Source organism: Streptomyces sp. DSM 118878 (genome assembly GCF_052936595.1).
The window spans coordinates 1,547,495-1,605,165 of sequence record NZ_CP193622.1 but is presented as its reverse complement, the minus strand read 5'-3'; the positions used below and the strand labels follow the sequence as shown (position 1 = coordinate 1,605,165).

The following is a 57,671-nucleotide window of genomic DNA, read 5'->3' as shown; positions in this document are numbered from 1 at the left end:
CCGAGCTGTCGGCGTCCCGGTGACGCGCCGTAGACTCCCCGGGTGACCGCCACCACCACCCCCGTCGACGAGCCGGAACAGCTCGATCCGCAGCCCGCGCGGGACCCCCGTGCCGTGCGCGTCCTGCGGCGGCTCGTGCCCGCCGCCGCGGCGGCCCTCTCCGGAGTGCTGCTCTACGTCAGCTTCCCGCCCCGCACGCTCTGGTGGCTCGCGCTCCCCGCCTTCGCGGTCCTCGCCTGGTGTCTGCACGGCCGCACGTGGAAGGCGGGCCTCGGCCTCGGCTACCTCTTCGGCCTCGGCTTCCTGCTGCCCCTGCTCGTCTGGACCGGCGTCGAGGTGGGCCCGGGCCCGTGGCTGGCGCTCGCCGCCGTCGAAGCGGTCTTCGTGGCCCTGGTCGGCGCGGGCACGGCGGCGCTCTCGCGGCTGCCGGGATACCCGCTCTGGGCGGCCGCCCTGTGGATCGCGGGAGAGGCGGCACGCGCGCGTGTGCCCTTCAGCGGTTTCCCCTGGGGGAAGATCGCCTTCGGCCAGGCGGACGGCGTGTTCCTGCCGCTCGCCGCGCTCGGCGGCACGCCCGTGCTCGGCTTCGCGGTCGTCCTGTGCGGCTACGGGCTCCACGCAGTCGTCCGGCAGGCCCGCGAAGCCCGCGGCCCCGGCGAGGTGCGGCGCGGCGCGGCGGCGGTCGCCCTGCTCAGCGTCCTGATCCCCGTCGCCGGCGCTTTCGCCGCCCGTCCGCTGGTCAGCAACGACGCGGAGGACGGCACCACGACCATCGCCGCGGTCCAGGGCAACGTCCCGCGCGCGGGCCTCGGCTTCAACGCGCAGCGCCGCGCCGTCCTCGACCACCACGTGCGCGAGACCGAACGCCTGGCCGCCGCCGTCAAGGCGGGGAAGGCCCGGCAGCCCGACCTCGTCCTGTGGCCGGAGAACTCCTCCGACATCGACCCCTTCACCAACCCCGACGCGCGCCGCGAGATCGAGGACGCCGTCGAGGCCATCGGGGCGCCGGTCTCCGTGGGCGGCGTCGTCGAGACCAAGGGCGGCAAGCTCTACAACGAGCAGATCCTGTGGGACCCCGAGAAGGGCCCCACGGACACCTACGACAAGCGGCAGATCCAGCCCTTCGGCGAGTACATCCCGCTGCGCGGCCTCATCAGCGTGTTCAGCAGCGACGCCGACCGGGTCCGCCAGGACTTCAGCCGGGGCGGCGAGCCCGGCGTGTTCAGCATGGCGGGCGCCGAGGTGGGCCTCGCGACCTGTTACGAGGCCGCCTTCGACTGGGCGGTGCGCGACACCGTGACCCACGGCGCCCAGCTCATCTCGGTGCCCAGCAACAACGCGACGTTCGACCGCAGCGAGATGACCTACCAGCAGCTCGCCATGAGCCGCGTCCGCGCGGTCGAGCACAGCCGCGCCGTCGCCGTCCCGGTGACCAGCGGCGTGAGCGCCGTCATCATGCCGGACGGCACGGTGAAGGCGAAGACGACGTGGTACACCGCCGACTCGCTCGTCGAGGAGGTGCCGCTGCGCTCCTCCCGCACCCCGGCCACCCGCCTCGGTGTACTCCCCGAGGGCATCCTCGTGCTGATCGCCGCGGGCGGCCTCGGCCGGGCCGTGACCTCGGCCGTACGGGCGCGGCGCCCCGCGGCCCCGTGACCTGTCCACAGGCGGCGTGGGCGGTGGCCGTCCCCCGTTAGGGTCGAGCCATGGCTACTCCTGACTTCATCCGCGCCATCCGGGCCGACGCCGGCCAGCAGCTCCTGTGGCTCCCCGGGGTCACCGCCATCGTCTTCGACGACGAGGGCAGAGTCCTGCTCGGCCGGCGCTCCGACAACGGCAGGTGGTCGGTGATCGGCGGCATCCCGGAGCCCGGTGAGCAGCCGGCCGAGTGCGCGGTCCGCGAGGTGTACGAGGAGACGGCGGTGCACTGCGTGCCCGAGCGGGTGGTCCTGGTGCAGGCGCTCCCACCCGTCACCTACCCCAACGGCGACACCTGCCAGTACATGGACATCACCCTGCGCTGCCGTGCCGTCGGCGGCGAGGCGTGCGTCAACGACGACGAGTCCCTCGACGTCGCCTGGTTCGCCGTGGACGCGCTGCCCGACCTGCACGAGTTCTCGCTCTCCCGCATCAAGCAGGCGCTCGCGGAAGGACCGACCTGGTTCGAGCCCCCGAGCGATGACGCTGTCAGCACCGGCGCGGCCCTCCGTTAGCCTGAGAGCACGATGAACCGTTTGAGCACGTCATGGGGCGCGTACGACCTCACCCGCTTCCCGGAGGACTCCCGGGACCAGTTGCGCGCCTGGTCGGCCGCCGACGCCTATCTCCTGCGGCACCTGGCAGGGGAGGAAGAAGGGGCGGCGGCCGTCGGCCTGGACGGCACCGTGGCCGTCCTCGGTGACCGCTGGGGCGCGCTGACGACCGCACTCGCGGGGCACGCGCGCGCGGTGGTGCAGATCACCGACTCCTTCCTCGCCCAGCAGGCGACCCGCGCCAACCTCGCCAGGGCGGGGCACGGGCGGGACGCGGCACGGCTCCTGACGACCCGCGACGCCCCGCCGCCGCGCATCGACGTACTCCTGGTGCGGGTGCCCAAGAGCCTCGCGCTCCTGGAGGACCAGCTCCACCGGCTCGCGCCCGCCCTGCACGAGGGCACGGTCGTCGTCGGCACCGGCATGGTCACCGAGATCCACACCTCGACGCTCGAACTCTTCGAGCGGATCGTCGGGCCGACCAGGACGTCACTGGCCCGCCAGAAGGCGCGGCTCATCTTCAGCACGCCCGACCCGGCACGCACGCCGGCGCCGAGCCCCTGGCCGCGGAGTCACGTCCTGGACGGCGACGCCGGGGCGGGCGCGGGCCTGACCGCCGTCGACCACGCCGGGATCTTCTGCGCCGACCGCCTCGACATCGGCACCCGGTTCTTCCTCAAGCACCTGCCGCGCGCCCGCGCCGGCGCCCACGTCGTGGACCTGGGCTGCGGCAACGGCGTGCTCGGCACGGCCGCCTCCGTCGCCGAGCCCGACGCCGCGGTCACCTTCGTCGACGAGTCGTTCCAGGCCGTGGCGTCCGCGGAGGCCACCTTCCGGGCCAACGCGGCCGACGGCGCCAAGGCGGAGTTCATGGCGGGCGACGCCCTCACGGCGGTACCGGCGGAGACGGTGGACCTCGTACTGAACAACCCGCCCTTCCACAGCCACCAGGCCACGACCGACGCGACCGCCCGGCGGATGTTCGGCGGGGCCCGTGCCGCCCTGCGGCCCGGCGGCGAGCTGTGGGTCGTCGGCAACCGCCACCTCGGCTACCACATCAGGCTCCGCAAGCTCTTCGGCAACGCGGAGGTCGTCGCGAGCGACCCGAAGTTCGTGGTCCTCAGGGCCGTCAAGGGCCACCAGTAGGCCCATTCAGCACTCGCGCCGCGGCCCGTGCGGTGGCAGCGTCTGGGGAGGAGCGGCGGGGCGGCCCCGTGCGGTGGCGTCCGCCGTTCCGCACGGCTGCTCCGGCGTCCGCGGGTCGGCATGACTGATCCGGCGTCCGCGGTTCGGCATGACTGATCCGGCACTGTCGTGGAACCCGGTACCGATCACGTACTCCCTGATCCCGCCGCACACCCCGACTCCCGAGGAGACCCCCATGGGGCACTTGGCCAAGGAGCACCTGGCGGCACTCGACGCGCACTGGCGTGCCGCCAACTACCTGTCCGTCGGTCAGATCTACCTGATGAGCAACCCCCTGCTGACGGAGCCGCTGCGGCCCGAGCACATCAAGCCGCGCCTGCTCGGCCACTGGGGCACCTCACCCGGGCTCAACCTCGTGCACACCCACCTCAACCGCGTCATCAGGGAACGCGACCTCGACGCCCTGTGCGTATGGGGCCCCGGCCACGGCGGGCCCGCCGTGCTCGCCAACTCCTGGCTGGAGGGCAGCTACACGCAGACCTACCCGGCGGTGAGCCGCGACGGGGAGGGCATGGCGCGGCTGTTCCGCCAGTTCTCGTTCCCCGGCGGCGTGCCCAGCCACGTGGCGCCCGAGACGCCGGGCTCGATCCACGAGGGCGGCGAGCTCGGCTACTCCCTCGCGCACGCCTACGGAGCCGCCTTCGACAACCCGGACCTCCTCGTGGCCTGCGTCATCGGCGACGGCGAGGCGGAGACCGGACCGCTGGCCGCCTCCTGGCACTCCAACAAGTTCCTCGACCCCGTCCACGACGGCGCGGTCCTGCCGATCCTCCACCTCAACGGCTACAAGATCGCCAACCCGACGGTCCTGTCCAGGCTCCCCGACGCCGAGCTCGACTCGCTCCTCAAGGGCTACGGCCACGAGCCGCTGTACGTGGCGGGCGACGACCCCCTCTCCGTCCATCAGGCGATGGCCGAGGTCATGGATGAGGCGCTCGACCGCATCGCCGCCGTCCAGCGGGCCGCCCGCGGCGGCGGCACCCACAGCCGCCACCGCTGGCCCGTCATCGTCCTGCGCACGCCCAAGGGCTGGACAGGTCCCGCTTTCGTGGACGGAAAGCCCGTCGAGAACACCTGGCGCGCGCACCAGGTGCCGCTCTCCGGGGTCCGGGACAACCCCGACCATCTGCGGCAGCTTGAGGAGTGGCTGCGCTCCTACCGCCCCGACGAGCTCTTCGACGCCGACGGCGCCCCCACCGCGGACGTCCTGTCCTGCGTGCCCGAGGGGGAGCGCCGCCTCGGCGCCACCCGGCACGCCAACGGCGGGCTGCTCAGCCGTCCGCTGCCGCTGCCGCCGCTGGAGCGGTTCGCCGTCCCCGTCGACGGGCCCGGCGCCACCCTGCACGAGCCGACCCGGGTCGCGGGCGAACTGCTTGCCCAGGTCATGGCCGACACCGCGCGGCGCCGCGACTTCCGCGTCGTGGGCCCCGACGAGACCGAGTCCAACCGCCTCGGCGCGCTGTACGAGGCCACCGGCAAGGCGTGGCAGGACCGGACCCTGGAGACCGACGAGCACCTGGCTCGCGACGGCCGGGTCATGGAGGTGCTCTCCGAGCACATGTGCCAGGGCTGGCTGGAGGGCTACACGCTCACCGGGCGGCACGGCCTGTTCTCCTGCTACGAGGCGTTCGTCCACATCGTCGACTCGATGGTCAACCAGCACATCAAGTGGCTGAAGACCTCGCGCTCACTGCCCTGGCGCGCGCCCGTGCCGTCCCTCAACTACCTGCTCACCTCGCACGTGTGGCGCCAGGACCACAACGGTTTCTCGCACCAGGACCCCGGGTTCGTCGACCACGTGCTCAACAAGAGCCCGGGCGTCGTACGCGTCTACCTGCCGCCGGACGCGAACACCCTGCTCTCGGTGACCGAGCACATCCTGGGCAGCCGCGACTACGTCAATGTCGTCGTCGCGGGCAAGCAGCCCTGCTTCGACTGGCTCTCCCTCGACGACGCCCGGGCGCACTGCGCGCGCGGCGCGGGCGTCTGGGAGTGGGCGGGCACGGACGACGGAACGCGCGACCCGGACGTGGTCCTTGCCTGCGCGGGCGACGTGCCCACGCAGGAGGTCCTCGCCGCGGCGGGGCTGCTGCGCAAGCTGCTGCCCGACCTCGCGGTCCGCGTCGTCAACGTCGTCGACATCGCCCGCCTCATGCCCCAGGGGGAGCACCCGCACGGCATGGCCGACCCGGAGTTCGACGCGCTGTTCACCCCCGACCGGCCGGTGATCTTCGCGTACCACGGCTACCCGTGGCTGATCCACCGCCTGGCCTACCGCCGTACCGGCCACGCCAACCTGCACGTGCGCGGCTACAAGGAGGCCGGCACGACGACCACGCCGTTCGACATGGTCGTCCGCAACGACCTCGACCGCTACCGGCTCGTCATGGACGTCATCGACCGGGTGCCGGGCCTCGCCGTCCGCGCCACGACGGTGCGTCAGCGGATGGCCGACGCGCGCTCCCGCCACCACGACTGGATCCGCGAGCACGGCACCGACCTGCCCGAGGTGGTCGACTGGACCTGGCCGAACGCCACCGGCTGACCCTCAGCCTCGAAGACGTCCGCGTCCTCGACCTGGAGGCGGCGGGGTCACGCCGCCTCCAGGTCGAGCAGGAGCCGCTTCGCGGCCAGGCCGCCCGCGTACCCGGTCAGGGTGCCGTCGGCGCCGATCACGCGGTGGCAGGGGCGCACCACGAGCAGCGGGTTGCGCCCGATGGCGGTACCCAGGGCGCGGACGGCCATGCGGTCCAGGCCGAGCTGCGCGGCGAGGCGTCCGTAGGTCGTCGTGGTGCCGTAGGGGATCGTCTCCAGGGCGTCCCAGACCTTGCGCTGGAACTCCGTGCCCGCCCCGGCCGCGTACTCGATCTCGAAGTGGGTCAGGCTCCCGGCGAAGTACGAACGGAGCTGCCCGGTGATCGCGCCGAACGCCTCCGCGTCGTGGACCCAGTCCTCCCGGGCGACGGCCGCGCCCTTCTGCCCGGGCATGGACAGCGAGGCCAGCGCGGTGCCGCCCTTGGCCGTGGCCGACTCCTCGCCCACCAGCAGCAGCTCGCCGAGCGGGCTGTCGATCGTCGTGCAGACGGTCATCGGACTCTCCTTGGTGTGCTGTGGTTCGTCCTCCAGTCTGCGGCTCGCGCGAGGCCGTGGCTGGCGGGATTCGGACAGCGCGCTCCCACCCGTACCGGCGCGGTGAGACACCGCTCACGCTTTATGCAACTAGTTGCACAACGCTTCCGTCGTCGTCTACAACTGAACCCGGAAGACACCGCGTACGGAGGCGCCGCATGAGCCGTTACCCGAACCTGCTCGACCCGCTCGACCTGGGCTTCACCACGCTGCCCAACCGGGTCCTCATGGGCTCCATGCACGTGGGCCTGGAAGAGGCGCCGAACGGGTTCGAGCGGATGGCGGAGTTCTACGCGGCCCGCGCGCGCGGCGGCGTCGGCCTCATCGTCACCGGCGGCATCGCACCGAACGACGCCGGGCGCCCCTACGAGGGCGGCGCCAGGATGACCACCGAGGCGGAGGCCGGGCAGCACGCCGGCATCACCGCGGCCGTGCACGCCGCGGGCGGCAGGATCGCGATGCAGATCCTGCACTTCGGGCGCTACGCCTACCACAAGGACCTCGTCGCCCCCAGCGCCCTCCAGGCCCCCATCAGCCCCTTCGTCCCCCGCGAGCTGACCGACGCCGAGGTCGAGGAGACCATCGAGGACTTCGTGCGCGCCGCCGAGCTGGCCAAGCTCGCCGGTTACGACGGCGTCGAGGTCATGGGCTCCGAGGGCTACCTGATCAACGAGTTCATCGCGGCCCCCACCAACCTGCGCACCGACCGCTGGGGCGGCGCCTACGAGAACCGCGTCCGGTTCCCCGTCGAGATCGTCCGGCGCATACGCGAGCGGGTCGGCGCCGACTTCATCATCATCTACCGCCTCTCCATGCTCGACCTGGTGCCCGGCGGCTCCACCCTCGAAGAGGTCGTCCACCTCGCCAAGGCGATCGAGGCCGCGGGCGCCACGATCATCAACACCGGCATCGGCTGGCACGAGGCACGCATCCCCACCATCGCCACCTCCGTGCCGCGCGGCGCCTACACCTTCGTCACCAAGAAGCTCATGGGCGAGGTCTCCGTACCGCTCGTGGCCGTCAACCGCATCAACACCCCCGAGATCGCCGAGCAGTTGCTCGCCGACGGCGCCGCCGACATGGTCTCGCTGGCCCGCCCGCTCCTCGCCGACCCCGACTTCGTCGCCAAGGCGAAGGCCGAGCAGCCCGACGCCATCAACACCTGCATCGGCTGCAACCAGGCCTGCCTGGACCACACCTTCAACCTCCAGATCACCTCCTGCCTGGTCAACCCGCGCGCCTGCCACGAGACCGAGCTGGTGCTCGCCCCGACCCGCACCAAGAAGAGCGTCGCGGTCGTCGGCGCGGGACCCGCCGGGCTCGCCTTCGCCGTCTCCGCCGCCGAGCGCGGCCACGACGTCACGCTCTACGACGCGGCCCACGAGATCGGCGGCCAGCTCAACGTCGCCCGCCGGGTCCCGGGCAAGGAGGAGTTCGACGAGACGCTGCGCTACTTCCGCACCCAGCTCGGCCTGCGGGGCGTCGACGTCCGCCTGAACACCGTGGTCACCGCCGAAGAGCTCGCCGAAGCCCCGTACGACGAGGTGGTCGTCGCCACGGGCGTTACGCCCCGCGTCCCGGAGATCCCCGGCATCGACCACCCCAGCGTCGTCAACTACCTCGACGTGCTGCGCGACGGGGCGCCGGTGGGGGAGCGGGTCGCGATCGTCGGCGCGGGCGGCATCGGCTTCGACGTCGCCGAATACCTCACCGACGGCGGCGAGAAGGCGAGCCTCGACCCCGCGACGTACTTCCGCCAGTGGGGCGTCGACATGGACTACCGCGGGCGCGGCGGCCTGACCGAGCCCGAGCGGCCCACGCCGCCGCGCACCGTCCACCTGCTCCAGCGCAAGACGTCCAAGGTCGGCAAGGGCCTCGGCAAGACCACGGGCTGGATCCACCGGACCGAGCTGCGCCACCGGGGTGTCGCGATGGTGGCCGGGGCGAGCTACGACCTGATCGACGACGCGGGGCTGCACATCACCGTCGACGGCGTCTCCTCCGTACTCCCGGTCGACACCGTCGTCCTGTGCACCGGACAGGAGCCGCGCCGCGGGCTCTACGAGGAGCTGCTCGCCGCCGGGCGCAGCGTGCACCTCATCGGCGGCGCCGACGTGGCGGCCGAGCTGGACGCCAAGCGGGCCATCAAGCAGGGCACGGAGCTGGCCGCCACGCTGTGACGGCGGTGCCATGGGCCCGTCCCCAGGATGGGGCCCGTCCCTAGGATTGGGCCCATGTCACTCCCGCACGCGATCCTGACCGCCCTCCTGGAGAAGCCGTCGTCGGGCCTCGAACTGACCCGCAGGTTCGACAAGTCGATCGGCTACTTCTGGTCGGCCACCCACCAGCAGATCTACCGCGATCTCGGCAGGCTGGAGCGCGAGGGGGCGATCCGCGCCCTGCCGAGCCAGGGCGCGACACGCGGGCAGAAGAAGGAGTACGAGGTGCTGCCGGCGGGCCGCGCCGAACTGGCCCGCTGGACCGCCGAGCGCCAGGACCCCAAGCCCCTGCGCGACACCCTCCTGCTGCGCCTGCGGGCCGCCGCCGTGGTCGGCACGGAGGGCATCCGGGAGGAACTGCACCGCCATCTCACGCTCCACCGGCGGCAGTTGGCGGAGTACGAGGAGATCGAGCGGCGTGACTTCCCGCCGGAGAAGGACGCCGTCGAGGACCGCCTGCGCCATGTGGTGCTGCGCGCGGGCATCGACCTGGAGACCTTCTGGACACAGTGGCTCACCCACGCCATCGAGGAGCTGGGGGAGAGCCCCGGAACTAAGTGAGTGTCGCCTCGCGAGGGTCCCAGTCCACGGGCAGCGGCTCCGCCGGCACCGGCTGCGTCCCCGGCGGTGTGAACTCCGAGTGGTCCGCGGACCGCGTGATCGCCGTCATGACCTGGAGGACGTGCAGGGCGAGCGCGCCGGACGCCCGGTGGGCGCCCCCGCCGCGCAGGGCGCGCGCCATGTCGAGCACCCCGAGGCCGCGGCCGTCGGTCCGCCCCCGCACGGGCAGCTCGCGCCACTCGTCGGCGCCGTTGGACAGCAGCTTCAGCGGACCGCCGAAGGTGTTCGGATCGGGCACGGCCAGGGTGCCCTCGGTCCCGGTGATCTCGAAGCGGGTGCGGCGCGGCGCGGAGTCGAAGCTGAACGTCGAGGTGGCCCGTATGCCCGAGGCGAACTCCAGGAGTGCCGACACATGCGTCGGCACGGCGACCGGGAAGGTCTGTCCCGCCTTCGGGCCGGAGCCGACGGAGCGTTCCGCGCGCGCCCGCGCCGCGACCGCCGCCACCTGAGACACCCCGCCGAACAGGGCCACGAGCGAGGTCAGGTAGTAGGGGCCGAGGTCGAAGAGCGGCCCCCCGCCCGGCTGGTAGAAGAACGCCGGGTCCGGGTGCCAGGCCTCCGGGCCGAGCCCCTGCACCACGGTCGAGGCCGCGACGGGCGCGCCGATGTCCCCGGCGGCGACCGCGCGCAGCGCCGACTGGAGGCCCGCGCCGAGGAACGTGTCGGGGGCGTTGCCCACGAGCAGGCCCCGCTCCAGGGCTTCGGCGAGCAGCTTCTCCGCCTCGGTGGGGGCGAGGGTGATGGGCTTCTCGCCGTACACGTGCTTGCCCGCGCGGACGGCGGCCCTCGCCACCTGGGCGTGCGCGGCGGGCACGGTGAGATTGACGACCAGTTCGACCTCGGGCAGGGCGAGCACCGTCGCGGGGCCGCCCGAGACGGGGACGCCGTGGGCGCGCGCCGCGTCGGCGGCCCGCCGCTCGTCGAGGTCGGCGACGGCCACCACCCGCACGTCGGGGAAGCCGCTCAGCGTCCGCAGGTACTCGGCGCTGATGACGCCCGCGCCGACCACGGCGACACCGACGGGCCCCCCGCGGGGAGTCGCCGTACTCACGCCGCCTCCAGCGAGGCCAGGTAGGCGCGGCTCGCCGCGAGCTCGTCGAAGAGGGTGTCGGTGGAGCCCGCACAGGCGTCGAACTCGACGACCCGCCACGCGTCCGGCGCCGCGGCGAGGATCTCCGGCACCGGCATGGTGCCCCCGCCGACCGCCACGTTCGGGTCCTCCCTGGTGCCGGGCCCGTCCTTCATGTGCAGCGCCAGGACCCGGTCACCGAGGCGGCGCAGCAGCCCCGGCACCTCGGCGCCGCCGACCGCGGCCCAGTAGGTGTCCACCTCCAGGAACACGGCGGGGTCGAGCAGTTCGGCGAGGACTTCGAGGGCGTGCCGGGCGCCGAAGCGGGGCTCCGTCTCCCACCAGTGGTTGTGGTAGCCGACGCGTATGCCGTGCCGTTCGGCGAGCGGCACCAGGGAGTTGAGGCGGTCGGCGGCCCGAGCGAGCCCGTCGCGGGTGGTGAACGCCTCGGGTTCGATCCCCGCGGGGACGATCGCGAGGTCCGCGCCGAGCGTGCCGATGGCGTCGAGCACGGCCTCCGGCGCGGGGCCGAGGAGCTGCACGGCGTGCGTCCCGGACACGGTGAGCCCCAGCTCGTCGACGATCCGCCGCAGCCCCTTGGGGTCGGTGAGCACGTCGTACGGTTCCACGGCGCCGTATCCGATGTCCGCGAGGCGGCGCAGGGTCCCCTCGCGGTCGGCGATGAGCTGATCCCGCACGGTGTAGAGCTGAACGCTGAGCGGTCGTGTCATGAACGCGCCCTCCCTGTCGTTGGGAGGACGGTAAGTCGCTCTCTTCCGGCCGGGCAAGGGTGCGTAGGGCACGACGCGGGCGCCGGCGGCGGAGCACGCGAAGCCGCCGCCCACCCTCGACGGGTGGACGGCGGCCGGTGGTGCGCCCCGGGGTTCAGGTCCGCCCGCGCGCTCCTCGACGGCGCAGATACCAGAGCCCGGTGCCCACGGCCGCGGCCACCAGGGTGCCGCCGGCGGCCAGCGCCGGCGTGCCCCAGTCCTCCGAGCCGCCCCCGAGGCCGCCCCGGACGCCGCGCGCGGGCGCCGTCGTCGGGGCGGTCGTGGGCAGCGGGGAGGTGGTGGGCATCGAGGTGGGCGCCGTCGTCGAAGACGTCGTGGGCCAGGCGGGCGAGGTGCCGTCCTCGCCGGCGACCCGCACCGTACGGGCGCCGGCAGCGACTGTCCGCCAGGAGTCGCTGCCCTCCGCCGGCTCCGCCTGCCGGGTGGCCTGCGCGGTGGAGCCGGTGGCGGTCACTGTGAAGTCGCCGGCCGCGACCGCCGCTGTCGTGCCGAGCGCCGACGGCAGCGCTGCGGCGGCGACGGCCAGACCGGCCCGGACACATATCTGAGTGGTACGCATGAGTCATTCCTCCGGGGGCACGGGAGGCGGTACAACCCATGCGCCGCCGGGGGTCGGGAAACGCCCGTGCCACCTGACGACGAGCCAACTCGCCGCCGCCCCGTTCCGCATGCGGAGAGCCGCCGGGCAGGTGACGCCGTACGTCGTCCGGCGCAGGGCCGAGGCGCGACCGGTGCTGTGACACAGGCTCTGAGGGGCCGTCAGCCCGTGGTGACCGTCCGCGTGGGCGAGTAGCCGCCCCACGTGCCGTCGGGCAGCTTCGGGCGGACCCGCACCCGGTGCCGCTCCCCGGCCTTCTCGCCGATGTAGAAGCTGTGCTCGGCCTTGTCCCGCGGCGCCGTCCCGCCGAAGACCAGCGAGGTGGCCGTGCGGCCGTCGAGCTGGATCTGGTACTCCGCCACGGCCCCGCCGGTACGCGGCGGAACCCACGTCAGGTCGATGTAGTACGCCCCGTCGGCGCGGTGCGTCGCGGCCCGGAAGCCGGTCGGTGCCGTGCCGCGCCCCGAGTCCTTGCCCGCCGCGGTCGTGAGGCGCACTTCCCGGCTGGCGGGGGAGAAGTTGTCCGCGGCGTCGCGGGCCTTGACCGTGAAGGTGTAGTCGGTGCCGGGACGCAGCCCGGTGACGAGCGTCGCCGTCTGCCCGCCGCCCACGCTGTGGACCTTCGAGCCGCCCTGGTAGATCTCGTACGAGGCCACGCGCCGGTCGTCCGTCGACCTGCCCCACGTCAGCATCGCCGACCGGCTCCCCTCCGCCTCGCCCCGCAGCCGTGCGGGCCGCGAGGGGGCCCCGCGGTCGGCGGCTGCGGCCTCGGGCGTCCTGACGGTCAGCTTCCTGCTGTCGGGGCTGACGTTGCCCTCGGCGTCACGGGCGCGCACGGTGAAGGCGTACGTGGTGGAGGGCCGCAGGCCGACGATGTCCACCATGTGCTTGTGCCCCGGCACCGCCTTGACCTTCTTGGCGTCCCGGTACACCTCGTAGCCGGTGACGCCGGTGTCGTCGGTGGCCTGGTTCCACATGACGTGGGCGGTGGTGGCACTGCCCGCCTCCACCGTGAGGCCACGCGGCGCCGCGGGCGGCGTGGTGTCCTGCCCGCCGCCCCCGCCACCCCAGTCGCAGCCGCCGGCGGCGGTCACGGCGAGGACGGTCAGCAGGGCCGGGGCCAGGGCCCGGGAGAGGGACGAACGGGAATTCCGTCGCACGGTGCGGCCTTCCACTCGACGGCATTGGTCCGGACCTATTTGACACAGGTGACGGAGGCACATCAAGAGGCAGGACGTGCGCCGTGCGGGCGGGCGTCGGCGTACGGCGGGCGCGAGCGGCGATCCGGAGGCGGTCCGGAGGCGGTCCGCTCAGGTCTTGCGGTAGTCGTACGCCTCCGTGGCCGCCGCCTCGACCGCGGCGAGGGCGGCGCCCGTCGACGCGGTGACCACGGCCGCCACCGCGCCCTCCACGAAGGGGGCGTCCAGCAGGCGGGTGTCCGGCGGGAGTTCGTCGCCCTCCGCGAGCAGTGCCTTCACGGTGAGCACGGCGCTGCCCAGGTCGGTCAGGACGGCGACGCCCGCGCCCCGGTCGACCCGCGCGGCGGCCGCCGCGATCAGCTCGGCGCTCGTGCCGAGCCCGCCGTCCTCGGTGCCGCCCGCGGCGGCCACGGGCGCGGTGGTGCCGCCTCCGGCGAGCCCCGTGGCGAGCGCGGCGACCGCGTCCGCGACGGCGGCGCTGTGCGACACGAGGACCACACCGACCAGTTTCCCGTCAGCCATGGTCCGCCTCCGCGGCCCCGGACTCCTCGGCCGTTTCGGCGAGAGCCTCGAAGAGCAGCGCCGACGAGGTCGCGCCGGGGTCCTGGTGGCCGATGCTGCGCTCGCCCAGGTAGCTGGCCCGGCCCTTGCGCGCGAGGAGCGGCACCGTCGCGAGGGCGCCCTCCCTCGCGGCGTCCCGCGCCGCGACGAACGACGTGCCGAGCGCGTCCACGCCAGGCATCAGCGCGTCCAGCATCGTCTTGTCGCCGGGGGCGGCACCGCCGAGCGCGGCCACCGCGTCGACGCCGGTACGCAGGGCTTCGGCGAACCGGGCCTCGTCGACCTCGGCGGCATCGCCGAGCGCCTTGCCGGTGCGGCGGAGCAGCGTGCCGTAGAGCGGCCCCGACGCGCCGCCCACCGTGGAGATCAACTGCCGTCCGGCCAGGACGAGCACGGCTCCCGGCGTCTCGGACACCTCCTTCTCCAGGGCGACCACGACGGCGGTGAAACCGCGCTGCAGATTGCTGCCGTGGTCGGCATCGCCGATGGGCGAGTCCAACTCCGTGAGCAGGGCCGCCGTACGGTCGACGGCATCCGCGGCGTTGGTCAGCCAGCGGCGGAAGAAGTCGGCGTCGAGCATGGGTCTCCTTGCGCGGTCGGTCGGTGGTGGTCCTGTCCCGGGGTATCAGATGCCCCAGCGCAGGGCGGGCGTCCGCACCGGCGCGTCCCACAGGCGCAGCAGTTCCTCGTCGACCTGGCAGATCGTCACCGAGGCTCCCGCCATGTCCAGCGACGTCACATAGTTGCCGACGAGGTTGCGGGCCACGGGCACGCCGCGCTCGGCGAGGACGCGCTGCACCTCGGCGTTGAAACCGTAGAGTTCGAGGAGCGGGGTGCCGCCCATGCCGTTGACGAGCAGGAGCACGGGGTTGTGCGGGTTCAGGTCCTCCAGCACGGCGTTCACGGCGAAGTCGGCGATCTCGCCGGAGGTCATCATCGGGCGCCGCTCGCGCCCCGGCTCGCCGTGGATGCCGACGCCGAGCTCCAGCTCACCGGCGGGCAGATCGAAGGTGGGGCTGCCCTTCGCGGGCGTGGTGCAGGCGGTGAGCGCTACGCCGAAGCTGCGCGCATCCGCGTTGACCTGCCGGGCGATGGCCTCGACCCGCTCCAGCGGCATCCCCGCGTCGGCGGCGGCCCCCGCGAGCTTCTCGACGAAGAGGGTGGCGCCGGTGCCGCGCCGCCCCGCGGTGTAGAGGCTGTCGGTCACGGCCACGTCGTCGTCGACGAGAACGCTGGCCACCTGGATGCCCTCGTCCTCGGCGAGCTCCGCGGCCATGCCGAAGTTGAGCACGTCGCCCGTGTAGTTCTTCACGATGAACAGCACCCCCGCGCCGCTGTCCACGGCCGCCGCGGCCCGCACCACCTGGTCCGGCACGGGGGAGGTGAAGACCTCGCCGGGACAGGCGGCGGACAGCATCCCGGGCCCCACGAATCCGCCGTGCAGCGGCTCGTGCCCCGAGCCGCCGCCCGAGACGAGGGCGACCTTCCCCGCCACGGGGGCGTCCGCCCGTACGATCACGCGGTTCTCGACGTCCACCGTCAGCTCGGGATGCGCGGCCGCCATACCGCGCAGGGCGTCGGCTACCACGGTCTCGGCGACGTTGATCAGCATCCTCATGGGTACCTCCTGGGAACCCTAGCAGGTCAGTCGCTGACCTGTGTTTTTGCAGGTCATGATGAGTATGAGTCGTTTTCGATCTTGGCGGTCCGTGACGGCTTGGAGCGGGTTCTGGCGGTACTGATGCTGACTTAATGCTGACTTTGGTGACGCTTCGTCAGGTCGGAAAAACGGTCGGGTGCGGCTTGGTCGGGTTCCCTGCTGTCGGCAGTATCGACCTTGCGGCAGCGAAGGTCACGCTCGTGAACGGCATCGGAGCGCCCCGGTCCGTCAGGAACCGTGCAGTTGTGGCCGCATGTCGGCGCCTTAGCGCGCCTGGCCTCGGCCTCAGGCGGTGTGAGGGGCACTCCAGCCTTCGCCTGCGTCAAGAGTGCCCGTGCTGCGGCGTTCGCCGCCCGGGCTGGATGCGGTGCCAGACAGGCAGTTTCTCGGAAGTCGACAACTGCGGCAACAGGTCGGTCTGCAGGGTGGACGAGCATCAGGTGGCGAATAGAGCATTCGACCACGTGTCGACGGCGGACTCGATGAGCAGGTCACCTTCCCGGCGGCCGGGGATAACTCTGTCGGCCGCCTCGGCGGGGCCGTGCGCCCCACGCCGGTGGGGAAGGCTCTTTTGACGAGCTGGTTCAGCGAGGACTCGCCCAGTGTCGTGCCGATCGACCCGAACTTCGGAGCACCTCGAGGGCGCCTCCACTTCCACACCGAGACCCTGGGTCCGGGCGGCGGCGAGGACGGCGTCGGCCAGGGCGATGTCCAGCACGCCCAGTCCGAACGGCCCGTAGACGATCGTGCGGCCCCGTTCGGGGGTGAACGCGCCCCCGGAGCCCTCGTCCAGGAGCAGTCGGCCGATTTCCGGGTCGATGAAGTCCCGATGCCCCGCGGCCTGCACGGCGAGGGCGAGGGAGGTGCGCTCGCGCACCGCGTGATCGGCGTCGTCGACGATGTTGTGCGCGTCGAGCAGCGACTCGGGCAGCAGATCGCGCAGAGAGATGTGCAGCACCACCGTGCCGGGCCGGGCTGCCTTCAGGTCCAGGTGCGGTTCGATGGCGGACGTGGCGACGGAGACCAGTCCGTGCGTGGCGGCGCCCGCTCCGCGCTGTCGAGCGTGACCACCTCGGCTCCGGGTGCCATCGCGGCTGCCCGCGCGGCGAACTCGGCGGCCCGCCGCGGTGAACTGTCGTACAGCGTAAGCGTCTTCAGGCCGGGCAGGGCCGCCTGCACATGGCGCAGGATCTCCAGGTTGAACACCCCACAGCCGATCAGGGCCAGGCCGTCCGGGCGGCGGTCGCGGGTGAGCAGCTCGGCCGCGAGCGCGGCGCTCGCGGCGGTGCGCGTGGCGGAGATCAGGGAGCCCTCGATCAGGGCCTCCGGCCGGCCGGTCTCCAGCGAGTTGAGAATGATCGCCGCGCTGGCCCGCTCGATGCCTCTCTCGATGTTGCCAGGGAAGGAGGCGATCCACTTCATGCCCGCGGCCGGCTTGTCTCCGCCCCGGTAGGCCGGCAGACCGATGATGCGGTTGCGCGGCTGCCCGGGGAAGCGCAAGAAGACGGAGTGCGGCACGGTGCTGTCGCCCTGTGCGTGAATGCGGTAGGCGTCGGCCACGGTTCGGATGTTGTCGAGTTCACGGCCGTCGAGGATCCGCGAGACCTCGGAGTGTCGCACGATGAGCATGACGAGATTCAGTCCTTCCACAGATACGCGACGGTCCGGGAACACAGCCGGCGCCGACCCGCCGGAACACGGGCGGGCGCCGGATCAGGCGCGGCGGGCGAGCAGTACGCGGTGCATGGGGGTGTCCAGCAGGGCGACGCGGTGCAGCTCGGAATCGGCCAGCCACTGGTCGTAGTCGTGCAGGGTGTACGCGTCGCCGCCGCCGGTGGCGAGCATCGAGGCGGCGAACAGCCGGGAGAACTTGTTCTGGACGGACGCGGCACCGCCGTCGTCGTCGATGATGTGGTCGGCGATGGCGACGAGGCCACCCTGGGTGAGGCTCTTGGAGGACTTCAGCAGCAGCTCACGGGCGGACTCCGGGGTCTGCAGATGGAAGATGTTCACGAAGAGGGCCAGATCGATGTCCGTGCCCCAGTCGTCGTTCCAGAAGTCCTTGACGACCGCCTCGAACCGGTCGGCCACGTCCAGCTCCTGTGCCTGCCGCGACGCGATCGCGGTGATCCGCCCGGTGTCCAGGCCGCTCGCCGTCAGCGCGGGGAACTCGCGCAGCAGCAGCTGGCTGTAGATGCCGGTGCCGCAGCCCACGTCCAGGACCCGCGCCGACTCCCCGGTGGACCAGCCCAGGTCACGCAGTGCGGCGGTGAGCGTACGGACGATCGGCGGCGCCCAGAAGTTGATGCCGCGGACCAGCGCGGTGTAGTCCTCCTCCGATATCTGGTTCACCCGCTCCCCGCCGGTGGCGTCGCGGGCGCCGGTGCGCACGTTCTCGGCGAGGTTGCGCCAGGCGTTCCAGGCCACCTTGCGGTCGTGGCTGATCTTCCCGACGAGGCTGTACAGACCGTGCGGCGAGAACACGGCGTGCAGCTCGGGCGGCAGGGTGTAGAGGGCTCGCCCGTCGGCGTTGTGGCTTCGCCGGACCACGTCGTAGGCGTAGAGACCTTCCATGAGCACCCGGGTCGCGCGCAGATCGGTGCCGAGGGTCTCGGCGAGCTGCACGGCGGTGGCAGGACCGCGGGCCAGCGCGGAGAAGGCACCGAGGTCCTGCGCGGCTTCGATGACGCCGGGTGCCCACAGGCCGATCAGGTGCTCATAGAGGTGGTGCGCGGCCTGCGACTCGGCTTCGACGCCGGTCAGGCGGACGGTGTCGACGAGCGGCGTGAAGCCGGCCGACGCGCTGGCGGTGGTCTCGCCCGGTGCAGTCACGGTGTGCTTCTCCTAGGGGTGGCCTTCTGGCGGCAGTCGGTGGGAGGACAGGCGACCACCTGGGCCGCGTACGAGAGGCCCGCGCCGAAGCCCAGGAGGAGCACGGGGGCTCCGCCGTGAATCTCCCCGCGCTCCACGAGCTTCGACAGGGCGAGGGGGATGCTGGCGGCGGAGGTGTTGCCGGAGTCGACGACATCGCGTGCGACGATCGCCTCGGTGGCGCCGAGCTGCTTGGTGACGGCCTCGATGATCCGCAGGTTGGCCTGATGGGTGATGACGGCCGCCAAGTCCGACACGGCGACGTCGGCGCGCTCGCAGGCCTGGCGGGCGACCTGCGCGAGTGAGGTCAGCGCCCAGCGGTAGACCGTCTGTCCTTCCTGCTGGAACAGCGCGGGCGGTCCTGCCGGACCGGAGGTCTCCAGCGTGATGGCCGAGCCGTCCTGCGGCCGCGAGCCCCACACCACGGGACCGATGCCGTCCGGTTCGGTCCCCTCGGTGGCCGCGATCACCGCCGCGCCCGCGCCGTCGCCGAAGATGACGCAGGTGGAGCGGTCCTGCCAGTCGAGGAAGTCACTCATCTTGTCCACGCCCACGACCAGCGCGATACGGCTGCCGCCGCCCTGTACGGCGAGGGCGGCCGTGGCGAGCGCGTAACTGAAGCCCGCGCAAGCGGCGTTGAGGTCGAAGACGGCGGCGGCGGGAATCCCCAGACGGTGGGCGACACGGGCGGCGATGCTGGGCATGCGGTCCACGGCGGTGCAGGTCGCGACGGTGACCAGGCCGATGTCGGCGGCGTCCACACCCGCCAGGGCGACCGCCTTGGCCGCGGCGTCGGCCGCCATGTCGGCGACACTCTCGTCCGCGGCGGCTATGTGGCGGGTCGCGATGCCGACGCGGGATCTGATCCATGCGTCGGAGGTGTCGACCATGGTGGCGAGCTCGTCGTTGGTGAGTACCCGGCTCGGCTGGTAGTGGGAGATCGACAGGATCCGGCTGCCCGAAACGATCGCGGTCATCGCCTCGTGCTCTTCCTGGGCGACCATGGATTGCGCATGTGTGCTCCTCCTTCGGTCCACAGTGGTGCGCCACGGGCTCCGACGGTGGCGGTCGTCGTGCGGTCAGCCGAGCACGGGGCCGTCGCCCGACCGGTCCGCGCGGCTGCGCCGGTTGTCCAGATGCGCGTACACCCGCTCCATCCAGCGATCGTTTCCGTCGTACCGCGGGATGAAGGAGGTCCGTCCGTGCACCGTCACGCGGTTGTCCACCACCGCCAGGTCGCCCACCTGAAGGCGGTGCGCCGACATCGTCGCGACGAACGCGTCGCGCAGCGCGGCCATCGCGACCTTGGCCGTGTCGTCCTGCGGATGCGTGGCGGCGAAGTCGACCACGGCATTGGGGTCGGCCAGGGCCCCCTGAAGAATCGGATGCACCGAGAGGGCGCCGTCCTGAGTGCCGAAGGACGGCGGAGGGTCGGTCCGGAACCGCGGCTCGGCGAGCACCTGGATCACGCTCGCTTCGAGGAGCGGCAGCGCCTGGCGGATCGACGACGTGCACAGCTTCGCGTCGCCGGTCGGGTCCTCCCGTAGGGACAACAGGCCCACGTAGTCGGGGCGGTTGTCGTGAAACGCGTTCTCGATGTGCAGTTCGAGGAGCACGGATCCGGCATTGCTCTGCGATATTTCATGACCCGGAACCGGCACCACGTTCTGTACGAGATGACCGCCCTTCTCGTTGCGGAACGCGATGACCTCGCCCAATTGCAGCATCACCGTTGCGATGACGGCGGCGGCGGTCGTGGGCACACGCTCCACCGAATTCGGAACTCCCGGAGTCGGCGGGAGCTGCTCGCCGGCCGCCGTCACCGGCAGTCCGCGGAGCAGCAGGGTGCCTTGGGGACCCGGATCGTGCCGGAACGCTCGCAGCGCGCGCAGCAGTGTACGGGGGAGCAGCGCGGAGGCGTCCAGTGCGGCCGACGGCCATTCCGGGGTGTCGATGAGCGGGTGGCGGGGGCCGGTGAGTGTCCCGGCGAGTACGGCGATCTCGGCCCGTTCCTCCGCGGTGATCTCATGAACGACCACCGATTCCAGGGCGGCGCTCGTGTCCGGCGCGACAAATTCAGGCAGCTGGATCTGATGCATAAGGCGACATTCCCCAAGTCCCAGGTCGGCGGCGAGCGTTAAGGCACTGTGGGAAGCCGGTCTATCACCGATCTATTCTCGCTGGACAGCGTCTATCGGACCCGCTGCCGCATCCGGTCCCGCGCCGGTCCGCCGAGGTCGGTGCCAGGCCCCGCCAGTAGGGTTTCTCCCCTGGTCCCGGTGTTCCCGAGTAGCTCAGATATAGATGAAATATTGAATCTGTCTGAACACTTCAGCCGTCCGATCGAATGGGACACCCGGCTGGACGCGGCGAGAGGGAGCCTGTGAAAGGGAAGGTTCACGCGGGGATTCTTGACGCAATCGGAGATACCCCACTCTTTGAATTCGAGAGAATCTTCTCAGGTGCGCCCTTCCGGGTCCTCGCGAAGATGGAGAGCTTCAACCCCGGTGGCAGCATCAAGGACAGAACCGCACTGAACATGCTGCTGCACAAAATCCGTGACGGAGAGCTCGACCCCGCGCGTTCGGTGGTCGTGGAATCGAGTTCGGGAAATCTGGGTGTGGGTCTTGCCCAGATCTGCCGGTACTTCGGGCTGCGTTTCATCTGTGTCGTCGACGGCCGCACCACGGCCCGCAACATCGCGGTGCTGCGCGCCCTCCAGTGCGAGGTCGAGATCGTCGAGCAGCCCGACGCGGTCACCGGCGAGTACCTGCCGGTCCGCCTCGCGCGCGTCCGTGAGCTGCTCGCGACCATCCCGAACGCCTACTGGCCCAACCAGTACGGCAACCTGCTGAATCCGGGCGCTCACCAACAGACCATGCGGGAGATCGCCCAGGCCCTCGACGGGAGGGTCGACTATCTCTTCTGCGCCGTCGGGACGTTCGGCACCCTCCGTGGCTGTGCCGAATACGTGCGTGAGCACAACCTGGGGACGACCATCGTGGGCGTGGACGCCGTCGGCAGCGTCATTTTCGGAGGTCCGTCCGCGCCGCGTCTCATACCCGGTCATGGTGCTTCGATTCGTCCGGAACTCCTCGACACCGCATTGGTGGACGCGGTCGTCCATATCACCGACCTGGAATCCGTGGCGGCCTGTCGCCGGATCGTCGCCAAAGAGGCGGTTCTCGTCGGCGGTTCCTCCGGCGCCGTGCTGGCGGCACTAAACAAGATGACCGACACGATCGAGCCAGGATCGAACTGTGTGCTGATCTTCCCGGACGGTGGCGACAGATATCTCGACACCGTCTACTCCGACGCCTGGGTCACGGCGAATTTCGGTGAAGTGACGCACCTGTGGAAGTAGCTCGAAAAGAACGGCAAGTGCAGCAACAGACCCCTGTGACTGAAGGAGAAGTGTCCGATGCCCGAAGAGCAGACTGAAGGACCCGTGTACTGCGTCGTCCTGAACGACGAAGAGCAGTACTCCATCTGGTGGGCCGACCGAGAACTGCCGGCCGGCTGGCGCACGGACGGCACCAAGGGATCCCGCGAGGAATGCCTGAAGCACATCGGCGAGATCTGGACCGACATGCGGCCGCTCAGTCTGCGCAGGCGCATGGAGCAAGAAGCGGCGAAGTAGCTGGAGGCGGCGCCGAGCGACAGGCACCGCCTTTGTCACCGAGACACATCCGGACGGGAAGCAGATATGGGCGTTGAGGCACGATCGACCGATACAGCCGACGCATACGTCCCCCTGCACGTACGAGTCGAGCGTCAGGCCGCGCTGACGCCGTCGGCCGTGGCTGTGGTTGACGGGGCCGAGACATGCACCTACGCGGAACTCGAGTCCCGCGCGGCGCTGCTGGCTCACCGGCTCCGCGAACTGGGAGCCGCGCCGGAGGCGGCGATCGGGGTCTGCCTGCCGCGAGGCATCGATCTCGTCGTGTCGCTGATCGCGGTCTGGAAGTCCGGCGCGGCCTATGTGCCCCTGGACCCCGAACACCCCTGGGAGCGGTCCGCGTGGGTGCTCAAGGACACCGGAGCGGACCTCGTCGTCGTCGACGACGCGCTGTCCGCCCAGGTGTCGGGCACCGGAGCGCGACCCGTCGCACCCACCTGTGCGGCGGGCCCGGAATCCCCTGCCGGGCCCGCTTCGGACGTACCCGGCGAGCAGGCAGCGTACATCCTCTACACCTCGGGCTCCACGGGCCGCCCCAAGGGCGTGGTCGTCAGCCATGCCGGAATCGCCAACAGGGTCTCCTGGGTGGTGCGCAGGCAGGGGCTCGGCACGGCGGACCGTGTGCTGCACAAGACGACGCTCACCTTCGACGCGGCCTGCTGGGAGGTGTTCGCCCCGCTGGTGTCCGGAGGAACGGTCGTCCTCGCGCCGCGGGGAGCGGAGGCCGACGCCGCCACGCTGCTGCGCGCGGTCGCCGCCCACGAGGTGACCGTGCTTCAGGTCGTGCCGTCCATGCTGCGCGTCCTGGCGGACGAACCGGGCTGGGCGGACTGCACCGCACTGCGTCTCCTGTTCTCCGCCGGGGAACCCCTCCACGCGGAACTGGTCCAACGCGTCCTGGCCTGGCGGGACGTGGAGGTCTGGAACACGTACGGCCCGACGGAGTGCTCGATCGACATCACGGCCCACCGGTTCGATCCCGCGCAACAGCACGGCTCCGTGCCGATCGGCAGGCCCATCCCGGGCATGCGCGTGCTCGTCGCGGACTCCGAGGGGCGCCCCGTCTCGGTGGGCACCCGAGGTGAGCTGTACGCGGGCGGTGTCGGGGTCGCCCGAGGCTATCTGGGGCAGCCTGAGCGCACGGCCGAGAGCTTCGTCCCCGATCCCTTCGCGGCCGACGGGTCCCGTCTGTACCGCACCGGCGACCTGGTCCGCTGGACCCCCGAGGGAACCCTTGAGTATCTGGGCCGCGCCGACGGCCAGGTCAAGGTCAACGGGGTACGTGTCGAACCCGGGGAGGTGGAGGCCGCCCTGGTGGCGCACCCCGATGTGCGGGGAGCCGTCGTCAAGGCCTTCACCCGTGACGGCGCCACCCGCTTGGTGGGATACGTGCAGCGCAGGGATGCCCGGCAAGGGCAGCGTGCCGACGCCGACCTGCGGGGCTTCCTGCGCACCCGGCTGCCCGGCAGCCATGTGCCCGCCGTCGTCGTCGAGCTCGACGCGTTCCCGCTGACCCCCAACGGCAAGGTGGATCGCCTCGCCCTGCCCGAACCGGCTCCCGACGCCGGCCAGGACGTCACGGCCCCGCGCACCGAGGCCGAGCGTCTCGTGGCGAGCGTCTGGCAGGACCTGCTCGGCGACGAGGACATCGGGGTGAACTCCGACTTCTTCCGGCAGGGCGGCACCTCGCTCCAGCTCACGCGCCTCGCCAATCGGCTGCGCTCGGCGTCCGGCAGGGAAGTCCGGCTCCGGGAACTGCTCACGGCGACGACCGTCGAGGCCCAGGCCCTGCTCATCGAGGGGTATGCCGAGGACGCGACCTCGCTGCCCGAGGCCCCGCGCCCCACCGGTGGTTCGGGCGGTCTTCAGGTCTCCTACGGACAGCGCCGCCTGTGGTTCCTCGACCGGATGAACCCCGGCAGCCCGGAATGGGTCTCCGTCCTGCCGCTGCGGGTCCCCGCCGACGCGAGCGACGACTCGGTCCGGCGCGCTCTGGACGCCCTGGTCGCCCGCCACGAGGCGCTGCGCACCCGGTTCGCCGTGGTGGACGGCGAGCCGACGCAGTTCGTGATGGAGCCGGGCGCCCAGGAGCTGACGGTGGTGGAGACGGGCCGGGACCAGCTCCCTCAGGTCCTCGCTGCGACCGCCGAACGCGGCTTCGACCTGGAGAAGGGACCCGTGCTGCGGGCCCTGCTGGCCAGGGTGCCCGCCCCGCAGGGGGAGTCCGTCCTCTCCCTGGCGATCCATCACATCGCCTGCGACGGCTGGTCATCGGCGATCCTCGACCGCGAGTTCCATGAGCTCCTGGCCTCCGAGATGAGCGGCAGCCCCGCCCGCCTGGCGCCGCCGCGCCGCCAGTACGCCGACTACGCCGCATGGCAGCGGAGCGCCGAGGACCAGGCGTCCACCGAACGCGAGATCCAGCATTGGGCGTCCGTCCTCGACGGCATCGAGCCCCTGCCGCTGCCCACCGACCGGCCCCGCCCGCCGGTGCGCGACGGGCGCGGCGGCATCGTCGCCTTCACCCTGCCCGCCCCCCTCACGGCGGCGCTCGAAGAGCTGGGCCGACAGCACGGGGCCACACCGTACGAGACCCTGCTGACCGCGTTCGCCACGCTGCTCGCCCGCTACACCGGCCAGTGGGACACCCCCATCGGCACACCGGTGGCCGGCCGGGACCGCGAGGAGACCGAGGAGATCGTCGGCTTCTTCCTGAACAGCCTCGTCATCCGCTGCCGCCCGCGGGCCGGCCTCGGCTTCGCCCGGGCCCTCGACGACGTACGAGGCGTCTTCCGCGAGGCGCTCGCCCACCAGACGCTGCCCTTCGAACGCCTCGTCGCGGCACTCGACGCCGAGGGCGACCTCGCCCGCACACCGCTCTACCAGGTGGCCTTCGACCTCCACGACGAGGAGCTCACCGGATCGGCGGCGCTCGACGACTTCCACTCCCTGGAAGACGCCTGGAACGTGGCCAAGACCGACCTCAGCCTCTTCATGCGGCGGGCCGCCGACGGAAGCATGATCGGCGGCCTCGAGTACGCCACCGCGCTGTTCGACCGCACCACCGTCGAACGCCTCGCCCAGCACTTCGTCCGCGTCGTCGAAGCCGTCACCGCCCGCCCCGAACTGCCCCTGGGCCGGCTTCCGCTCCTGTCCCCGCAAGAGAGCGACCGACTCTCCGAATGGAGCCGGAACCCGGGCACGCGGCCCGACGCGTGCTCCTACGAGGTGTTCGAGCGGTGGGCCGCCGCCACACCGGACGCGATCGCCGTGACCGGCGACGGCACCGACCTCACGTACCGCGCACTCGACGAGCGCGCGAACGTCCTCGCGCACCGGCTGCGGGCGCTCGGGGTGGGCCCCGAGGACGTGGTCGGCGTGCTCCTCGACCGCGGCCCCGAGCTGCTGGCGGCACTCCTCGCCGTGTGGAAGGCCGGTGGCGCCTACCTGCCGCTCGACCCGTCGTACCCCGCGGCACGCATGGAGGCCGTGCTCGCCGACGCGGGCGCCCGCGTCCTGGTGCTCGACTCGGCAGGCCGCGACCGGCGGATCGGGCGGCCGCCCGGCACGCGCCTGCTGCTCACCGAAGCGGCCACCGAGCCCGCCGTGACCACCGCGCCCGACCGCACCCCCGATCTGGACGGCCTCGCCTACGTCATCTACACCTCCGGCTCCACAGGACGCCCCAAAGGAGTGCAGGTCACCCACGCCGGACTGGCCAACCACCTCGTCTGGGCCGCCGTGGAACTCGCGGGGCGGGGCGAAGGCGGCGCCCCGGTCTTCTCGTCCATCGCCTTCGACCTGGTCGTACCGAACCTGTGGGCTCCCCTCATGGCCGGCCGGACCGTCACCCTGCTGCCGCAGGACCTCGACCTCAGCACCCTGGGCCGGCAGTTGACGGAGGCCGGCCCCTTCGCCTTCGTCAAGATGACCCCGGCCCACCTGGAGATCCTCTCCGAGCAGCTCTCCGCCGAGCAGGTACGCGCCCTGGCGACGGTGTACGTGGTGGCGGGCGAGGCCCTGCCCGGCCGGCTCGTCGACCGCTGGGCCGCACCGGTGATCAACGAGTACGGCCCCACCGAGGCGTCCGTCGGAACCTGCGTCTTCCCGGCACCCGACCAGGGCAACCGGGAGATCGTGCCCATCGGACGCCCGCTGCCGAACATGACGATGCGGGTGCTCGACGAGTACCTTCAGCCGGTGCCCGTGGGCGTTACGGGGGAGCTGTACGTCGGCGGCGCGGGCGTGGCCCGTGGCTACGCGGGCCGGCCCGCACAGACCGCCGCAGCCTTCCTGCCCGACCCCTTCGGCGCGCCCGGCGACCGGATGTACCGCACCGGCGACCTGGTCCGGCTGCTGCCCGGTGGCGACGTCGACTTCCTCGGACGCATCGATCACCAGGTGAAGATCCGCGGCCACCGCATCGAGACCACGGAGATCCAGCTGGTCCTCGCCGACCACCCACAGGTACGTGAGGCGGTGGTCACGGTCCGGGAGACCGGCCCCGGGGACCGCGGCCTCGTCGCCCACTATGTGGCCGCGGGCGACGCACTCCCCACCCATGACGACCTCGTCGAACACTGCGCGGACCGCCTGCCCCCCTACATGGTGCCGTCGGCGTTCACGGCACTGCGGGCCCTCCCGCTCAACGCCAACGGCAAGGTGGACCGGGCCGCTCTCGCCTCACTCGAGCCCCAGGGAGAGCCGGACGTCGTGGCGCCGCGCACCGTCGTGGAGGAGCGCATCGCCGAGATCTGGACCGACCTCCTGGGCCGGGACGTCGGAGTGCTCGGCCACTTCTTCCACACGGGCGGCAATTCCATCCTCGCGATCCGTCTGGTCGCGAGCGTTCAGGACGCATTCGAGATCGAGCTGCCGATGAGGGCCGTCTTCGAGGCGCCGACCGTCGCCGGACTCGCCACGACCGTCGAGGAACTGATCCGGGCCGAGGTCGAGGCGCTGACGGACGACGAACTCATCGCTCAATCACAGCCGTCCGGGGAGTAGAACACACATGAGTACCGAGGACTACACGCAGCACAGCTCGGACGCCGTCCGTGACGAGCTTCTCCGCCGACGACTCAGCGGCCGCGGCGGCCGTCGGCTTTCCGGGATCGGGCGCGCCGACCGAACCGGGCCCCTGGTGCTTTCCCATGGCCAGCAGCAGATGTGGTTCCTGAACCGCCTCGACCCGGACAGCACCGAATACCTGGTCCCCCTCGCCTTCCGGCTGCGCGGCCGACTGGACACCACGGCTCTCCAGCGGGCCTGGTGGGCCCTCCTCGCCCGCCACGAGATCCTGCGCACCCGCTATGCCATGGCCGACGGGCGGCCCGTGCAGGTCATCGACGGGCCCGTGGACGTCCCGCTGGTGCCGCAGGACCTCACGGACCTGCCCGCCGACGAGCGGGAGGCGCACACCGCCGCCCTCGTTGCCCGGTACCTGGACGAGCCCTTCCAGTTGGAGCACGACTGGCCGGTGCGTGCCCGGCTCCTGCGCCTCGCCCAAGACGATCACGTGCTCACCGTCGTCTTCCACCACATCGCCTGTGACGCGTGGTCCAACCGTATGTTCGCCACCGAACTGAGCGCCCTCTACACGGCCTTCGCCGACGGCACCGATGCCACGCTGCCCTCGCTCGCGGTGCAGTATGCCGACTACGCGCAATGGCAGCGCCAGGAGGTGTCGGGCGCGGCCCTCGAACGCCAGCTGAGCTACTGGCGCGACCAGCTCACGGGCGTCCGCCCCCTCGACCTGCCGACCGACCGGCCGCGGCCCGCAGTACGCGAACACGACGGTTCCGAGGTCACTTTCCCGCTGCCTGACGGGGTCGCGGCGCGCGTCCGGGACCTGGCGGCCCGGCATGACACCACGCCCTTCGTGGTGTTCCTGACGGCACTTCAGACGCTGGTCTCCTACTACACCGGTGACAACGACGTCGTCGTGGGCACCGTCGCCAGCGGTCGCACCCGCCCCGAGCTCCAGAACGTCTTCGGCTACTGCATCAACACCCTCGCCATGCGCGCCACCTGGGACGACTCCACCTCCTTCGGTGAACTCGTCGACAAGGGCCGACAGTCACTGATCGACGCCTACGACCATCAGTCGGTGCCGTTCGCCCAGCTCGTGGACGAACTTCAGCCGGAGCGCGACCTGTCCCGCACCCCCCTCTATCAGGTCGCCTTCACCCACCACGAGGCCGGCCGCGAGGGCTTCACCCTGCCCGGGATGGACGTCACGCCCTACGCGGCGTCCGGCAGCGTCGCCAAGTGCGATCTCGAACTGCGGGTCGGCGAGAACGCCGACGGCTCGTACGAGACCCGGCTCACCTACGCCACCGCACTCTTCGACGAGACCACCGTGCGACGCATGGCTTCCCACTTCGTACGCCTCCTCGACCAGGCGACCCGCGACCCCGACGCCGCCGCCACCGCATTCGACCTCCTCGACACCGACGAGCTGGCGGTCGTGCTGGGCGAGAGTCCGATTCCGGTGCTCGGTTCGTCGGGTCGGTGCCTGCATGAGGTGTTCGAGGAGCGGGCGCGGCAGACGCCGCAGGCCGTGGCGGTCGTCGCGGGCGACGTGGAGCTGTCGTACGGCGAAGTGAACGAGCGGGCGAATCGTCTCGCGCATGTGCTGCGGGACGCCGGGGTCGGCGCGGAGTCGCTGGTGGGCGTGTGCCTGGAGCGTGGCGCGGACCTCGTGCCTTCGCTGCTGGGTGTGCTGAAGGCCGGCGGTGGCTATGTGCCGTTGGATCCGGTGAATCCGGTGGAGCGGTTGCGGTATGTGCTGGCGGACGCCGGGGCGTCGGTCCTGGTGACGTCGGCCGGGCTCGCCCGGACGGTGGAGTTCGCCGGCCGGGTCGTCGTGCTGGACGGCGCGGACGCGGACGTGATCGCGCAGGCGCCGGCCGGGGACCTGGTCCCGGTGTCAAAGGCATCGAACACGGCGTACGTGATCTACACGTCGGGATCGACCGGACGTCCGAAGGGCGTGGTGGTGCCGCACTCGAACGTGGTGCGGCTGGTGGGGACGGCGCACGAGCACTTCGCGTTCGATGCGTCGGATGTCTTCTCGCTGTTCCACTCCTTCGCGTTCGACGTCTCGGTCTTCGAGATGTGGGGAGCGCTGCTCTTCGGCGGCAGCATCGTCGTGGTCGAGCGTGAGGTGACACGTTCTCCGGAGGACTTCCTCGACCTGCTGGTGGAGCGCGGGGTGACGGTGTTGAGTCAGACGCCGTCCGCCTTCCGGTCGCTGGTGGTGGCCGCCGGTGCGGGGGACGAGCGGGTCGACAGGCTCTCCCTGCGCGCGGTGGTGTTCGCCGGTGAAAAGCTGGAGATGCCCGAACTCAGGCCCTGGGCCGAACGGTTGGGTCTTGACCGGCCGGCCCTGGTGAACATGTACGGGATCACCGAGACGACCGTGCATACGACGTTCCACCGGGTGGCGCAGGCTGATCTGGAGCCTGCCGGCGGCAACCCGGTGGGGCGGCCGTTGGCTGATCTGCGGGTGTACTTGCTGGACCGGTTGGGCCGGTTGGTTCCGGTGGGTGTGCCGGGAGAGATCCACGTCGCGGGTCCGGGTGTGGCCCGGGGGTACTTGAACCGGCCTGAACTGACGGCGGAGCGGTTCCTGCCCGATCCGTTCGGCGGGACCGGTGCCCGGTCGTATCGCAGCGGGGACCTCGCGGTGCGTCGTTCGGACGGGAGTCTGGACTTCCTGGGCCGGATCGACGACCAGGTGAAGATCCGGGGCTTCCGGATCGAGCTGGGCGAGATCGAGGTCGCGCTGGCCGGGCAGGACGGCGTGGGCGAGGCGGTCGTCGTCACCAGTGACAGCGCTTCGGGGAATCGGTCTCTGGTGGGGTACGTGGTGCCGCAGGCCGGTGCCACGGTGGACGTGGCGGCGGTGCGGACCGGGTTGGGCCGTCTGCTGCCCGAGTACATGGTCCCGTCGGCGGTCGTGGTGCTGGACGCCCTGCCCTTGACGGTGAACGGGAAGCTCGACAAGCGGGCGCTGCCCGCGCCGGACGAGGACGCGTTCGCGCACGCGGAGTTCGTGGCGCCGCGCACACCGGCCGAGGAGCGGATCGCCGCGGTCTGGCGTGACGTACTGGGCGTGGAGAAGGTCGGCGTACAGGACTCGTTCTTCGACCTGGGCGGCGACTCCATTCGCGCGGTCGCCCTCGTCGGTGATATGCGCGCCCAGGGCATCGACGTCGCGGTGCGTGACGTGTTCGCACAGCGAACCGTCGCCGGCCTGGCCGAACTCGTCGGAGGCCGGGAGGAGTTGGATGCCTCCGCGCAGCGTTACGTCGCGCCGTACGAGCTGATCGACGACGAGACGCGCGCCCTGCTGCCGGACGGCGTCGTCGACGCCTACCCCCTCACGCAGATCCAGGCCGGGATGGTCGTGGAGATGCTGGCCGACACGGGTCGGAACAACTACCACAACGTCAGTTCCTTCCGGATCCGGGACACTGGGACCTTCCTCCCGGACGCCTTCCGCGCGGCGGTCGAGCGGGTCGTCGCCCGGCACGAGGTGCTGCGCACCTCCATCCACCTCACCGACCTCCCCGTGCCGCTCCAGATGGTCCACGCGTCCGCCGAACTGCCGGTCGCCATGGCCGACGTGTCGGAGCTGGCGCCGGAGGGCCGGGAAGCGGCCCTGCGCGCCTACATCGCCGGGGAACGGGCGAAGCCCTTCGACCTCGGCACCCCCTCACTGATGCGCTTCGGCGTCCACCTCACCGGTGACGGCGGATGGTGGCTTTCCGTCACCGAGTGCCACCCGATCCTGGAGGGCTGGAGCCACCACTCGCTCCTGATGGAGGTCCTGACCTGCTATCGGCAGTACGCCGACGGCACGGAACTCGACCCCTACGACCTCCCCGAGGTGCGCTTCGCGGACACCGTCGCCGCCGAACTCGCCTCTCTGGCCTCCGAAGAGGACCGTGCCTACTGGCAGGGCGTGGTCGGCGGCGGCGAGAAGGTGTCCCTGCCGGCCGGCTGGGGCGACGAGCCGACCGGGCCCCGCACGAAGCATCAGGTGGGCATCGGCTGGGGCGACCTGGAGGACGGCCTGCGCGCGCTCGCGACCCGCGCCGGGGCGTCCCTGAAGAGCGTCATGATGTCGGCCCACGTGAAGGTCATGAGCCAGCTGACCGACGCGGAGACCTTCCACACCGGTCTGGTCTACGACGTCCGTCCCGAGGTCCTCGGGGCGGACCGGGTCCACGGCATGTACCTCAACACCCTGCCGTTCCCGGCCGACCGCACGGCAGGCACCTGGTTGGAACTGGTCCGTCAGGTGTTCGCCCGCGAGGTGGAGACGTGGTCGCACCGCCGGTACCCGCTGCCCGCCATCCAGCGTGACTCCGGTGGCACGCAGCGACTCATCGACGTCTTCTTCAACTACCAGGACTTCCGCCAGGTAGACGCCGACCTGGTCGACGGCACCGTCGGATTCGACGACAGCCCCACCGAGTTCCCGCTGACCATCTCCTCACGCAACCAGCACGTCTACCTGACCGCCGACTCGTGGATACTCAGCCGGGCCAACGCCGAACGCGTCGCGGACATGTACCGTGCCGTCCTCGCGGCAATGGCGCGCGACGCCGACGGCGACGCCCGAGCCACCTACCTGCCCGAGGGCGAGCGCCACGCGCTGACCGGTGCGTGGGCGGCCAACCCCGGCCCGCTGCCCTGGCGTACGGTCCGCGAGGCGTTCGAGACGCAGGCCGACGCGACCCCCGACGCCACGGCCGTGTCCGTCGACGGCACCACCATCAGCTACGCGGAACTCGACGCGCGCGCCAACCGGTACGCACAGCACCTGCGCTCCCTGGGCGTCGGCCCCGAGGCCGTCGTCGCCGTACTGCTCGACCGGGGGCCCGAACTCCTCGCCGTACTGCTGGGTGTCTGGAAGGCCGGTGGCGCCTACCTGCCGCTCGACGCGGTGTTCCCGGACGAGCGGATCGGGCACATGCTCGCCGACGCGGGGGCCGTGGTGACCGTCACCCAGGAGACGCATGCCGAGCGCGTCTCGGAGGTGTCCGACCGGCCGACCGTGCTGGTGGACCGCGACCGGCACCTCGTCGACGCGAGCCCGGCGGAGCGCCCGGAGGCGCCGGCCGGTCCCGGCGCCCTGGACACCCTCGCCTACATGATCTACACGTCCGGCTCCACCGGTCTGTCCAAGGGCGTCCTGGTGACCCACGGCGGTCTGGCGAACCACGTCGAGTGGGCCGTGGGCGAATTCGCCGCCCGTGGCAACGGCGGCGCGCCGCTGTTCTCGTCGATCGCCTTCGACCTGGTCGTCCCCAACCTCTGGGTACCGCTCGTCGTCGGCCAGACCGTGCACCTGCTCCCGCACGACGTGGACCTGGGCGAGCTCGGCCGGCACGTCGCCGCGGCCGGCCCCTACAGCTTCATCAAGCTCACTCCGGCGCACCTCGACATCCTGAATCAGCAGCTCACGGCCGAGCAGGCCGCAGCTCTCACGTCCGTCCTCGTCGTCGCGGGCGAGTCCCTCACCCGGCGGGTGGTCCAGGGGTGGCGCGACCTGGCCCCCGACACGCCCCTGATCAACGAGTACGGTCCGACGGAAGCCTCCGTCGGCACCTGCGTCCACCCGGTCGAAGGCCCCCTGCACGCCGACGTGGTGCCGATCGGCAGCCCGTTGCCGAACGTACGGATGCATGTGCTCGACCCGCACCGCGAGCCCGTCCCGGTCGGTGTCCCGGGTGAGCTGTACGTCGGAGGCACCGGCGTCGCCCGCGGCTACGCGGGCCGGCCCGAGCTGACCGCCGACAAGTTCGTGCCCGATCCCTTCGGGGAGCCCGGCGCCAGGCTCTACCGGACCGGTGACCTGGTACGGGTGCTGCCGGGCGGCGTCGTGGACTTCATCGGGCGCACCGACGGCCAGGTGAAGATCCGCGGGTACCGGGTCGAACTCGGCGAGATAGAGGCCGCTCTCACCCAGCTCCCGGAGGTCGACGAGGCTCGCGTCCTGCTGCGTGAGGACACCCCGGGGGAGCGGCAGCTCGTTGCCTACCTGGTGCCCGTCGCGGACGGCATCCCCGAGCCCGGCACACTCCGTGCGGTCCTGTCCCGCACGCTTCCCGACTACATGGTGCCGTACGCCTTCGTGGCCGTGGACACCATGCCGCTCAACGCCAACGGGAAGCTCGACGCGCCCGCTCTGCCCGCACCCGGCACGGACGCCTTCGCGCAGGTGCGCCACATCGCCCCGCGCACCCCCTTGGAGGAACGGGTGGCCGCGGTGTGGCGCGATGCCCTGCCGTCCGCCGCCGCGGGCGTCGAGGACGACTTCTTCGAGGTCGGCGGCGACTCGATCCGCGCCGTCGCCCTGGTCGGCAAGCTCCGTGCCGACGGCTTCGACATCGCCGTACGGGACGTCTTCGACCGGCGCACCATCGCGGGAGTCTGCGAACTCATCAGCGGGCGCGGAGAGCTGGAAGCCGGCCGGACCGGCGGCGTGGCGCCCTTCGCGATGATCTGTGACGAGGACCGGGCGCGCCTGCCGGAGAGCGTCGTCGACGCCTATCCGCTGTCCCTGAACCAGACCGGCATGCTGGTGGAGACCCTGGTCGACGGCGGCCAGAACAACTACCACAACGTCAACGTCTACCGGGTGCACGACGACCGGCCCTTCGTTTTCTCCCTGTTCCGGCAGGCGGTCCGGGCGGTCACCGCCCGCCACGACGTGCTGCGCACCTCCGTCCACCTGAACGGCTTCTCCGAACCGATGCAGCTCGTGCACGCCGACGCCGACGTCAGCTGCACCAGCCAGGATCTCAGGGACCTGGACGAGCAGGCGCGGGACGAGGCCCTGAAGGCGTACGTCACCGCTGAACGCATGGACCCCTTCGACCTCAGTGTCGCCTTCCCCCTGCTGCGGGTCGCCGCACACATCGCGGACGACGCCACCTGGTACTGCGCGTTCACCCAGAGCCACGCGGTCCTGGACGGCTGGAGCAACCAGCTTCTCCTCAAGGACATCGTGCAGACCTATCGGGCCCTGCGGGACGGCACGGACCCCGCGCCGCACGCCGCACCGCTGGTCAGGCTCGCCGACTCCGTGGCCGCCGAGCGCGCGGCGCTCGCCTCCGACGAGGATCGCGCGTACTGGCGCGACATCGTCGCGGATTACGCCAAGACGGCCGTACCGGTCACGTGGCACGGCGACCTGTCCGCGCCCGCCGAGGTCGTCCACGCGGTGGTCGACTACCGGGACCTGGACGGGACACTGCGCGAGGCCGCAGCCGCGGCGAGGGTCTCACCCAAGAGCGTGCTCGTCGCCGCGCACGTGAAGGTGATGAGCCAGCTCACCGACGAACCAGCTTTCCACACCGGCCTGGTGACCCACAGCCGCCCGGAGGCCGCCGGAGCCGACCAGATCCTCGGCACGTTCCTCAACACGCTGCCGTTCCCCGCCGAGCGGCCGACCGGCACCTGGCGCGAGCTGGTGCGCCAGGTCTCCGACCGGGAGATCGAGACCTGGCCGCACCGGCACTTCCCCATGCCTGCCATCCCCAGGGAGCCGGGCTCCGGGCGGCTGGTGGACATCTTCTTCAGCTACCTCGACTTCCACCGGCTCGACAGCGTCGACGCCGAGGAGGGCGCGGGCCTCAACGACAGCCCCACCGAGTTCGGCCTCAGCGTCAGCGCCCTGGGCGGACTGATCACCCTGCGCAGCAACACCCATGTCCTCAGTCGCGCGAATGGTGAGCGTCTGGTGGCGATGTATCGGGGTGTGCTTGCGGCGATGGCCGATGACTTCGATGGGGACGCGGGGGCGGTGTTCCTGCCTGCGGGCGAGGGGGCGTGGCTGCTGGATGCGGGTCGGGGTGAATCGGTGCGGCTTCCGCTGCGTTCGGTCCTGGACCGTTTTGAGGAGCAGGTTGGTCGTACGCCTGAGGCCGCGGCGGTTGTTCATGGTGGGGATGTCGTGTCGTATGCGGCTCTTGATGTCCGGGCGAATCGCATCGCGCATCGGCTGCGGGAGCTGGGTGTGGGCGCCGAGTCGGCTGTGGGTGTGCTGTTGGACCGTTGCACTGATTTGCCGGCCGTGTTGCTGGGTGTGTGGAAGGCGGGCGGGGCTTATGTGCCGGTGGATCCGAAGGTGCCCGATGAGCGGACCCGGTATGCGTTGAGTGATGCCGCGGTGAGTGTTCTGGTCACTGACAGCTCGCTCGTGGAGTCGGTTGCCGGTGCGGTCGATGCGCCGCGTCTGCTGCTGGACCGTGAGTCGGAGGGTATCGACGCGTTGCCGGGGACGGCTCCGGCGCGGGTCACCGACCTGGACCAGTTGGCGTATGTGATCTATACGTCGGGTTCCACCGGGCGGCCCAAGGGTGTGCAGACGACGCAGCGGGGTCTGGCCAACTATCTGGACTGGTCCGTGGCGGGTTATCTGTCGGAGGGGGGTGGTGGGGCGCCGCTGTTCTCGTCGGTTGCTTTTGACGTGGTGGTGACGACGCTGTATGCGCCGTTGATCACGGGTCGCCCGTTGCACATTCTGCCTGCGGATGCGGATCTGGCTGAGTTGGGGGAGCTTCTGAGGGCTCAGGGGCCTTATGACTTCATCAAGCTCACGCCAAGTCACCTGGACCTGTTGCTGCCCCAGTTGGCGGGCGCGGGGCAGGACGCGGGGGAGGGGTCGGTTCCGCTTGCCAGGACGTTGATTCCTGGTGGTGATGCGCTCTCGCGGGAGAGTGCGTCGCGGTGGAGCACGCTGTTCGGTGGGGCGCGGGTGATCAATGAGTACGGGCCGACGGAGATTACGGTCGGCAACAGCTTCTTCCCTGCGTCGGAGCCGTTCGAGGGGGAGATTCTGCCCATCGGGCGTCCGATTCCCGGGACGAGTATGTATGTGCTGGACGGGGAGATGCGGTTGGTGCCGGTGGGTGTCACCGGTGAGGTGTGTGTCGGTGGTGAGTGTCTGGCGCGGGGATATGCGGGCCGGCCGGATGTGACGGCGGATCGGTTCGTGCCGGATCCGTACGGGGTTCCGGGTGCGCGGCTGTACCGGACCGGCGACCTGGCGCGTGTGTTGCCGGACGGCAACCTTGAGTTCCGGGGCCGGGTCGATGATCAGGTGAAGATCCGTGGGTTCCGGGTCGAACTCGGTGACATCGAGGTCGCCCTGGCCGGACAGGACGGCGTACGCGAGGCAGTCATGGTCGCCCGCGAGAACCAGACCCTGGTGGGGTACGTCGTGCCGCAGGCCGGTGTGACAGTGGATGTGGCGGAAGTACGGGCCAGGCTGGGGCGGGTCCTGCCGGAGTACATGGTGCCGTCGGCCATCGTGGTCCTGGACGCGATGCCGCTGACCGCGAACGGGAAGCCGGACAAGCGGGCACTGCCCGCGCCGGACGACGACGCGTTCACCCACGCGGAGTTCGTGGCGCCGCGGACACCTGCGGAGGAGCGGATCGCGGAGGTCTGGCGTGAGGTCCTTGGCGTGGAGCGGGTCGGAGTGCATGACTCGTTCTTCGACCTCGGCGGCGACTCCATCCGCGCGGTCACCCTGGTCGGCGCCCTGCGCGCCCAAGGCATCGACGTCGCGGTCCGGGACGTGTTCGCGCAACGCACCGTGGAGGCCCTGGGTGAGCTCGTCGCCCGGCGCGGAGAGCTGAGTGAGGAAGCCCAGCGATCCGTCGCGCCGTTCGAGCTGGTCGACGCCGAGACGCGCGCCCAGTTGCCGGACGATGTCGTGGACGCCTACCCCCTCACCCAGATCCAGACCGGCATGGTCGTCGAGATGCTCACCGACAAGGGCCTCAACCGCTACCACAGTTGCGCCATGCACCGGGTCCCCGACGACCGGCCCTTCGACGAGGCCGCCCTCCGTGAAGCCCTCCGCATCATCGCGAGCCGCCAAGACGTGCTGCGCACGTCCATCGACCTGACGTCGTACTCCGTGCCGATGCAGCTGGTCCACGCCGACGTGCGGATCCCGCTCGCGGTACGTGACCTGCGCGGGCTGGGTGACGAGGAGCACCGCCAAACCCTGAACGACTTCTTCGAGGCCGAACGCGCCGATGTCTTCGACCTGGCCGTCGCCCCGCTCCTGCGGGTGACCGTCCTGCTGGAGGAGGACGGCTGGCGCCTCGCCTTCACCCAGTTCCACGCCATCACCGAGGGCTGGGGACACCACGTCTTCCTGATGGAACTCCTCACCACTTACGGCCTGTTGGCGGACGGCACGTTCCCCGCCGCCCATGAGGCTCCGGCAGTGCGCTTCGCCGACACCGTCGCCGGGGAGCTCGCCTCCCTCGCCTCGTCGGAGGACCGGGCCTACTGGACCGCGCTCGTCGAGGACCGGACGCCCGTCGCTCTGCCCGCCGGTTGGGGGGCGGACGACGTACCCGAGCAGAACCTCACTCTCCGCGTCCAGCTCGACGACCTGGAAAAACCGCTGCGCGCACTGGCCTCGCAGGCGAAGGCCTCCGTCAAGGCCGTGCTTCTCGCCGCCCATCTCAAGGTGATGAGCGGGCTCACCGAGGCACGGCACTTCCACGCGGGCCTGGTGTGCGACGTGCGGCCGGAGGCCCTGGGCGCGGACCGCGTCTACGGCATGTTCCTCAACACCGTGCCCTTCCCCGCCGAGCGACCCATCGGCCGTACGTGGCGTGAGCTGGTCGAACGCGTCCACGAGCAGGAAGTCGACCTGTGGGCGCACCGTCGGTTCCCGCTGCCGGAGATCACTCGCGCGGTGGATGCGGGGCAACGGCTGGTCAACGTGGTGTTCAACTACCAGAACTACCACGTCGTCGACCGGTCGTTGATCGACGTCGGCATGAGCGCCGGCGGCGGAGCCACCGAGTTCGACCTGAACGTCATCGCCATGGCCCACGGCATCAGCCTGAAGACCACTACCAGCGTCCTCAGTCGCGCGAATGGTGAGCGTCTGGTCGGGATGTATCGGGGTGTGCTTGAGGCGATGGCTGCTGATTTTGATGGGGATGCGGGGGCGGCTTTCCTGCCGGCGGGGGAGCGGGACTGGCTTCTGGGTGTGGGCCGGGGTGATGGGGTGGCGGGGCCGTTGCGTTCGGTTCTCGACCGTTTCGAGGAGCAGGTTCGTCGTACTCCTGATGCTGTGGCTGTCGTGCATGGTGGCGATGTTGTTTCGTATGCCGCTTTGGATGTGCGGGCCAATCGTATTGCGCATCGGTTGCGGGAGCTGGGTGTGGGTGCTGAGTCGGCTGTGGGTGTGTTGTTGGAGCGTTGTACGGATTTGCCGGCGGTGCTGCTTGGTGTGTGGAAGGCAGGTGGTGCCTATGTTCCGGTGGATCCGCAGGCGCCCGATGAGCGGACCCGGTATGCGTTGGGTGATGCCGCGGTCGGCGTTGTGGTGACGGTCAGTTCATTCGTGGGGTTGGTTTCGGGTGCGGTTGATGCGCCGTGTCTGCTGTTGGACCGTGAGTCCGGGGGGCTCGATGCGTTTCCGGTCACGGCTCCGGAGCGTGTCACTGATCTGGATGGGCTGGCGTATGTGATTTATACGTCGGGTTCCACTGGGCGGCCCAAGGGTGTGCTGACCACGCAGCGGGGTCTGGCCAATTATGTGGACTGGTCTGTGGCCGGGTATTTGTCGGAGGGTGGTGGCGGGGCGCCGCTCTTTTCGTCGGTTGCGTTTGATGTCGTTGTCACGACGTTGTATGCGCCGTTGGTCACGGGTCGGCCGTTGCATATTCTGCCCGCGGGTGCGGATCTGGGGGAGTTGGGCGGTCTTCTCAGGGCGCAGGGCCCCTTCGATTTCATCAAGTTGACGCCCAGTCATTTGGATGTGTTGTTGCCGCAGCTCGCGGATATGGGGGAGGAGTCGGTTCCGCTGGCCAGGACGTTGATTCCTGGTGGTGATGCGCTTTCGCGGGAGAGTGCGTCGCGGTGGAGCAGGCTTTTTGGTGGGGCGCGGGTGATCAATGAGTACGGGCCGACGGAGATTACGGTCGGCAACAGTTTCTTCCCTGCGTCGGAGCCGTTCGAGGGGGAGATTCTGCCCATCGGGCGTCCGATTCCCGGGACGAGTATGTATGTGCTGGACGGGGAGATGCGGTTGGTGCCGGTGGGTGTCACCGGTGAGGTGTGTGTCGGTGGTGAGTGTCTGGCGCGGGGTTATGCGGGCCGGCCGGATGTGACGGCGGATCGGTTCGTGCCGGATCCGTACGGGGTTCCGGGTGCGCGGCTGTACCGGACCGGCGACCTGGCGCGTGTGTTGCCGGACGGCAACCTTGAGTTCCGGGGCCGGGTCGATGATCAGGTGAAGATCCGTGGGTTCCGGGTCGAACTCGGTGACATCGAGGTCGCCCTGGCCGGACAGGACGGCGTGCGCGAAGCCGTCGTCGTCACGCGCGAGGCCGCTTCGGGGGACCGGTCTCTGGTGGGGTACGTGGTGCCGGAGCCGGAAGGCATCGTGCATGTGGCGGAGGTACGGGCCGGCCTCGGCCGGCTGCTGCCGGAGTACATGGTGCCGTCGGCCGTGGTGGTCCTGGACGCGATGCCGCTGACCGCGAACGGGAAGCCCGACAAGCGGGCGCTGCCCGCGCCGGACGACGACGCGTTCGCCCACGCGGAGTTCGTGGCACCGCGGACACCTGCGGAGGAGCGGATCGCGGAGGTCTGGCGTGAGGTCCTTGGCGTGGAGCGGGTCGGAGTGCATGACTCGTTCTTCGACCTCGGCGGCGACTCCATCCGCGCGGTCACCCTCGTCGGCGCCCTGCGCGCCCAAGGCATCGACATAGGTGTCCAGGAAATCTTCCTGAGCCGCACCGTGGCGGCCCTCGGTGAACTGGTCGGTGAGCGCGGCGAGGTCGCCGCCCCCGAGCAGCGCTTCACCGCGCCGTTCGAGCTGGTCGACGCCGAGACGCGCGCGCAGTTGCCGGACGATGTGGTGGACGCCTACCCCCTCACTCAGAACCAGGTGGGGATGCTGGTCGAATCGATGAGCGGTGACGGACGCGGGAGCTACCACAACGTCGAGGCTTTTCACGTACGGGACGAGCGGCCTTTCGACTTCGGTGTTTTCGAAGAGGCTGTCCGTGTGGTCGTGGCGCGGCATGAGGTGTTGCGTTCGTCGGTGAGTCTGACGGATTACGCGGTGCCGCTGCAGTTGGTGCGTGAGGGCGTCGATGTTCCGTGCGGGTGGCGCGATGTCAGTGGCCTGGGCGAGGAGGCGGTGCGGGCGGAAGTGCTGTCGTTCGTCGACGCCGAGCGGGCGGATGTCTTCGATCTGGCGGGCTCCGGTTCGTTGTTGCGGGTGTTTGCCCATGCGGGGGCCGCGGACGGCTGGATCTGCACGTTGACGCAGCATCACGCGATTTTGGAGGGCTGGAGCTTCTACGCCCTGTCGATGGAGATCGTGGAGTGCTACCGGCGATTGCGCGATGACGCGGGTTCCGATGCGTATGAGGCTCCGCGGGTGCGTTTTGCGGACGCGGTGGTGGCGGAGATGCGGGCTCTTGAGTCGGTGGAGGACCGGGAGTTCTGGTCGGGTGTGGTGGCCGGGCGCGAGCGGTTCGTGGTGCCGGCCGGCTTCGGCGATCCGGGCATGGCTGAACCGGCGGGGCCGGTGGAGTCGGTGCGTGTGCGGGTGGAGCTGGCAGACGTCCGGGAGAGACTGCTGGCGTTGGCGGCGGCTGAGGATGTGCCGGTCAAGAGCGTGTTGTTGGCCGCGCATGTGAAGGTGCTCGCGCAGTTGTCGCAGGAGGAGAAGTTCTTCACCGGGCTGGTGGGGCACTGCCGGCCGGAGGTGGTGGGTGCGGAGCGGGTGTACGGGATGTTCCTGAACACCATGCCGTTCCCGGTGGACCGTACGGCGCGTACGTGGCGTGAGCTGGTGCGTCAGGTGTTCGCGCGGGAAGTGGAGGCGTGGCCGCACCGGCATTACCCGATGCCGCAGGTCCAGCGAGACGCCGGTCGTGGCGGCGAGCGGCTGATCGATGTCCTCTTCAATTACATCGACTTTCAGCAGGGCGCCGAGCCCGGACCCGTGAGCACCGTCGTCAGCGAGGGGCCCAACGAGTTCGGCCTGGGCGTGCACGCCCGCGGTTGCGACCACTTGGCACTCAGCACGACATCCCGCGTCATGACCCGGAGCAATGCGGAACGCCTGGCAGCGATGTATCGCGCGGTGCTGGAGGCCATGGCGACCGACCCCGACGGAGACGCACGCACCATCCGTCTACCTGCTGAGGAGCGCGAAACCATCATGGGAGGAAGCGTCGTGGGTTCCGGTGTGTCGTCTTCGGGCAGTGTGCACGAGTTGTTCGAGGAGCGGGTGCGCCTGTCGCCGGAGGCGGTGGCGGTGATCGCCGGTGGGGTGGAGCTGTCGTACGGGGAGGTGAATGAGCGGGCGAACCGGTTGGCGCATGTGTTGCGGGACGCGGGGGTGGGCGCGGAGTCGCTGGTGGGGGTCTGCCTGGAACGCGGGGCGGATTTGCTGCCGTCCCTGCTGGGCGTGATGAAGGCGGGCGGTGGCTATGTGCCGCTGGACCCGGCCAACCCGGTGGAGCGGCTGCGGTTCATGCTGGCGGACTCCGGCGCGTCGGTCCTGGTGACCACCGCCGATCTCGCCGGGACGGTGGGCTTCGCGGGCCGGGTCGTCGTGCTGGACGGCGCGGACGCGGACGTGATCGCGCAGGCGCCGGCCGGGGACCTGGCCCCGGTGTCGGAGGCGTCGAACACGGCGTACGTGATCTACACGTCGGGATCGACCGGGCGCCCCAAGGGCGTCGTCGTCCCGCACTCGAATGTGATGCGGCTGCTTGAGACGACGTACGAGCACTTCGCGTTCGACGAGTCGGACGTCTTCTCGCTGTTCCACTCCTTCGCGTTCGACGTCTCGGTCTTCGAGATGTGGGGAGCCTTGCTCTTCGGCGGCAGCGTGGTCGTGATCGAGCGCGAGGTGGCACGTTCGCCGGAGGACTTCCTCGACCTGTTGGTGGAGCGTGAGGTGACGGTGCTGTGCCAGACGCCGTCCGCGTTCCGGTCCCTGACAGCGGCAGCGGCCGCGGGGGACAAACGGATACGACAACTCTCTTTGCGGGCCGTGGTGTTCGCCGGTGAGAAGCTCGAAGTTCCCGAACTGGCTCCGTGGGTCGAGCGACTGGGTCTCGGGCGCACGGCTCTGGTGAACATGTTCGGGCCGACGGAGACCACGGTCTATGTCACCTACCACCGCATCGTCAGGCGCGACCTGGAGCCCGGCTCGGGCAATCCGATCGGACGCCCGCTCAACGACCTCCGCATCCACCTCCTTGACCCGTCCGGAAGTCTCGTTCCGATGGGTGTTCCGGGTGAGATGCATGTCGCGGGCCCGGGTGTGGCCCGGGGCTATCTGAACCGGCCGGGGCTGACGGCGGAGCGGTTCGTGCCGGACCCGTTCGGCGGTCCGGGGGGACGGTTGTACCGCACCGGGGACCTGGCGGTACGACGTCCGGACGGGAGGCTGGAGTTCCTGGGCCGGATCGACGACCAGGTGAAGATCCGGGGGTTCAGGGTCGAGCTGGGCGAGATCGAGGTCGCGCTGGCCGCGCAGGAAAGCGTGCGTGAGGCCGTAGTGGTCGCCCGGGAGAACCAGAAACTGGTGGGGTACGTCGTGCCGCGGGCCGGTGCCACCGTGGAGGTGGCGGCGGTACGGGCCGGGGTGGGGCGTGTACTGCCGGACTACATGGTCCCGTCAGCGCTGGTGGTGCTGGACGCTCTGCCGTTGACCCCGAACGGCAAGCTCGACAAGCGAGCGCTGCCGGCGCCGGATGAGGACGCGTTCGCGCGGGCCGCGTTCATCGCCCCGCGCTCCCCCCTGGAAGACCGGATCGCCGGGGTGTGGCGCGATGTCCTCGGCGTGGAGAGGGTCGGCGTACAGGACTCGTTCTTCGACCTCGGCGGCGACTCGATCCGTGCGGTCACGCTGGTCGGTGCCCTGAGGGCGCACGGCATCGATATCGCCGTACGCGATGTCCTGGCTCGACGCACCGTGGCGGGCCTTGCCGAACTCGCCGACGACCGAGCCCCGCTCGCCGACCGCACCTACCGTTCCGTCGCGCCGTTCGAGCTGATCGACGCCGAGACGCGCGCCCAGTTGCCGGACGATGTGGTGGACGCCTACCCCCTCACTCAGACGCAGGTGGGGATGCTGGTCGAGTCGCTGGCCGGTGACGGGCGCGGGAGCTACCACAATGTGATGGCTTTCCACGTACGGGACGAGCGGCCTTTCGACTTCGGTGTTTTCGAAGAGGCTGTCCGTGTGGTCGTGGCGCGGCATGAGGTGTTGCGTTCGTCGGTGAGTCTGACGGATTACGCGGTGCCGCTGCAGTTGGTGCGTGAGGGCGTCGATGTTCCGTGCGGGTGGCGCGATGTCAGTGGCCTGGGCGAGGAGGCGGTGCGGGCGGAAGTGCTGTCGTTCGTCGACGCCGAGCGGGCGGATGTCTTCGATCTGGCGGCCTGTGGATCGTTGTTGCGGGTGTTTGCCCATGCGGGGGCCGCGGACGGCTGGATCTGCACGTTGACGCAGCATCACGCGATCCTCGAAGGCTGGAGTTACCACGCGCTCTTGATGGAGGTCGTGGGTTGCTACCGGCGTTTGCGTGATGCCGGGCGGCTGGAGGAGTACGAGGCTCCGCGGGTGCGTTTCGCGGACGCGGTGGCGGCGGAGATGCGGGCTCTTGAGTCGGTGGAGGACCGGGAGTTCTGGTCGGGTGTGGTGGCCGGGCGCTGGCGGTTCGTGCTGCCGACCGGTTTCGGTGGGTCAGGGCCGGTGGAGTCGATGCGTGTGGGGGTGGAGCTGGCAGGCGTCCGGGACCAACTGCTGGCGTTGGCGGCGGCTGAGGATGTGCCGGTCAAGAGCGTGTTGTTGGCCGCGCATGTGAAGGCGCTCGCGCAGTTGTCGCAGGAGGAGGAGTTCTTCACCGGGCTGGTGGGGCACTGCCGGCCGGAGGTGGTGGGTGCGGAGCGGGTGTACGGGATGTTCCTGAACACCATGCCGTTCCCGGTGGACCGTACGGCGCGTACGTGGCGTGAGCTGGTGCGTCAGGTGTTCGCGCGGGAAGTGGAGGCGTGGGAGCACCGGCACTATCCGATGCCGCAGGTCCAGCGAGACGCCGGCGGTGACGGCGAGCGGCTGATCGACATCCTGTTCAGCTACACCGACTTCCACCAGGTCGACTCCGGAGTCCTCACCCAGGCGGCGACCAGCGACCCGACGGAGTTCGCTCTGTCCGTACACGCCCTGGGCTCGCGGCAGATGGCGCTCACCACGAACACCCGGGTGATGACCCGAGCCAATGCTGAGCGGCTGGCCGCGATGTACCGCGGGGTGCTGGAGGCCATGGCCGCTGACCCCGATGGGGACACGGGGACGGTCTTCTTGCCGCCGGGGGAGCGGTCGTGGCTGGTGGACACCGGCCGGGGAGAGCCCGTTGAGGCCCCGCTTCACCTGGTGCTCGACCGCTTCGAGGAGCAGGTTCGCCTTACTCCGAAGGCCACGGCTGTGGTCCACGGTCCGGAGTTCGTTTCTTATGCCGAGCTCGATGCGCGAGCGAACCGGATCGCGCATCGGCTGCGCGGGCTGGGTGTGGGCTGTGAGTCGGTCGTCGGTGTTCTGCTCGAACGGTGTGTCGATCTGCCGGTTGCGCTGCTGGGTGTCTGGAAGGCCGGTGGTGCCTACGTTCCGGTGGATCCGCAGGCTCCGGAGGAGCGCATCCGGTACGCGCTGGCCGATGCCCGAGTGAACGCCCTGGTCACCGACAGTGCGCACGCGGGGTCGGTTTCCGGTGCCGTGGAGGGGCCGTGTCTGCTTCTGGACCGGGAGTCGGAGAGCGCCGACGCGCTCCCGGATTCCGCGCCGCCCCGCGTCACGGATCCCGATCTGCTTGCCTACGTGATCTACACCTCGGGTTCCACCGGACGGCCCAAGGGGGTGCAGACCACGCACCGGGGTCTCGCCAACTACCTTCGCTGGGCTGTGGCCGGATACGTGGGTGAGGGCAGTGGCGGGGCGCCGCTGTTCTCCTCCGTCGCCTTCGACGTGGTCGTCACGACACTGTTCGCCCCCTTGGTCTCCGGCCAGCCTGTGCACGTGTTGCCTGCTGACGCCGATCTGGCGCAGCTCGGAGATCTCCTGAGGGCTCAGGGCCCGTACGACTTCATCAAGCTCACGCCCGCCCACCTGGATCTGCTGCGGCCCCAACTGGAGCACGCGGCACAGGACACAGGTCCCCTGGCGTCGACGCTGATAGTCGGGGGCGACGCACTGTCCCGGGCCAACGCCGAGCGGGGGCGCACGCTCCTCGGCGGAGCACGGGTCATCAATGAGTACGGGCCCACCGAGATCACGGTCGGCAACAGCGTCTTCCCCGCGTCCGAGTCGTTCGAGGGCGAGATCCTGCCCATCGGCCGGCCGATCCCGGGAACCAGCATGTATGTGCTCGACGCGAAGATGCGGCTGGTTCCGGTCGGTGTCACCGGCGAGGTCTGTGTCGGCGGCGAGTGCCTGGCGCGCGGCTATGCAGGGCGTCCCGAGCTGACCGCGGAGCGCTTCTTGCCGGATCCGTACGGAACGCCGGGCGCCCGGTTGTACCGGACCGGTGACCTGGCTCGGGTTCTCCCGGACGGCAACCTCGAATTCCGCGGCCGGATCGATGACCAGGTGAAGATCCGGTCGTTCCGGGTCGAACCGGGGGAGGTCGAGGTCGCGCTGGCCGGTCAGGACGGGGTGGGCGAGGCGGTCGTGGTCACGTGCGAGGCCGCGTCCGGGGACCCGATTCTGGTGGGGTACGTGGTGCCCCTGGCCGGGACCACCGTGGACGTGGCGGCGATCCGGACCGCGTTGGGCCGAGAACTGCCGGAGTACATGATTCCATCGGCAGTGGTGGCGCTGGAGGCAATGCCGTTGACGGCGAACGGGAAGCCGGACAGGCGGGCGCTTCCCGCGCCGGACGAGGAAGCCTATGCGCGGGCGGAGTTCGTGGCGCCGCGCACGGCGGCGGAGGAGCGCATCGCCGGGGCGTGGCGTGAGGTGCTCGGCCTGGAGCGGGTCGGCGTGCTGGACTCGTTCTTCGACCTGGGCGGCGACTCCATCCGCGTGGTCACCCTGGTCGGCGCTCTCCGCGCCCAGGGCATCGACGTAGGTGTCCAGGAAATCTTCCGGCATCGCACCGTGGCCGCACTGACCGAACTGGTCGACGGCCGTGCCGCCCTGGGCGACCAGGCTTACCGTCCCGTCCAGCCGTTCGAGCTGTTGGACGACGAGATCCGGGCCCAGCTGCCCGACGATGTCGTCGACGCCTACCCCCTCACCCAGAACCAGACCGGCATGCTCGTCGAGTCGCTCGCCAGCGGCGGCCGGAATTACCACCTGGTCAACTCCGCGCGCATCCGGGATGACCGCCCCTTCTCGGCCGACGCCCTGGTCCAAGCTGTCGGCGCCCTGGTCGCGCGGCACGAGGCTCTGCGCACCTCCGTCGACCTGGAAGGCCATCCCGTCCCGATCCAGCGGGTGCACGCGACAGCCGATCTGCCCATCGGCGTGGTGGACCTGCGACCGCTGGACGCCCGGGAGCAGGAGCTGGCCCTGCGGCGGTTCATGCGGGCGGAGAGCGCCACGCCGTGCTCGCACGACAGCGCGCCGATGATGCGGATAGCGGTACACCTCTGCGGCGACGGCAGCTGGCAGTTCACGATCAGCCAGTCGCACGTCATTCTGGAGGGCTGGAGCTCCCACGTGCTGATGGCCGAACTGATGACGCTCTACCGGGCGCACCGGGACGGCACGACACCAGAGCCGTACGAGCAGGCGCCCATACGGTTCGCGGACGCCGTGGCCGCCGAGCTGCGAGCTCTGGAATCCGAGGACGACCGTGCGTTCTGGCGCGAGGTGGTCACCGGCCGCGCGAAGTACGAACTCCCGCCCGGCTGGGGCAGCGCGAACGACGTGCCGCACGAGTCGTACAGCGTTCGCGTTCCCCTCCGCGACCTCGACGCCCGGCTGCGCGCGTTCGCCTCCGGCACCGAAGTGCCCCTGAAGAGCGTGATGCTTGCCGCGTTCCTCAAGGCCATGGGCGCCTTCACCAGCGATACGTCGTTCTTCGTCGGCCTCACCACCCATGTCCGCCCGGAGGCGGCCGGGGCGGAACGGGTGTACGGCATGCACCTCAACACGCTGCCGTTCCCCGTTGACCTGAACTCGCCGACCTGGCGTGATCTGGTCCAGCAGGTATTCGCCCGGGAGACGACGGCCTGGCCGCACCGGCACTATCCGATGCCGGCCATCCAACGTGAGCTGGGGGACGGGCGACGGCTGATCGACGTCTACTTCAGCTATCAGGACTTCGAGCGGTTCGACGGCGGTCTGGCCGATCAATCCGCGAGCTACGGATTCAGTACGAACGAGTTCCCGTTCTCGGTCGCCACCGGCGACGGCTTCCTCAGCCTGCGGTCCAACACCCGGGCGGTCAGTCGCGAGAACATGGAACGGATGGCCGAGGTCTTCCGGGCCGTCCTCGCCTCGATGGCCGACGCCCCGGACGGGGACGCCCTCGCGACCGCGCTGCCGGCCGCGGACCGCGTCCTGGCCGACAGAGCTCACCGGCTGAGGGACGAACCGCTGCCGCCGAGAGACCTGTGCTCCCTGATCGAGGAGCAGGCCGCGCGCACGCCACACGCGACCGCGGTGATCGACGGCGCCCGCGTTCTGTCGTACGCCGAACTCGACGCCCGTGCTGAGCGGCTGGCCGGCCGACTGCGTTCCGTCGGCATCGCGGAGCGTCCCGCCGAGGAAGCGGTCGTCGGCGTCCTCCTCGAGCGAAGCACGGAACTCGTGGTCTCCCTGCTCGCGGTCTGGAAAGCCGGCGCCGCGTATCTGCCGATCGACCCCTCGTCTCCCCGGCCGCGTGTCATCGGCACACTGCGCGATGCGGGCGTCTCGGTCGTGGTCACGGATGACGCCCTGCGCGAGCGGCTGCCCGACGACCTCGGTGACGGAGTCGTCATCGCCGGCGCCGACGTCCGGGATCCGGCCCCCGCGCCGGCCGTCGTCACGGACCGGGTCAGAGACCTGGACCGCACGGCGTACGTGATCTACACATCAGGTTCCACGGGCCGGCCCAAGGGCGTGCAGGTCACCCATCGCGGCCTGCTCAACCACGTCCGCTGGGCCGTGGACGAGCTGGCGGCCCGGGGCACCGGAGGCGCGCCGCTGTTCTCGTCGGTCGCCTTCGACCTGGTCGTTCCCAACCTGTGGGCCCCGCTGGTGGCCGGGCAGCCGGTGACGGTGTTCCCCGGCACGCTGCCCCTGGACGAGCTGGGGAGCCACCTCGCCGACGCGGCGCCTTTCAGCTTCGTCAAGCTCACCCCCGCCCACCTGGAGCTGCTCAGTGCCCAGTTGACGGCGGAACAGGCGAACGCGCTCGCATCGGTCGTGGTCGTGGCAGGTGAGGCCCTGACCCGCCGGGTGGTCGACTCCTGGCGCAAGCTCGCGCCCCAGGTGGAGCTGGTCAACGAGTACGGGCCCACGGAGACGACCGTGGGGGCCTGCACCTTCACCCTGGGCGACTCCTCACCGGCGGACGTGGTGCCCATCGGCCACGCCCTCCCGGACGTACGCATGTACGTCCTGGACGCATGGGGCGAGCGCGTCCCGGTCGGTGTGCCGGGAGAGCTCTGCGTCGGCGGTGCGGGCGTCGCCCGTGGCTACGTCGAGCGCCCCGGGCTGACGGCTGAGCGATTCCTGCCCGACCCGTACGGCGTGCCCGGGAGCCGCATGTACCGCACAGGCGACCGGGTGCGCATGCTGGCCGACGGCGCCATCGACTTCCTCGGGCGGATGGACGACCAGGTCAAGATCCGCGGCTACCGCGTCGAACCGGCGGAGGTCCGTGCCGCGCTCGCCGCGCACGAGGCGGTCCGTGAGGCGTTCGTCCTCGTCGACGAACCCGCCCTCGGCGAACGCCGGCTGGTGGCCTACGTCGTACCGGAGCAGTCGGACGAGGCCGCGGAGCCGACCGAGACCGAGCTGCGCGCGCACTGCACGGCGCACCTGCCGGAGTACATGGTGCCCTCGGCATTCGTCCTGCTGGAGCGGCTGCCGCTGAACCCCAACGGCAAGATCGACCGGACCGCCCTGCCGGACCCGGACCGGCAGCTACCGGACACGGGGCGTGAGTACCTTGCCCCCGTGGGCTCCACCGAACGGGCCCTGGCCGACATCTGGTCCACGGTGCTGGGCCGGGACCGCATCTCCCTCGACGACAACTTCTTCGACCTGGGCGGCCACTCGATCCTGGTCATCCACGCCGTCGCCATGGCCCACCAGGCCGGGCTGCCGCTCTCGCTGTTCCTCCTCTACCAGCACCCGACGCTGGGCGAACTGGCGGCGGCGTTGGACGCCTCGGCCCCGCAGCCGGCGCACCCGCCCGTCGTGGAGACGGCGACCGAGCTGGTGCCCGGGGCGGCAGAGGCGCTGGCACGCGGCAATGTGCCCGGTGCCGCGGTCGCCGTGCTGCGCGGCGGGGAACTGGTGGCCGTGGAGACCTTCGGTACGGCGACCGCGGGGGGCTCGGACGCCATCAGGCCCGACACGCTCTTCCCGGTCGGTTCCATGAGCAAGCACGTCACCTCGTTCGCCGTGCTGCGCATGGCAGACGAAGGCGCTCTGGATCTCGACGCGGACGTCAATGAGTACCTGTCCGGCTGGCGGATACCCGGCGGCTCCGACGAGCCCCCCGTCACCCTGCGGCACTTGCTGGGTCACATGTCCGGGCTTTCCTTGCTCCAGAGCAAGGGCTTCCCGCGCGGTCAGGAGCCCGCCACCCTGCTCGACCTGCTGCAGGGGCGGCCGCCGGCGACCAACCCGCCGGTCACGCGGGAACTGCCGCCGGGCAGCGTGTTCCGCAAGGCCAACGCCAACTTCTCCGTCGTACAGCAGGTGCTCACCGACCTCACGGGGGAACCGTTCCCCGACCTCATGCGGACGCTCGTCTTCGACCCGCTCGGCATGCGCGACAGCAGCTTCGACCAGTACTACCCGGAGACCTCCGGGCGGCCCGTGGCCCTCGGGCACACCGCGGACGGGGCACCGCTCGCGGACGGCTGGCTCGTGCGTCCCGACATGGCGGCCGCCGGCCTGTGGAGCACCGCCGTCGACATGGCACGACTGGCGCTCGCCGTGCGTGGCTCTCGGCTGGGCAGGCCGCTCGCACCGCTCTCCGTCCGGCGCGCCGAGGAGATGCTGACACCCCATCGGGCCAGTTCCTACGGGCTCGGCACGGTGATCGACAGCACGGGCAGCGAGGTGCACTTCGGCCACGGCGGCGAAGCCGTCGGATACCGCGGCCTGACACTGTGCGGCCTGCACGCCGGAACCGGCTGGGTCGTCCTGACGAACGGCCCGGGCGGCCACCACCTGATCAGGGCCCTGGACACGACCGACCGGAGGAAGTGACCCATGTACACCCCCGTGCGCAGTCTCATCTCGATCGACGACCTGACGGACGACGAACTGCGGGCGCTCGTCGGCCGCGGAGTCGAGTACAGCACCGGCCGGGCCGGACACCCGTCGCCCCTGGACCGCCAGGTCGCCGGAATCTACTTCCGCATGACCTCCACCCGTACCCGTACCGCCTTCTCCTCGGGCGCCCTGCGTCTGGGCGGAAGGCTGATCACCTACGGTCCCGACGATCTCCAGACCAACACGGGCGAGAGCAGCGAGGACACGGGCCGCGTCTTCTCACGGATGCTCGACGTCCTGGTGGCGAGGACCGGCGGCCCGTCGGCGGAGCTGCGGGCGTGGGCCGCCCAGGACCGGATGTCCGTGGTCAACGCGATGAGTGCCGAGGAGCACCCGACGCAGGCGCTCACCGATCTGACCACCCTGCACGCGCACTTCGGGCGGATCAAGGGCCTGCGGGTCCTGTACCTCGGCGAGGGCAACAACACGGCCGCCGCCCTCGCCCTGGCCCTGTCCCGCTACCCGGAGGTCGAGTTCGATCTGCGCACCCCACCGGGGTACGGCCTGACCGACGACATCCTTCGCTCCGCCAAGGCCCACGCCGCCCGCAGCGGCGCCGGCCTGACCGAGCGGCACGACATGGACGGTCCCCTGGGAACGTACGACGTCATCTACACCACGCGCTGGCGCACCACGGGAACCAGCAAGGCCGACGACGACTGGCAGCGGATCTTCGCGCCCTTCCAGGTGACGCCGGCGCTGTGGGAACACAGCCCGTCCGCGGTCTTCATGCACGACCTGCCCGCCCACCGGGGCGAGGAGGTCACGGCACAGGTGCTCGACGGCCCGGCCAGCATCGCCTTCGACCAGGCGGAGAACAAGATGCACAGCGCCATGGCCGTCCTGGAGTGGTGCCGACAGGGTGGCCGCCTCGATACCGGGCCCCTTGAATGACCCTCTCCTCCGACACCGCGGCGCAACAGGTTCCGCCCAGCGGCCCGCTGCGCCGCAACCGGGACTTCCTGCTGCTGTGGAGCGGGGCCGGCCTGTCCATGCTCGGCTACCGGATGAGCACCGTCACCTACCCCTTGCTGGCGATCTGGTATCTGGACTCGACAGTGGCCGCGGGCCTGATCGGCTTTGCCTCCCTGCTGCCCATGCTGCTCGTGCAGCTGCCGGCCGGGGTGCTCGTCGACCGGTACGACCGGCGCCGCGTGATGATCGGATGCGACATCGTCGGGTGCGTGGCCATGGCCAGCCTCGTGGTGTCGCTCCTCGCGCACCATCTCTGGCTGGGACATCTCATGGCGGTGGCCTTCGTCGAGGGCAGCGCGGCGATCGTCTACCGGCTCGCGGAGCGGGCCGCCGTACGCAACGTGGTCCATCCGCAGCACCTGCCCGCGGCGTTGTCGCAGAACGAGGCCCGTGCGCAGGCCGCCGGGCTGATCGGGCAGCCCGCAGGCAGCTCCCTGTTCACGTTCGCGCGCTGGACCCCGTTCCTGAGCACGGCGGTCGGCCACGTGCTGTCCCTGATCGGCCTCCTGTTCATCAAGGCGGAGTTCCAGGCCGAGCGACGCGAGGGGCCGAGAAAGCTGCGCGGCGAACTCCTGGAAGGCATCACCTGGTTGCGCGGCCAGCGCTTCCTGCGCGCGGCCGTCTTCCTGGTCGCCGGAAGCAATCTGCTGTTCCAGATCTCGGGCCTCGCCATCATCCTCGTGGTCAAGGAGAACGGCGGTTCACCGACCGCGATCGGGGTGATCGGAGCGGTGTCGGGCGTCGGGGGCGTCCTGGGGTCCCTGTTCGCCTCCCGGCTCCTCAAGCATCTGCCGCCCCGGACCATCCTGGTGGGCGCGCTCTCCGCGTGGGCGGCCGTCACCTCGTGCCTGGCCTTCACCAGCGGCCTGTACACGATCGGCGGGCTGATGGCGCTCATCAGCTTCGTCGGGGCTTCGATGAACGTCTCGGCCGGCGTCTACCAGGTGCAGACGACCCCGAACGGCCTCCAGGGCCGGGTCACCAGCGTCGCCATGCTGGTGTCCTCCGGGTCCAACTCCATCGGCTCGATCGCCGGGGGAGTGCTGCTGAGCATCGCCGGCACCACCCACACGATCGCCGGCGTCGCCGCGGTGATGTTCCTGCTCGCTGTCTCGGCCGTGCTCAGCCCGGCCGTCCGAAGTGCCGGTGACAGCCCCTTGCTGTCCAAGGGACAGGGCGGTGGACCACCCGCACAGCGGACGGGCGAGGTTTCGAGAGAGGAATGACGATGGGTGAGCGATCCATGACCACCTCGCAGGACGAAGCCCGGGCCGAGTACCTCAGACTCAGACTGGCGGGCAGGAAACACGGCCGCCGGACCGCCCTGCCGCACGCGGACCGCTCGGCCCCGCTGCCGCTCTCCTCGGGGCAGCAGCAGATGTGGTTCCTCAATCAACTGGATCCCGAAAGCCCCGAGTACCTCGTGCCGATGGCGCTGCGGTTCACGGGGCCGCTCGACGGCGAGGCGCTGCTGCACGCCTGGACACAGGTGCTCGATCGACACGAGATCCTGCGCACCCGTTACGCCATGGGCGACGAAGGACCCGTCCAGACCATCCACCCGGACGGGCCGCGCGACCTCCCCCGCATCGATCTGTCGACGCTGCGGGACGACGCCCGGGAGGCGGAGGTCCTGCGGATCCTCACCGAGCAGTCGTCGGCGCGGCTGGACCTCGCACACGACTGGCCGGTGCGCGGCGGGCTGATCCACTGCGCGCCCGACGACCATGTGCTCGTGCTGGTGGCCCACCACATCGTCTGCGACGCCTGGTCGACCCGGCTGTTCGCCCAAGAGATGGGGGCGCTCTACCGGGCCGCGGTGACCGGCGCCTCGCCCGGTCTCTCGCCCCTGGAGATCCAGTACGCGGATTACGCGGCCTGGGAGCAGCAGCACATCTCCGGCCCAGCCGGGCAGCGCCACCTCGCCTACTGGCGAACGCACCTCGCCGACCTGCCCGTCCTCGACCTGCCCACGGACCGGCGGCGCCCCGCCCGCCGTGACCACACCGCCGACGCGGTCAGGTCCGAACTGCCGACGGCACTCACGGACCGGGTGCGGGCGCTGGCAGGACGGTACGACACCACGCCTTTCGTCGTCCTGCTCACCGCTTTCCAGACGCTGCTCGCCCGCCACACCGGCAGCACGGACCTGGCCGTGGGCACCGTCGTGTCAGGACGTACCCGGCCCGAGGTCCAGCATCTGATCGGCTACGGCATCAACAGCCTGGTCCTGCGCGCCCGTTGGCGGGGGAACCCGTCCTTCGGCACGCTGCTGCGGCAGGCCCGGCGGACCGTGCTCGACGCCTTCGATCACCAGGAGGCGCCGTTCCCCGTCCTGGCGCGCGAGCTGGCACCGGAGCGGGACATGTCCCGTACACCCCTGTTCCAGAGCATGTTCATGATGCGCGAGACGGCGACAGAGGACTACGGGTTCCCGGGCGTCGACACCGAAGCGCTGAACGTGTTCGCGCCTCGCGCCCGCTTCGATCTCGGCCTGACGGTCGAGGAGGGCCCGGACGGCACCCTGACCTCCCGGCTCGAATACGCCACCGCGCTGTTCGACCGGACCACCGCGGAGCGGCTCCTGCGCCAGTACCACCGGCTGTTGCGGCACGCGGTCGACGAGCCAGGTACTCCGCTCTCCCACCTCGACGTGTCCGACGAAGGCGCCGTCACACGCGCACCCGGACCGCAGGCCCAGGAGGCTCCCCGCTGCCTGCACTCCCTCTTCGAGGAGCAGGCGCGGCGGACCCCTGACGCCGTCGCCGTCGTGGCCGCGGGCACCTCCCTGACCTACGGTGAGCTCGACGCCCGCGCCAACCGCGTGGCGCATCGGCTGCGCGGTCTGGGGGCCGGGCCCGAAAGCCTGGTGGGCGTCTGCCTCACCCGGGGCGCCGAACTCGTACCCGCCCTGCTCGGTGTGCTCAAGGCAGGCGCGGCCTACTTGCCCCTCGATCCCTCGCACCCGCGCGAGCGGCTGCGGTTCGCGCTGCGGGACGCCGGAGCCTCGGTGGTGCTCGCCCAGTCTTCGACCGCCGACCTGCTGAACGGCACCGGCGCCGAGATCGTCGTCCTCGACGACGACCAGGATCCGGTGCGCACATCCCCGGCGGACGCCCCCGTGACCGGCTGCGTCCCCGACAACCTCGTCTACGCGATCTACACCTCTGGATCCACCGGCCTCCCCAAGGGCGTGGCCCTCACCCACACCAACGTCCACCGCCTGCTGACCAACGCACGCCGGCACCTCGCCTTCGGGGAGGGCGACGTCTGGTCGATGACCCACTCCTACGCCTTCGACGTCGCCGTCTTCGAGATGTGGGGCGCACTCCTGCACGGCGGTCGGCTCGTCGTCGTACCGCACGAGGTCAGCAGTACGCCTCAGGAGCTCATCGACCTGCTCGCCGCGGAAGGCGTCACCGTGCTCAGCCAGACCCCGTCGGCGTTCCGCGGCCTGGTGGCCGCGGCCGAGGCGGAGGAACCCCGGCTCGGCCGGCTCGCCCTGCGAACGGTGATCTTCGCGGGCGAACGCCTCGACATGTCCGGTCTGCGGCCCTGGACCGACCGGTTCGGCCTGGACGGTCCTGCCCTGGTCAACATGTATGGGATCACCGAGACGACCGTGCACACCACCTTCCACCGGGTCACCCGCGACGACCTGGACCCTCTCGCCGCCAATGCCGTCGGGCTGCCGCTGGACGACCTCACCGTTCATCTGCTCGACGACCACGGTTGCCCCGTGCCGGACGGCGGGCGAGGCGAGATCCATGTCGGTGGTCCCGGTGTGGCCCGCGGCTATCCGGGCCGGCCGGAGCTCACCGCCGAGCGGTTCGTGCCCGACCCCTTCGGGCCGCCCGGCGCCCGCCTGTACCGCAGCGGCGACCTCGCCCGCCGGGGCCCCGAAGGGCGGCTCCAGTTCCTCGGCCGGACGGACGACCAGGTCAAGGTGCGCGGCTACCGGGTCGAACCCGGCGAGATCGCGACCGTCCTGCGGGAGCACCCGGCCGTCGGCCAGGCAGTCGTGGTCGTCGACGGCACGGCCACCGGCGACCACCGGCTGATCGGCTATGTGGTGCCCCAGGGCGACAGCGCGGTCAAGGCCGAGGTACTGGCCGCACACTGCGCGGCACGGCTCCCTCCGTACATGGTCCCCGTGGCCTTCGTGCCGCTGGACGAGCTGCCGCTGAACGCCAACGGCAAGCTCGACCGCGACCGCCTGCCCCGGCCGGACCGCTCCACTCTCCTCCCGGAAGCCGTGTACGTGGCGCCGCGTTCGGGGTTGGAGGAGCGGGTGGCGGGTGTGTGGGGGGAGGTGTTGGGTGTGGAGCGGGTCGGGGTCTTCGACGGGTTCTTCGATCTGGGCGGGGATTCGATCCGTGCGGTGGCGTTGGTGGGTGCGTTGCGGGCCGCGGGTCTTTCGGTGTCGGTGCGGGATGTGTTCGGCCTGCGGACGGTGGCGGGTCTGTGTGAGGTGCTGGCGGATCGGCCCGCGGCGGAGTCGCAGGAGTCGGTGGCGCCGTTCGCGTTGGTGGACGCGCGGGACCGTGAACTGGTGCCGGACGGTGCCGCCGACGCGTACCCCATGGCGTCGGCACAGATCGGCATGGTCGTGGACATGCTGACCCGCGACCGGTTCAGCAACTACCACAACGTCGCCACGACCCGGATGCGCGACGACCGGGAGTTCTCCGTGTCGGCACTGCGCGAGGCGGCTCAGGTCGTCGTCGGCCGGCACGAGGTGCTGCGCACCTCCTTCGACCTGCACACCTTCTCCGTACCGATGCAGCTGGTCCATCCGACGGCGACGGTGCCCGTGGTGGTGCGCGACCGCCGGGGCCTGGACGCGGCGGCGCTGCGCGCCGACTTCGACACGTTCCACGACACGGAACGGGCCCACTTCTTCGACCTGGCCGAGCCGCCCATGATGCGGCTGACCGCCCATGTGAGCGACGACGGATGGTGGCTGTCGATCACGGAGTTCCACGCCATCGTCGAGGGGTGGAGCTACCACTCCCTGATGCGCGAACTGATCGACTGCTATCTGCGGATCAGGGACGGCCGGGCCGTGGCACCGAGGCCACCCGTCGCGGTGCGCTACGCCGACTCGATCGCCGGTGAACTGCGGGCACTCGCCTCGTCCGAGGACCGCGCGTACTGGACGAGGACCGTCGAGACGCACCCCAGGTTCAGTCTCCCGGCCGAGTGGGGGGACCCCCGGGAGCCGGTGCGGACGTACTGGGAGTCCGTCCCCTTCGACGACCTGGAGGACGGCCTGCGGGCCCTCGCCGCGTCGGCGAACGCCTCCCTGAAGAGCGTGCTGGTGGCCGCGTACGGCAAGGTCCTCGGTTCGCTCACGGATCAGCGGCGGTTCAGCGCGGGAGTCGTCGTCCACACCCGACCGGAAGCGCTCGGCGCCGACCACATCTACGGCATGCACCTCAATACCGTCCCGTTCGCCTTCGAGCGTGCGGGTGGTACGTGGCGGGAGTGGGTGCGGCAGGTCTTCGACCGGGAGATGGAGCTGTGGCCGCACCGACGTTTCCCGATGCCGGAGATCCAGCGCATGGCGGGCGGAGGGCGGCTCGTCAACGTCCTGATCAACCACGTGGACTTCGACCGCCTCGATGACGGAGTCGCCGATCTCGGCACCGCCATGGCGCCCGGCACGACCGAGTTCGACCTCGCCGTCACCACGCTCTCCCGACGCATCAGCCTCAAGAGCCACACGGGAGTATTGAGCCGTGCGAACGCGGCGCGGGTGGCGGCGATGTTCCGTGCGGTCCTTGAGGCGATGGTGGCTGACGGTGACGGGGATGCCGGGGAGGTGTTCCTGCCGTCGGGGGAGCGGGAGGTATTGGCGGGGCTGCGGGCCGCTGAGTTGGGCGGGCCCGAGGTGCTGGTGCCGGAGTTGCTTGCCGAGCGGGTGCGGCTGTCGCCGGTGGCGGTGGCGGTGTCGGCCGGTGGTGTGGAGTTGTCGTACGGGGAGGTGGAGGAGCGGGCGAACCGTCTCGCGCATGTGTTGCGGGGCGCGGGAGTCGGCGCGGAGACGTTGGTGGGGGTGTGCCTGGAGCGTGGGGTGGACCTGGTGGTGGCGCTGTGGGCCGTATGGAAAGCCGGTGGCGCCTATGTGCCCATGGACCCGGCCTTCCCCCTGCCCCGGCTGCGCTCGGTGGTGCGGGACGCCGGCATCCGGGCCGTGCTGACCGGCGGTTCCGTCGCCTCAGTTGTGGAGGGGGCCCTGGGGTCGGCGGCCTGCGTCCGCGTCGACGGGACGGAGGCGGCACGGACGAGTGCCTCGGAAACTGTGGGC

26 protein-coding genes (1 of these 26 cut by a window edge) are annotated in these 57,671 nt (G+C 70.8%); 13 read left to right on the top strand and 13 right to left on the bottom strand.

From position 1 onward, the window contains the following. Positions 1–42 precede the first annotated feature (42 nt). From lnt to ACRAKF_RS06620, 4 genes are all read left to right on the top strand, one after another. Positions 43–1,656, top strand: a complete 1,614-nt coding sequence (gene lnt / locus ACRAKF_RS06635; RefSeq protein ID WP_447035953.1) for an apolipoprotein N-acyltransferase — start codon at positions 43–45, stop codon at positions 1,654–1,656. Positions 1,657–1,706: 50 nt separating this feature from the next. Beyond that, a complete protein-coding gene (locus ACRAKF_RS06630; RefSeq protein WP_447035951.1) occupies positions 1,707–2,213 on the top strand; it encodes an NUDIX hydrolase in 507 nt (168 codons plus the stop codon). Between the two features lie 12 nt (positions 2,214–2,225). Continuing rightward, positions 2,226–3,398, top strand: a complete 1,173-nt coding sequence (locus ACRAKF_RS06625) for a methyltransferase (protein WP_447035949.1) — start codon at positions 2,226–2,228, stop codon at positions 3,396–3,398. 235 nt (positions 3,399–3,633) lie between these two features. Further along, the gene (locus ACRAKF_RS06620; protein ID WP_447041843.1) at positions 3,634–6,003 is read left to right on the top strand and encodes a phosphoketolase family protein; all 2,370 of its coding nucleotides are present in this window, start codon (positions 3,634–3,636) and stop codon (positions 6,001–6,003) included. A 47-nt stretch (positions 6,004–6,050) separates the two neighbouring features. On the opposite strand, the gene ACRAKF_RS06615 is transcribed toward ACRAKF_RS06620, so the two are convergent. Then, positions 6,051–6,548 carry a methylated-DNA--[protein]-cysteine S-methyltransferase gene (locus tag ACRAKF_RS06615; protein WP_447035948.1) on the bottom strand — a complete coding sequence of 166 codons (498 nt, stop codon included), beginning with the start codon at positions 6,546–6,548 and terminating at the stop codon, positions 6,051–6,053. Positions 6,549–6,745: 197 nt separating this feature from the next. Here ACRAKF_RS06615 and ACRAKF_RS06610 point away from each other — a divergent pair, with 197 nt between their 5' ends. Then, the gene (locus tag ACRAKF_RS06610; RefSeq protein ID WP_447035947.1) at positions 6,746–8,767 is read left to right on the top strand and encodes an oxidoreductase; all 2,022 of its coding nucleotides are present in this window, start codon (positions 6,746–6,748) and stop codon (positions 8,765–8,767) included. A 54-nt stretch (positions 8,768–8,821) separates the two neighbouring features. Beyond that, on the top strand, positions 8,822–9,367 hold the full coding sequence (locus ACRAKF_RS06605; protein WP_447035946.1) for a PadR family transcriptional regulator: 546 nt from the start codon (positions 8,822–8,824) through the stop codon (positions 9,365–9,367). On the opposite strand, the gene ACRAKF_RS06600 is transcribed toward ACRAKF_RS06605, so the two are convergent. The 12 genes from ACRAKF_RS06600 to ACRAKF_RS06545 form a co-directional block, all read right to left on the bottom strand. After that, positions 9,360–10,478: a Gfo/Idh/MocA family protein gene (locus ACRAKF_RS06600; protein WP_447035945.1), complete on the bottom strand. Its 1,119-nt coding sequence runs from the start codon at positions 10,476–10,478 to the stop codon at positions 9,360–9,362. The two genes, ACRAKF_RS06605 and ACRAKF_RS06600, sit on opposite strands and share 8 nt — an antisense overlap. Beyond that, positions 10,475–11,227: a sugar phosphate isomerase/epimerase family protein gene (locus ACRAKF_RS06595; RefSeq protein WP_447035944.1), complete on the bottom strand. Its 753-nt coding sequence runs from the start codon at positions 11,225–11,227 to the stop codon at positions 10,475–10,477. Before ACRAKF_RS06595 ends, ACRAKF_RS06600 begins: the two co-directional genes overlap by 4 nt. Before the next feature lie 154 nt (positions 11,228–11,381). Then, positions 11,382–11,846: a hypothetical protein gene (locus ACRAKF_RS06590; protein ID WP_447035943.1), complete on the bottom strand. Its 465-nt coding sequence runs from the start codon at positions 11,844–11,846 to the stop codon at positions 11,382–11,384. Positions 11,847–12,046: 200 nt separating this feature from the next. Continuing rightward, complete coding sequence (locus tag ACRAKF_RS06585) at positions 12,047–13,045, bottom strand: fibronectin type III domain-containing protein (protein WP_447035942.1); 999 nt, start codon at positions 13,043–13,045, stop codon at positions 12,047–12,049. Positions 13,046–13,195: 150 nt separating this feature from the next. Continuing rightward, complete coding sequence (locus ACRAKF_RS06580) at positions 13,196–13,606, bottom strand: PTS-dependent dihydroxyacetone kinase phosphotransferase subunit DhaM (protein WP_447035941.1); 411 nt, start codon at positions 13,604–13,606, stop codon at positions 13,196–13,198. Beyond that, entirely contained in the window at positions 13,599–14,225 is a 627-nt protein-coding gene (gene dhaL / locus ACRAKF_RS06575) for a dihydroxyacetone kinase subunit DhaL (protein ID WP_447035940.1), read from the bottom strand. The genes ACRAKF_RS06580 and dhaL overlap by 8 nt, the downstream gene beginning before the upstream one ends. A gap of 45 nt (positions 14,226–14,270) precedes the next feature. After that, positions 14,271–15,263, bottom strand: a complete 993-nt coding sequence (gene dhaK / locus ACRAKF_RS06570; protein WP_447035939.1) for a dihydroxyacetone kinase subunit DhaK — start codon at positions 15,261–15,263, stop codon at positions 14,271–14,273. 478 nt (positions 15,264–15,741) lie between these two features. Then, positions 15,742–16,263: a hypothetical protein gene (locus ACRAKF_RS06565; protein ID WP_447035938.1), complete on the bottom strand. Its 522-nt coding sequence runs from the start codon at positions 16,261–16,263 to the stop codon at positions 15,742–15,744. Positions 16,264–16,286: 23 nt separating this feature from the next. After that, on the bottom strand, positions 16,287–16,934 hold the full coding sequence (locus tag ACRAKF_RS06560; RefSeq protein ID WP_447035937.1) for a hypothetical protein: 648 nt from the start codon (positions 16,932–16,934) through the stop codon (positions 16,287–16,289). Between the two features lie 84 nt (positions 16,935–17,018). Continuing rightward, complete coding sequence (locus tag ACRAKF_RS06555) at positions 17,019–18,137, bottom strand: methyltransferase family protein (RefSeq protein ID WP_447035936.1); 1,119 nt, start codon at positions 18,135–18,137, stop codon at positions 17,019–17,021. Then, the gene (locus ACRAKF_RS06550) at positions 18,134–19,180 is read right to left on the bottom strand and encodes a beta-ketoacyl-ACP synthase III (RefSeq protein ID WP_447035934.1); all 1,047 of its coding nucleotides are present in this window, start codon (positions 19,178–19,180) and stop codon (positions 18,134–18,136) included. The genes ACRAKF_RS06555 and ACRAKF_RS06550 overlap by 4 nt, the downstream gene beginning before the upstream one ends. Before the next feature lie 75 nt (positions 19,181–19,255). Next, positions 19,256–20,275, bottom strand: coding sequence for a TauD/TfdA family dioxygenase (locus tag ACRAKF_RS06545; protein WP_447035933.1), 1,020 nt, complete (start codon positions 20,273–20,275; stop codon positions 19,256–19,258). Between the two features lie 248 nt (positions 20,276–20,523). Between ACRAKF_RS06545 and sbnA the strand changes: the two genes are divergently transcribed. From sbnA to ACRAKF_RS06510, 7 genes are all read left to right on the top strand, one after another. Further along, positions 20,524–21,540, top strand: a complete 1,017-nt coding sequence (gene sbnA, locus ACRAKF_RS06540) for a 2,3-diaminopropionate biosynthesis protein SbnA (protein WP_447035932.1) — start codon at positions 20,524–20,526, stop codon at positions 21,538–21,540. Between the two features lie 57 nt (positions 21,541–21,597). Continuing rightward, entirely contained in the window at positions 21,598–21,816 is a 219-nt protein-coding gene (locus tag ACRAKF_RS06535) for an MbtH family protein (protein WP_447035931.1), read from the top strand. Positions 21,817–21,882: 66 nt separating this feature from the next. Next, positions 21,883–26,862 (top strand): amino acid adenylation domain-containing protein, encoded by a 4,980-nt coding sequence (locus ACRAKF_RS06530; RefSeq protein ID WP_447035930.1) that lies wholly within the window; start codon positions 21,883–21,885, stop codon positions 26,860–26,862. Positions 26,863–26,869: 7 nt separating this feature from the next. Beyond that, positions 26,870–50,320 carry a non-ribosomal peptide synthase/polyketide synthase gene (locus tag ACRAKF_RS06525; protein ID WP_447035929.1) on the top strand — a complete coding sequence of 7,817 codons (23,451 nt, stop codon included), beginning with the start codon at positions 26,870–26,872 and terminating at the stop codon, positions 50,318–50,320. A gap of 3 nt (positions 50,321–50,323) precedes the next feature. Next, on the top strand, positions 50,324–51,280 hold the full coding sequence (locus ACRAKF_RS06520; protein ID WP_447035928.1) for an ornithine carbamoyltransferase: 957 nt from the start codon (positions 50,324–50,326) through the stop codon (positions 51,278–51,280). After that, a complete protein-coding gene (locus ACRAKF_RS06515; RefSeq protein ID WP_447035927.1) occupies positions 51,277–52,587 on the top strand; it encodes an MFS transporter in 1,311 nt (436 codons plus the stop codon). Before ACRAKF_RS06520 ends, ACRAKF_RS06515 begins: the two co-directional genes overlap by 4 nt. A gap of 2 nt (positions 52,588–52,589) precedes the next feature. After that, a protein-coding gene (locus tag ACRAKF_RS06510; RefSeq protein WP_447035926.1) for an amino acid adenylation domain-containing protein crosses the window boundary here: on the top strand, positions 52,590–57,671 show its 5' end (the start). The gene runs 5,745 nt beyond the window's last position; 5,082 of the gene's 10,827 nt are visible here — the first part of the coding sequence; it begins with the start codon at positions 52,590–52,592; its stop codon lies off the right edge, out of view.

What these genes read in the sequence shown, in the direction of transcription:
- ACRAKF_RS06560 (WP_447035937.1), bottom strand. Translation starts at nt 16,934, where the DNA reads ATGCTCATCGTGCGACACTCCGAGGTCTCGCGGATCCTCGACGGCCGT.
- ACRAKF_RS06515 (WP_447035927.1), top strand. Translation starts at nt 51,277, where the DNA reads ATGACCCTCTCCTCCGACACCGCGGCGCAACAGGTTCCGCCCAGCGGC.
- ACRAKF_RS06535 (WP_447035931.1), top strand. Translation starts at nt 21,598, where the DNA reads ATGCCCGAAGAGCAGACTGAAGGACCCGTGTACTGCGTCGTCCTGAAC.
- ACRAKF_RS06630 (WP_447035951.1), top strand. Translation starts at nt 1,707, where the DNA reads ATGGCTACTCCTGACTTCATCCGCGCCATCCGGGCCGACGCCGGCCAG.
- dhaL (WP_447035940.1), bottom strand. Translation starts at nt 14,225, where the DNA reads ATGCTCGACGCCGACTTCTTCCGCCGCTGGCTGACCAACGCCGCGGAT.
- ACRAKF_RS06545 (WP_447035933.1), bottom strand. Translation starts at nt 20,275, where the DNA reads ATGCATCAGATCCAGCTGCCTGAATTTGTCGCGCCGGACACGAGCGCC.
- dhaK (WP_447035939.1), bottom strand. Translation starts at nt 15,263, where the DNA reads ATGAGGATGCTGATCAACGTCGCCGAGACCGTGGTAGCCGACGCCCTG.
- ACRAKF_RS06620 (WP_447041843.1), top strand. Translation starts at nt 3,634, where the DNA reads ATGGGGCACTTGGCCAAGGAGCACCTGGCGGCACTCGACGCGCACTGG.
- ACRAKF_RS06595 (WP_447035944.1), bottom strand. Translation starts at nt 11,227, where the DNA reads ATGACACGACCGCTCAGCGTTCAGCTCTACACCGTGCGGGATCAGCTC.
- ACRAKF_RS06580 (WP_447035941.1), bottom strand. Translation starts at nt 13,606, where the DNA reads ATGGCTGACGGGAAACTGGTCGGTGTGGTCCTCGTGTCGCACAGCGCC.
- sbnA (WP_447035932.1), top strand. Translation starts at nt 20,524, where the DNA reads ATGGGACACCCGGCTGGACGCGGCGAGAGGGAGCCTGTGAAAGGGAAG.
- ACRAKF_RS06625 (WP_447035949.1), top strand. Translation starts at nt 2,226, where the DNA reads ATGAACCGTTTGAGCACGTCATGGGGCGCGTACGACCTCACCCGCTTC.
- ACRAKF_RS06610 (WP_447035947.1), top strand. Translation starts at nt 6,746, where the DNA reads ATGAGCCGTTACCCGAACCTGCTCGACCCGCTCGACCTGGGCTTCACC.
- ACRAKF_RS06590 (WP_447035943.1), bottom strand. Translation starts at nt 11,846, where the DNA reads ATGCGTACCACTCAGATATGTGTCCGGGCCGGTCTGGCCGTCGCCGCC.
- ACRAKF_RS06525 (WP_447035929.1), top strand. Translation starts at nt 26,870, where the DNA reads ATGAGTACCGAGGACTACACGCAGCACAGCTCGGACGCCGTCCGTGAC.
- ACRAKF_RS06605 (WP_447035946.1), top strand. Translation starts at nt 8,822, where the DNA reads ATGTCACTCCCGCACGCGATCCTGACCGCCCTCCTGGAGAAGCCGTCG.
- ACRAKF_RS06550 (WP_447035934.1), bottom strand. Translation starts at nt 19,180, where the DNA reads ATGGTCGCCCAGGAAGAGCACGAGGCGATGACCGCGATCGTTTCGGGC.
- ACRAKF_RS06520 (WP_447035928.1), top strand. Translation starts at nt 50,324, where the DNA reads ATGTACACCCCCGTGCGCAGTCTCATCTCGATCGACGACCTGACGGAC.
- ACRAKF_RS06615 (WP_447035948.1), bottom strand. Translation starts at nt 6,548, where the DNA reads ATGACCGTCTGCACGACGATCGACAGCCCGCTCGGCGAGCTGCTGCTG.
- ACRAKF_RS06530 (WP_447035930.1), top strand. Translation starts at nt 21,883, where the DNA reads ATGGGCGTTGAGGCACGATCGACCGATACAGCCGACGCATACGTCCCC.